This window comes from Desulfatibacillum aliphaticivorans DSM 15576, assembly GCF_000429905.1.
GTDB classification, from domain to species: Bacteria; Desulfobacterota; Desulfobacteria; order Desulfobacterales; family Desulfatibacillaceae; genus Desulfatibacillum; species Desulfatibacillum aliphaticivorans.
The window spans coordinates 1-57,270 of sequence record NZ_AUCT01000006.1 but is presented as its reverse complement, the minus strand read 5'-3'; the positions used below and the strand labels follow the sequence as shown (position 1 = coordinate 57,270).

The window sequence follows — 57,270 nt, the reverse complement described above, 5'->3', positions numbered from 1 at the left end:
GGGCAGAAGCCAAAGCCTGGCGCTGTTCAAAGCCTTTTTCTCCCGGCCAGACAACCACTACTGGAAAGACAGCCTGTTGGCGAAATACACCTTGGAGCAGGAGGCAGAATGACGCTGGGTCCCCGCTTGCGGGCGATCCTGAAAAAGCGGATCTTCCTTGCGGGGATGACGGGCTTTTTTGGTGCGTTTTCATTCAATGGCAGATTGGACTTTTCGGGCGTAACGAGGCAAGGCGCCCACAGGGGGGGGGCGCGGCTGCATTGCCCCGGGAATTGTTTGCAGAGTTGGGCGATGCTTCGGATCTGTTATGCGAACGCGAGCGCAGCAAGCGGCGCCCTACAACCGCCTGAACGGTTGACTTGGTGGGTTTCGCAAGCGCTCCCCAATCCGCACAACCGCAACAAAACTCCATAAATTCCGATATGTTGTAGGTCGGGTCACGCGGAGCTGAAACGTGGAATTTGAATCGGAAAGACGTTATCCGGGCTCATAACAATTTAAATTCATGCCGTCCGTGCGCAGCGACCCGACGTTTTCCATTTGCGGCGTGGGAACGAGGGAAAAAGGCCTCAATCAAGGCCTGTCGCCCGCCGACCTTTAAGATTTCAGGAGGATTCTTAGGTCGCACCTTTTGTTCTGCGAACCCAGGCAAAAAAAGCCTTGCTAAGGCCGCCCCAAAGAAGACACTGGATTCCCGATAAACCGCACTCGGGAATGACGGACGAAAAACAGACAGGCACAGGGGCCTGTCACTACAATATATTGGGAAGATTCCAGATATTGGGAAGATTCCAGGATGACTTTAAAAAGGCTGGTGGATTCCCGGCAACTGCTCTCGGGAATGACGGACGAAAAACAGACAGGCACGGGGGCCTGTCACTACAATATATTGGGAAGATTCCAGATATTGGGAAGATTCCAGGATGACTTTAAAAAGGCTGGTGGATTCCCGGCAACTGCGTTCGGGATTAACAGGGTAGCACCCTTGCGCGGTCGCAGCAAGCGGCGCCACTACACAAACCGGGAACTTGGGTTTATAAACTCCTCACTCTTTGCGCGCAGCGCCATTTTAAAAGTTTTGATCAAACTTTTTTAAAAGTTTGCCGCCGGAGGCATGTTTTTCTGCTCTTTTGCAGTTGACCGCCGGAGGCAAAAAATCTTTTGCAGTTCGCTTTTTATTCTTTTCGTTTTTTTCAATGCCGGGGGCGCCAGGATTCGATGCCCTCCGGGGATTCCAGGGCTTGGATCCACAGGTCCATGCGTTCCCTGCCGTAGACTTTTTCCCAGGCTTGGATGAGCTTATCCAGGGGCAGGTCGTGGTCTGATCCGAAATCCTCCACATAATCCACGTAGGGCTCGCCCGCCCTGTTTTCAGGCGGGAAGATGCAGTCGTGCTCGCCGTCGAACCGGGGAAGATCAATATTGTGTTTATCGCACACGGGCTGATCGAATGCCGGAGTGGCTTTGAGCCATTTTCCGTTCAGGAAAAATTCGGCGAATCCGTGATATACAAACAGGTCGGAGCCTAGCATGTCGATGACCGCCTGGGTGGCGCCCTGGTTGCGGATGGTTGCGAATCCCAGGCGAGTGGGAATTCCGGCGGCCCGGCCCAAGGCGCACAACAGGCAGGCCTTGCACACGCAGTATCCCCTGCCCCGTTCGATAAGGTTGCTCGCCTGGTAGTCCGTAGGGCGATGGAACGGCGTATAGGGATCGTACACAATATGGTCCCGAACCTTATTGAATAATAGCACGGCCTTTTTGACCGGGACGGTTTCGTCTCCGACGGTTTCCCGGGCGTATTGTTGCACCAGGGGGTGATCGGAATCCAGAATGGCGGTGGGCTTCAGGTATTTTTCATCCATGGGGAGCAAATCCTTTATTTCAATTCGATTCAAGGCCAGTATTTATACATACAATCAATAACAAAAACGGAAGGCATAGATGAACCCCCTCCTTGATTCCCGAACATCGTACCGGAAAAGCGCGTGCGGGGCAATGAAAGCCGTGAAAGCCCGTGAATGCGGCTTTGTTTTTGACATTAGCAAGCCCCGGTTGTAAGATGTCCGCTTGAAGCAGGGAGACAAAGAAAGGCGACAATGAGCAAGGAAGACATCAAAAACCCGCCTCGTCTGACTGAAATGGTCAGATCCTCGGGTTGAGCGGCTAAACTGGGTCCGGGGGACCTGGAAGACGTCATGGCCGGACTGCCCGACCAAAAGCATCCTGATTTGCTGGTGGGAACCTCCACCAGCGACGACGCCGGAGTGTTTCGTCTGACGCCGGACATTGCTTTGGTGCAGACTTTGGACTTTTTCACGCCTATTGTGGACTCTCCCTATCACTTCGGCCAGATCGCCGCGGCCAACTCCCTGTCGGACGTGTACGCCATGGGAGGCCGCCCCCTGACCGCCATGAACATCGTGTGCTTTCCGGTCTGCGACCTGCCCAATTCCGTGCTGACGGAAACCCTGCGCGGGGGCCTGGATAAAATGACCGAGGCGGGCGTCGCCCTTGCCGGAGGCCACAGCGTGGACGACAAGGAATTCAAGTACGGCCTGTCGGTCACGGGCGTGGTTCATCCCTCCAAGATCCTGACCAATGCCAACGTTAAAAAAGGAGATTTACTGGTTCTGACCAAGCCCATCGGGACCGGCGTCCTGGCCACGGCGGTCAAGGGCCAGGTGGATTTCCAGGAGTCGGAATCCCTGCTTATCGAGATTTCCGGAACGCTCAACCGCAGGGCCGGAGAAATCATGCATACCTTTGCCCCCCACGCCTGCACGGACGTTACGGGTTTCGGCCTGGCCGGCCACGCTTTGGAAATGTCCAAGGGCTCCAATCTGTCGGTCACGCTTTTCGCCCATGAAGCCATGTTCATCCCCAAAGCCCTGGAGCTGGCCTCCATGGGCCTGTTGCCCGCCGGAACCTACGCCAACCGGCAATTCTGCGAGAATTACACAAAAATCCATCCCTCGGTGGAGCAGGTCCAGGCGGACCTTGTTTTCGACCCCCAAACATCCGGCGGCCTGCTTGTTTCCATGACGCCTGCCATGGCCAGGGATTACGTCTCAGCCATGAACGATCAGGGACTCTTCGCCGTGATCGCCGGAGAAGTGGGCGGCAGATGCACGGCAGGAAGCCTGGAAATCGTAAGCAACAAGGCCTGACGCCTGGCTTCGAAGGCCATTTAATCCTAAAAACGTCATAGGCTGATATTGATTATCAATTAAAGGGCCTTATTTTCTTTCTTAAGGCTTTAATTGACTCAAACCCACAGCGGAGAGTTTTAGATGCGAAGAATCACGTCCCTCACGTCCCTGCTGGCTTTTCTATTTACAGTTTTAACCAGCATTATCCTGTATATCGTTCCCCAAGGCCGGGTAGCCTATTGGTCCAACTGGAAATTGTGGGGCCTTACCAAGGAGCAATGGGGCGCCATCCATATCAACCTGGGGTTTTTATTCCTGATTTTTTTGTGCCTGCATATTTATTACAACTGGAAGCCCCTCACCGCATACATGAAGGACAAGGCGCGCAAGCTGAAAATATTCACCAAGGAATTCAACATTGCGCTGATTATCGTCCTGGTCACGGCCTTGGGAACCTGGATGGAAATTCCGCCCTTTTCCACGGTGCTGGATATTGGGGAAGGCTTTAAGGACAGGGCCGCCGCCAAATACGGGGAGCCGCCTTACGGACACGCGGAGCTTTCGCCCCTGAAGGGATTCGCCCAGAAAATGGGGATGGATGCGGACAAAGCCCTGGAAGCCCTGCGTCAAGCCGGCTTATCCGCGGAGAATTCAAGCCAGACGCTAAAAGAGATCGGCGAGGCTAATGACCTGACGCCGCAACAGGTATACGAGGCCATGAAATCCGCCGCCCCCGACATAGAGCCGGGCCAGGGCCTGCCTCCCTCCCCTGCTCCCGGAACAGGCAACATGAGCATCAAGGATATATGCGTCCAGTACAATCTGGACAGGATGGCCGTGATTCAGCATTTGCGCAACAAGGGCCTGGAAATCAAAGGCTCCATGACCCTGAAAGAAGCGGCCGAAGCCAACAACATGGGCCCCTTGGATTTGTACGATTTGATGAAAGAAACGGTAAAATAAAAAAGTCAGATACCAAAGGCGGGGCGGTTTACAGCAGCCCCGCCTTTTTTTTCACCATCATCAGGCCGGGGCTGTTGTGGCAGTACATGAGGGGGGATTGATAGCCCTGGTCCATGAAAATTTTCTCCAGCTCGTCAAAAAGCACGGGCTTGTCCGGCCAGGTGAAAGTCTTTTTCTCCGCCTCCAGCCTGTTCCACTCCTCCTGCAGATCTGGATTTCCGCCGAACACCTGCTTTTCGGCCGTGGTACACAAAAACATCTGGCAAACGATGGGCTTAACCTTCCACAAACATCCTTCGGGGGTTAAAAACACGCATTTCATGCCCGTATTGGGGCGGGATGTGACGGAGGCGATGCGATCCAGGCTTTCTTCGGAGGAAACCGCGGCATTGACGGCGGCGTCGGCGAAAAATGCCACAATGCCTTCCTTGGAGCAGCACGCGGACAGGTTGCTCTGGTAGCATTTGGCCGTGCAAAGATCCGCGAAATGCTCTTCCAGAAACAGGTCCGTCCTTTTACGGAATTCCAGATAAGGCCGGATGATTTCCAGCAGGGCCTGTTTTCTATCGCCGGGGCCTGAAAAATATTGGCGGATAATTTCCAGGGTCACGGCCTGCTCTTTGTTGTAGGAACTCATATTACTAAACGCCTTTCCGTGTTTTTACGCCGGGGGAATATGGATCGGCGTCTGCAAATGCTTACCCGAATTCATAGGAGGATGCAAACGGCAAGGCGCCTTTTTTGAAAAAATCAGTCGCCGGAAAGCCACCGGCTGAGAGCGTGGGAGGTTTCGGGGTGAATCAGGTATCCCATGGGATTGTGGGGGCTGCATTTGCCTTCCCGAATAGCCAGATTATAGATGCGTTTTTGCTCGATGGACTCGGACAAGCCGCTTTCCACCATGGGCTGAAACTTTTCCGCCATGCATCTTCTGCCGCAGATATAATCCTCATAGGCGCATAAATTCAGCCACTTGCGGACATTAGAAGGATAGCGGTCCAGGCCCTCGGCATCGGCGCCCTGGAGATGCTGCATGGCCGTGTCTTCGGCCAGGGGGGAGCCCATGGTCAGCCAAAAATCGATTTTGGAATGGGCGTAGCGCGTGTTCGCATATTTTTCACACCGGGATAGGAGCCAAAATGTATCGTAAGCGATTATCGTCCCCAGGCTGTGGGCCATGACCATAATCCGGTCGCCCCGGTCCATGGCCTCCCGGATGGGATCCATGAGCTTGAACCGGACTTTCTTGCCAAAACGCACGTTGTCGTCCCAGTACTCCTTGATGTCCCTGGCCGCCAGTTCCACCAATCGGGTCCCCAGGTGCAGCTTCTGGGCGAAGGAGCCCAGGCCGTGGGAAAAACGGTCCCCCCGGGGAGGATATCCGGGCAGTCCCTTGAAGTTGGCCTCGGTGAACTCATTGGCCCGGTAACGCGTCAGCCTCTCCATGACCTCGGATCGGTCCCTGGGGTTAAGAGGCACGGGCTTGCTCCCGTTGAGGAAGTTATTGGAATAGTGGCCGTAGTAAACAAAGTCGATGTGGGCCTTTTCCAGCAAGGGCAGACGGGAGGGGTGGTCCCTTTTGATGATGAAATGCAGGGCGTCCTTCCAGGCGGCTTCCAGATCCTGCCTGGGAGGCTTCAGTCCTCGCCCGTGGATGAGAATGATGGTGCTTTTTCTTCCGTTTTTCCCGGCCAATATTTGCATCTCCTTTGTCAGACGAATATCATCAAAGGCCCCTTGCACGCAAGTATGCAATAACAAGGCCAGAAATCATAATGACAGGCTTGCGGGAAAACAACCCTGATCCGGCACTGGTGGAGCAAGCCAAGAAAAAAGCTCCAAGGGCCGAGTCCATTCAAACAGGCTCGGGCGCTTATGACATGGTCTGCATCTGCGCTTTGGAAAAGGATTTTGACGGATGCCGACAATGGCTGAATGTTTCGATTGAGGCTGGCGCACTGCCTTCATGCAAGCATATATCCACAGACAGGGATCTGGACAATGTCCGCGACCAGGTTTGGTTCCAGGATTTCATGAAAAGCAACTGCCCATAAGGCCTTGCGGGGTTAAGTGGGTGCGCGGCGGCCGCCCTTTTTTCTTGGGTTTCGCAACGTGATACCAGCCTTTTGATGCATCTGATCAAGACGCATTTTCTCAGCAGAATAGCATCCTGTCTTCGCTCTATCCAACCAATGTTTTATCCATAAAAATAATAGGTTAGTAAGAGTTTAAAGAATCTTTTCCAACGGGGCTTTTATCTTTGCGCCGGGAGCAACGCCTGAAGCCAAAAGCGTATTAACGAAACCCAACAAATAAAACTCCGTCGCCTTAACTTTCTTTCCCCTAGCAGCCCGTCATCCCCGCAGGGTCAATACGCTTTTCAGGATGGTCTGCCACCTGCTTCAAAGCCATTGATCAGGCATCAGGCTGTCCATCCAACACTTTCCGGATGGCCAGGGAAAACTCAGTGGCGAGGAAGGGCTTGAGGAAAACGGAGCGTATGCCGATTTCCAGAGCCCTTTTCTGCGTGAAGCTCCTGGGGTATCCCGTGGCCAGAATTATGGGGATGTCAGGCCGGATCTTGAGGATTTCAGACGCCAGCTTGTCTCCCGAGAGGCCGGGCATGGTGAGGTCCGTAACAACCAGGTCAAAGCCCTTGGGATTTTCCTGAAAGGCCTCCAAAGCCGCCAGGGGGTCCGTGAACGCCTGAACCTTGTAACCAAGCACGGAAAGCATGCGCTCTCCGAATTTCACCAGCATTTCCTCGTCATCCACAAAAAGCACGGACTCGGCGCCGGTTTGGATGGTTTCATCGCCATGAATCGCGGTTTCCTCCCCTTTTTCAATGGCGGGCAGCCAGATGGCGAAGGTGGCGCCGCGGCCGGGCTTGCTGTCTACCGTAATAGTCCCGAAATGGCTGGTGACCACCCCTTCCACCACCGCCAGGCCCATGCCTGTGCCCTTGCCCTTTTCCTTGGTGGTAAAATAGGGGTCGAATATTCTTTGCAGGGTCACCTCGTCCATGCCATGACCGTTGTCCGTGATGGAAATCTTCAAGAACGGCCCGGGAATGATGGAATGCTTTGTGGCCCACGCATGATCTGTGACGTCCACGGATTCCACGGCCGCCTCCACCACGCCGGTTTCCTCCGAAACCGCATGCCGGGCGTTGGTAAGCAGATTCATAAAGACCTGATGAAGCTGGGTGGAGTCCCCCATAATCCGGTCGTTCTCGCAAAAAATTTTCTTACGGATTTCAATGGAACTGGGGAAGGAGGCCCGGATCAAAGTCAAAACCTCGTCCAGGATCTCCTCCAAACGAATCAGGGATTGCTCCGGCTCGCTCCTGCGGCTGAAAGCAAGAATTTGCTTGATGATCCTTTTCGCCCTTTCGGAAGCTTTCAACACCTCCTGAATATGCGCATGGGAAGGATGGTCCTCGGGCAAATCAAAAGCCGCCAGTTCGGAGTAGCCTATGATAGCCGCCAGGATGTTGTTGAAATCATGAGCGATGCCGCCGGCCAGGGTGCCGATGGCCTCCATCTTGCGGGAGCGCTCCAACTGGGTTTCCAGATCCCTGCGCTTTTCCTGGGCTTCCCGCAATTGGCGAATGTCGATAAAACTTTCCAGCAGGTGGTTTTTCCGGTCAAGAACCAGGGGAATGACCGTGGAAAGGACGTGCACCGGCTTATTTTGCATATCCAGCAAGGTTTTCTCGTAGCCGCCTATACGCGTTCGATTTCCGGGAGAAGACGAGGCGTCGGACGCGTCCACGTGCTCCTGCCAATTTCTGCCCACAAGGGACTCCCCTTCGGGCGCCAACAGGTTTTGGGCGAAGGGGTTGGCCGATACCACGCGATAGGTGTCAGCATCGATGATGATAATGCCGGCGCTAATGTGATCCACCACGTTCTTTAACCGCTCTTCACTTTCAGCCAAAGCCACCTGAGCTTTGCGCCGGTCCGCCATTTCATCGATCAAATGGGCGTTGGCCAGCTTCAATTCCCGGGTGCGCTCCTCCACCGCCTCCTCCAGATGCTCCCGGGATTTTTCCAGGCGCAAGAGGTTGCTGTGCAATCGCCCGGCCATGGAATTCAACGTACGCAACACAATGTCAAACTCCTGGAACGTCTTGTCGCCCAGCGGGATCTGATAAGAAATGTCCTGACCGATTCGGATGGTTTCCATGGCGATGCGGTGGGTTTCCCGGGTAATCCTCCTGCCGATGAGAAAATTCAAAAACACAAAGACAAAGGCGATCCCCAAAGCTGCAAGCTGAAGCAGGCGGGTGTTTTTTTTGGAGTCCTCGTACCGTTGGGCGAAATGGGAGGCGAGATCCCCCAAAAGCTGTTTAATGGAGAGGCTTTCCACCTCAAGCCGCTGCTGCAGTTCTCTTTTTCGGGTTTCCATCAAAAGAAGGTTTCCGAAAGAATCCTCAAACCCTCTCCCCATTTGCAAAAGCTCTTCCACCAAAATGCCGTCCTGGGCGTCCAGGGAGTAGTCCTCGAAGGTGTTCACCGACGCGTAAAAGGCTTCTATGCGGCTTTTAAAAGCCTTTTCCACTTCAAAAACCTGCCGGCCCTGCTCCAGGGCGTGAAAGATCCCAAAGGCGTCGAAAAGGCTGGTGCGAATGGCCGAGGCGGCGTCCAAAATATCCACTTCGGAAGCGGAATGGGCGGAGCTCCTTTTAAAATCGTCCTCAACGCCGTAGCCGGGGGAGGACTCCCCCTTTTCCACCATGTTGCGCAGATACACAATGTGATGCTGGTGGATGTATTTGACGCTGGCCAACAGATCCATAAACCGCTCGCGCACCAGAAAATAGGAGTTTTCCGACTTCCTGGTGACATCGTACAATTCCTGAAACAACTTCTTTCGTTTGAGCAGGACGTTCTGATGCCTGGAATCGTGGCATTGCATGCATTGGGCTTCCAGGGTCGTGAGCTTGGAATCAACGTCCTTGTGGTGGGAAGGATCTCCCAGGGCGATGTCCTCGCTCAGAGTCAGAGCGTAAAAAGAGTCCTTGGAGCCTGAAATGTTGTACAGATCCTCAAACGACTTGTTGGATTGGGTGGTCAGCCAGTAGTTCGCCGCCAAAAGAAAAAATATGACGAAAATCACGCTGATCCCGGTCCATAAAGCTCTTTTTAACGATTTTTCTGAATTTTCGGCCATTATCTGCTTTCCAGCGCTTTGCCTCATCTAAAACTAATACTGATACTCTTCCACGGCGTAATCCTCCTTGATCCAGGCGCGCATGCCAAACCGAAGCCCGGCCACATTGTCATATCCGTGACTGTGCAAGTAGCGCATGGCAAAGGGATCGCGGTTTCCCGTCTCGCAAACCAGAACAACCAGCCCTTTGCGCGGTATCAGGCCTCTTTGGACGGGATCGGCGAAATCGTCCAAGTGCATGATCAATTTGGGGCAATTGGTTTTAATTACCTGCATGTTTTCGCCGGAATTATTCGCCAGTTCGGTTCTGTAATCCAAAAGGGTGAATAAAGGATTTCCGTCCGGGTCCTTGCACCCCTGGGTTTCAGCCCGGCTGATAAGCGCCGCCAGTTCCTGGGCGTCCATGTATTTGCCGTCATATTGCGGCAGGGGGTTCCTGACTTCAATTTCGTAACCGGACTTTTCCCAGTCTTTCAAGCCGCCGTTATAGATGCGTATATTCGTGAACCCATGTTTTTTGAGGGCGACCGCCGTCTTGTAGGAAAAGACTCACCGATACCCCTTGCAATACAAGATGATCGGATGATCCTTGTCGGTCCCAAGGCGGTGCACGGCTTTATCCACACTGGCCCAGGGAACGTTGATGGAGCCGGGGATGGATTCGTTGTCGAACAACAATTTGTCCAAGGTGTTCACCAACAAAAAGTCGATCTTCCCCTCTTCTCTCTGCTGAAGCATGGTGCGCATCTCTTCCGTGGTGACAATTTTGAAACGCTCCATGCCGAACGCGGGAAAAGAAACGAACAGGGAAAGAAAAATAAGCAGCCAAACCAATCTTTGCATCCAAACCTCCTTAAATAAAAGCTCTTGCGCCCTAAGTCAGTAAAAGCAAGCGTTTTTCTCCATGGAAAAACCCATTTAAAGTTATGCAAGCACCATACCGGGAAGGCTTTTTTCGGATGCATGGAATCCGGAGTAAAACAAAGAGATTAAAAGCGAACGTCCGTCTTTTTTTCAAGGACAAAAAAATGCAAGAATTGCCTTTACCGGGAACGAATTTCGGGGTAGCAATAAAAGCAGCTTTGGAGAGCGGTAATTTTTTACATAGAAAGAATAACATGAGCTACGCTGACGCAAAAAACATTTCGTTAAAAAAAGCCTTTGAGTTCCGCTTGGGAACAACTTCTTATATCATACCCGATGACGTCTTGCCTAATATTGCTTTTCTGGCGGACAAGATTGACGACGTTGAACTGGTATTGTTTGAATCGGACGAGTTGTCCAATATTCCCACGCCCGATCAAGTTCGCGAACTCAAAAAAATGGCCCAGGATAACGACCTGACATACACCGTCCACTTGCCCCTGGACACCTGGACCGGCAGCGCGGATGAATCCGTGCGCAAATCCTCGGTGGAAAAAATCAAGCGGGTGATCGACCGCATGGCGCCCTGCGACCCTTTCGCCTATGTATGCCATCTGCACGGGGACAGGCGGGGACAAAACCCCGTGGACGATCCGGCTTTGTGGGTGGATCAGCACGTCAAGTCGTTGACGGAGATTTTTCCCCTTGCGGCGCCGCATGACATCTGCATCGAAACCCTGGACTACCCCTTCAGCATGGTGGAAAGCGTGGTCTGGGACTTGGACTTGTCCGTCTGCCTGGACATAGGCCATTTGATCATCGGGGGATACAACGTGGAGGAGCACCTGGACAAATATCTGCACAAAGCCAGGATACTCCATCTGCATGGGGTGCGTGAAGGCCATGACCACACGGATATCTCCCATGCGGTCCCCGCCTTGCTGGATGATCTGATGAATCGCATTAACAGGCCCGGTCAGCCGGAAAGGGTTTTAACCCTTGAAATTTTCACCCAAAGGCATCTGGAACGTTCCCTGGAAGTGCTCCGGCCTTATGCAAACAAGGCTTGATCAAGCCCTGTTTGCTGGCAACCTGCTCCCATTCCCGGAGGCGTCTATTCCTTATTGGTCACGCCCGCCTGTTCAAAGGTCAGGACTTCCTTGAAAACCTTGACCGACGCTTCCAGAATATTCATGGCCAAGGCCCCGCCGGTGCCTTCGCCCAGCCTGAGGCCCAGGTCCAGGATGGGCGTAAGGCCCAGATGATCCAGCATGAGCTTGTGTCCCGGCTCTTCCGAGCAATGCCCGGCGAACATATACTGCCCGGCCAACGGGCATAAAGCATGGGCGATCAAAGCGCCCGCCGTGGAAATGAACCCGTCAATGACCACCGGCTTTTTGTGATAGGCGGCAGCCAGAACGACCCCGGCTATGCCCGCGATTTCGTAGCCGCCCACCTTGGCCAAAACGTCCAGGCCGTCTTTGGGATTGGGCTGGTTCACGTCGATTCCTTTTTGGATGGCGGCTTTTTTACGCTTGAGGCCTTCGTCGTCCACGCCTGTGCCCCGGCCGGTCATGTCGTCCAGGCTGGCGCCGGTCAATACCGCGCCGATGGCCGCCGATGGAGTGGTGTTTCCAATGCCCATGTCGCCGGTGCCAAGCACTTGCACGCCTTCGTTTATCAGCGCGGAAGCCCTTTCAAACCCGCACAGGATGGCCTTTTCCGCCTGTTCTTTGGTCATGGCCGGGCCTTTGGCGAAGTTCTCCGTACCCGGAGCGATCTTGTGGGAAAAGAAAATGCCGCCGGTTTCCAGTCCCAAGGCCATGGGATCCACCTTCATGCCCATGTCCACCACGATCACCTTGGCGCCCACGTGCCTGCACAGGCAATTAATGCCCGCGCCGCCCGCCAGGAAATTCTTGACCATCTCTCCGGTGACTTCCTGGGGAAAGGCGCTCACGCCCTCGTCCACAATGCCGTGGTCTCCGGCCATGACGATCACGGCCTTGGAGGCGACGTCCGGGTCCTGGGAGCCCATAATTCCGCACAGCTTCTCGCCAATATCATGCAACCGGCCCAAAGCCCTGGGCGGCACGGCCAGCCTGGCTGTATGCTCTATGGCTTGCTCCACCATGGATTCATCAATGGGCTGGATGTTATCCAAAACGTCCTGAAGGTTTTTGATGTTTGTTTCCACTGCTAAACTCCTTTGATTATTTAAAATACCGCCGCTGCTAAGACGGCGAAAAGCAATCCCAGAAAAGACGAGGCCAGCATAAGGCGCCGCGCCTTTGTAATGTGCTCCGCTCCGGGATCGCCGAATTTTTCTCCTAAAAAGGGCTTGTCCACCAACTCGCCGTGATACACGGCCGGACCGTTCAAGCGGATTTCCAAAGCGCCGGCAAAGGCGGCCTCGGGGAATCCGGCATTGGGGCTTTTATGGTTTTTTCCCTCCAGTACGGCTGTTTTAAATGCAGCCTTATGCGAGAGGCCAAGCAATCGGGCGGCCAGAGCGATGATGGGGATGGAAAGGCGCGCCGGGATAAAATTGGCGACGTCGTCCAACCGGGCCGAGGCCTTGCCGAACAGGATGTACTGCTCATTTTTATAGCCCACCATGGAATCCAGGGTGCTGGTCATCTTAAACGCCATTGCCGCCGGTGCGCCTCCCACGGCGATCCAGAATAAAGGCGACAGCACGCCGTCCACAAAATTTTCCGCCACGGTTTCCACGGCCGCCCGGGACATCTGAGTAGGCGTTAAATCCTTGGTCTCCCGCCCGACGATCATGGAAAGCTCGGCCCGGGCCTTTTCAGCGTCTCCCTGGCGCAGGGGCTTTTCCACGGCGTAAGCCGCCTTGTCCAGGCACCGGGGGGCGATGCTGAAATACAGGATGATTATTTCCAGGCCGGCGCCCAACCAGGGATGCATGGCCGCGCCCGCGGCCAAAACCAGCCAGGCGGAGATCCAAACCAGGGCCACGAGGCATAACGTGAACAAAGCCCCGGCCCAGACCGTGGGGATGGGCAGACGCCGGAAACGCGGCTCCCAGCCTTCGATCAACCGGCCCATAAGGCGGATGGGATGGGGCATGCCCTGAGGATCGCCCAGGATCATGTCCAGGATGAATGCGATGATAAGGGCCTGCCACAAAGGCAGGGGCAACTCGGGCGTCATGCGCTTTCCTTTTCTATGAAATCGTTCGCCAGGGAGGCCAGCAGGTTCACTGCCTTGGCGTTGGATTGGGGATCTTTCAGGGAAATGCGGACGTAAGCCGGACCCAATCCCTGAAAATTGGCGCAGTTCCGAATTAAAAGGCGATTTTCCAGCATGCCTTTCCAGACGGCTTGGGCGTCCGATCTTTCGGGCAGCTTAAAAAGCACAAACGGCGCAGCGCCGGGATAGGCTGTCAGGCCTTTGGCCGAGGCCGCCCTTCCCTCCATGATTTTATGCTCCCGGGCCGTGTAACCGGCCGTTTTTTCAACATAGGCCAAGGCATCTTCATAATTATCCGCTGCGAACGAAACCGCCTTCTGGGCCAGACTTCCCACGCTCCAAGGGAGTTGATAGGACGCCAGTTTTTCCTTCAGTCTTGGGGGGGCGACGGCAAAGCCGATCCGCAGGCCGGGAACTTTGAATATTTTCGAAAAGGAGCTCAACACAATCACGTTATCCAGCTTGGCTTTTGCCAAAGAATAGTCTGCATAATCCCGGACAAAGGGAAGGTACGACTCGTCCACGACAAATACCGTCTCGGGCCGCTTTTCAGCCGTCCATCGGATTTCGTCCGGAGTGTACAGGTCGCCCGTGGGGTTGTTGGGGTTGCACCAAAAGACCAGGTTGCTGTCCTTGGCGGCGCTTGCGATGTCCGCTGGATCGTGCTTGAAGCTGCCGCCCGGTTCTGAAAAGCCCCGGGCGAAAGGCATGTTGTTCATGAGGCAGGCGTCGGCGTAATCCGAATAAGTCGGCCCTAAAATCAACGCCTTGCCAGAGGAAAAAATCCTTGGCAGGGAGTAGATGAACTGGGTGGTGCCGCCCGCAGCCAGGACGTTTGCTGCGTCCAGACCGTGCAAATCCGCGAAAGCCTGCGTTGTCGACCCCGCATCCGCCTCGGGCAGGTTTACGGAGCAGTCCATGGAATTCTTCAAATAGTCCAGCATGCCGGGCATGGGCCCCAGGGGGTTGGTGTTGGAGCTCATATCCATGATATCGGAGGGCTTCAGCCCCATTTTTGCTGCTGCTTCGGCGATGTTTCCGCCGTGTCCTACAATCATGTCCAAGCTCCTGACAGCATGAGCAAAGCCAAAGCCTCGTTCACTTCGTTCATGGCGCCCAACATGTCGCCGGTGATGCAGCCCATCTTGGCTTTGTAAAAGGCCAGGAGGGTGAATGTGGAAACGGCAAAGGCCGCAATGGTCATCACCCCGGCCGCGCCCATACCCAGGCACAAACACACGGGGATCGCCATAGGAAAGAAGGCTTTCGTGGGCAGGGGCTTTTCAAAAAACGAGCCGCCCGTGCCGCTGGGCCTGCCGTAGGGCAAAAACTTCATGCCGAAAAGCATGCCGCCCCTGGCCAGGGCCGGCGCCGCCATAATCGCTAAAAACCGGTGATGCTCCAGGCCTGACAGGCCGCCCCACTTGATCCCCGAGCAGGCGGCCACGGCCACCAGGCCCATGACGCCGATGCGGCTGTCCTTCATAATTTCCAGGGCGCGCTCCCGGGGGCGGTGGGAAAACAAGCCGTCGGCGGCGTCGGAGAGCCCGTCCAGATGCAAGGCGCCGGAAAGAGCCGCCAGCAAGACTACGTCCAAAACCGCAACCGTAGAGGGCGCCCAGACGTTCAGCGCCAAAAAATCAAAGCAAGCCGTGATAAGGCCCAGGATCAGCCCTACCACGGGAAACCAGGCCACCATGACGGAGGCGTCAAAATATTCAATCTCGCCCGCAGGCAGGGTGGTGAGAAACTGCATGGCGCCGCGCAATCCGCGCAGGCGTTCCATAAAACGAGAGTTTGTAAGCAGCTTTTTTAAATCCATTCTAAAACCAACTATCCTTTGATGATCACGGGAATGCCCGCAACCACCCACTGCACCTGATCGCAGGCCTTGGCCGTGATCTGGTTGACCTTGCCAGCCGCGTCCCGAAACAGGCGCGACAAGGCGTTTTCCGGCACGATTCCGGCGCCCACTTCGTTGGAAACCAAAATGACCGGGCACGGCGCCTTTTGAATGACCTCCGCCAATTCCCTGGCTGTCTCCGCGATTTGATCCTGGGTCTTGTCCGCCAGAACCAGGTTGGAAATCCACAGGGTCAGGCAATCCACCAGAATCACCCGGCCAGGCCGGGCGTTGTCCTCAATGGCCTGAGCCAAAGCCAAAGGCTCCTCCACGGTGCGCCAGTCGTCGCCCCGATCCGCCTGATGCCGGGCTACCCGGTCTTCCATTTCGTCGTCCAGGGGCTGGCATGTGGCGATGAAAATTTTTTCCGAAACATCCTGACCGTTAGCCAAATCCAGGGCAATGCTGCTTTTTCCGGACCGGCATCCTCCGATCACAAAAACCGACTTCATTATTCCATGGCCTCCTTGATGAGGGCTTCCACGTCCACGTGCTTTTCAAAATGGCGGGCCAGCATGTCGTATTGCCGGTCTCGGGCCTGCATGCCCGACTCTTCGGCTATTTCCAGATCTTCCAGGCCCAGGCTTTTCAGCCACTTCTTCAGGACCGCAGGAGAATCGAACAAACCGTGCATATACGTCCCCATAACCCGGCCGTTGTCCGACATGGCGCCGTCATAATCCCGGCAAGGCTGCTGGTTGCGATCCAAAACCTTGAACAAGCCTTCGGACCGCACCTTTTCGGAGTTCAAATCCTCGAGCGAGGCGGTCCGGCCCATGTGGATTTCGTAGCCTGCGCCTGAAACGCCGTCCCACTCAAAATTGGAGAGCGTGGTGGTTTTGGGCGCCTTGAGAACCGTGACAAGGGGCAGAAGGCCCAGGCCTTTGGTGACTCCGGGCTTGCCTTCCAGGCCGCCGGGATCCTGCACTTCCTTGCCCAGCATCTGGTATCCGCCGCAAACGCCCAACACATGCCCGCCGTTTTGGGTGTACTCCCTAATTTTGGCGGTCCAGCCGGTTTGCTCCAGCCAGTCCAGATCGTTCCGGGTGCTTTTGGAGCCGGGCAGGATCACGGCCTTGTAAGGCGCCAGATCCCGCACTCGCTCCACAAAATCCACAGCCACGCCTTTGACCTGAAACAGGGGGTCGAAATCCGTGAAATTGGAAATATGCGGGATGCGTACGACCAGAACCGTGGGGGTTTTGGAGGGGTCGGTTTTGGCCTCAGGATGCTCGATCACCACCGAGTCTTCGGACTGAATATGAAAATGATCGAACCAGGGCAGCACGCCGAAAACCCGTTTGCCGGTCTTCTTTTCGATCCAGTCCACGCCGTCCTTGAATAGCGTGATATCGCCGCGAAAACGGTTGATGATGAATCCGGCGATCTGATCCTGCTGTTCCTTTTCCAGGCAGGCCAAAGTGCCCACAATCTGGGCGAAAACCCCGCCCCGGTCGATGTCCGCGGTGAGGATCACCGGCGCGTCCGCGTAGGCGGCCATTTTCAGGTTTACAATGTCCCTGGCCATGAGGTTGACCTCGGCGCAGGAGCCCGCGCCTTCCATGACCACCACGTCATTTTCGACGCGCAGGCGATCCAGGGCCTGGCAGGCCGCATCAAACAACCGAGTCTTCTCCTGATGATATTGAACTGCGGAGTAATCCTGCAGAACCTTGCCCAGCAAAACCACCTGGGAGCCGATCTGTGTGACGGGCTTCAACAGCACGGGATTCATGTCCACATGGGGCGGAACCCGGGCCGCTTCGGCCTGGACGATCTGCGCCCGGCCCATTTCCAGGCCTTCGGGGGTGACGCCCGAGTTGTTGGACATGTTCTGGGCCTTGTACGGGCTGACCGCATAGCCTCGGTCGGAAAAAATCCGGCATAAGGCCGTGGCGATCACGCTTTTTCCCACGTCCGAGCCCGTGCCGAAGGCGGCCAGGCATTTGGCTTTTTTGGCTTTTGGCTTCATATGTCGTACTTTTTGCTGTATCCCCGGGGCGTAATCATCAAATCCCCGTAGATAAAGGTTGAAGAGTTCCCTACAAACACAATGCTTTGCATGCCCACGTCCGCCTTGTCCAGGTCCTGCAGCGAGCTAAGCTGAATGCGCTGATTCTCGCGCATTGCGCCGGTGACGACTCCCACGGGAGTTGTTCCGGCCCGATGCTCCAGGATAATCTCCCTGGCGCGATTCAACTGCCAGTCGCGCTTTTTGCTCTTGGGATTGTATATGGCGATGACGAAATCCGCCGAGGCCGCCGCGGCGATGCGCTTTTCGATCAAATCCCAGGGAGTGAGCAAATCGCTCAGGCTGATGGCTGCAAAATCGTGGGTCAATGGCGCGCCCAGCAGGGCTGCGCCCGCGCACAAAGCCGGAATGCCGGGGACCACCTCCACGCTCAGGCCTCCCTCAGCGCCGGCGTCACACGAATTACACGCGATATTCCGGGTCGCCAGGATTTCCAGGACCAGTCCGGCCATGGCGTACACGCCGGGGTCCCCGCCCGAAACCAAAGCGCAGGACTGGCCGTTCAAAGCTGCGTCAATAGCGGCCTCCACCCGGTCCACCTCTTTGGTCATGCCGGTTGCCAGGGTTTTCTTGCCCTGGATGACCGGTTCGATGATCTCCAAATAGGTTTTGTACCCGACCACAATGTCCACAAAGCCAAGCACTTCCCTGGCCCTGCCGGACATATGGAACTCGTTGCCCGGGCCGGTCCCCACTATGTAAAGGGCATTGCCGCTATGGCTACGGTCGCCGTCTTGCTGGCCTGCTTGGGCGTTATCAGGTTTCTCCGGCCCGTTGCCAGAATGGCTGCTGCTTCGCATACGCTTTTTACTCCTATGTGTTTGTCCACCAGGGGAGAGGGATTGGGAACCATCTTCACCTGATCCAGTTCGTCGGTTGAATAAAAATGAATGGGAACGTCCAGATCCTCGGCCAGTTGAAGCAGGCCGGGTTCGTCCGCCTTGAGATCCACGGAAACAATCCGGGCCAGGCTGTGTATGGACAGCCCCTGCGCCTTAAAAACTTCTCGAACGTGCGTTTCCAGTTCTTGTTTGGAAACGCCCCTCCGGCATCCAATGCCCGCCACCAGGCATTTGGGCCGTAAAACCAGCACTAAGCCGGGCAGGTCCCGCACCTCGTAGTCCACAAACACGCCGGATCGGGTCGGGGTGAACATGGCCGGCTCCTCGATCAACTCACGGGGGATATGGGGCTTGACCAAATTGTAGGGGTCGTGCATGGGCAAGGCTTGGCCCTTGATGTAAGCCATGCTCACGTGCTTGATAGCGCGTTTGTTTTCGATATGCAGCCCATGGTCGCTGGCGATCACGTCGATGCTAGGCGCATGGTTGACGTCCGTGGATGTGGTTATGACCGGCTGGGCGTCCAGGATCGAGGCAAGCTCCCTGGCTAACTCGTTGGCGCCGCCGATATGCCCGGAAACCAGGCTGATGACAAAATGCCCGGCCTCGTCCCCGCAGATGACCGCCGGGTCCTTGGTCTTGTCCTCCATCAGGTTGGCGATCACCCGGACCACAATGCCCGTAGCCATGATGAAGTAGTGACCGTCGTATTGGCTCCAGGCCTCGCCCAAGGTGCGGGAGAACGACGTGAACTCAGCGTCGGCTCCGTCAATTTTCAGCTTGGAGGAGAAATACAGCTCCACGCCCGGCCATGCCGCCCTAACCCTCTGAGCCAACTCGGCGGCGTTGGGCGTCATGGCCCAGACCGCCAGTTTTTTTTCGGACCAATCGGTCATGCTTCCTCCCGGTATCCATGGGAAAAGCTCTTGTTATACAGCAGGGACTGGGCGTTTCCCTTGGCGTCCAGGAACGGGCCCACAATAATCAATGCAAGGCGGTTGATCTTGTTATCTTCCATGATTCCGGCCATCTTGTCCACGGTGGTGAGGATGATGTTTTGCTCGGGATGGCTGACCTTATAGGCGATGGCGCAGGAAGCCTGTTCGCCGTAAGTCTTGGAGAGGATGTCCGCCACTTCGTCTGCCATGCTCGCGCTCAAATAAATGGCCAGGGATGCCTTGTGCTCGGCCAGGGACAAGAGGGACTCCTTCTCCGGCACCGGGGTGCGGCCGGAAATTCTTGTAAAAATGAGCGTCTGGGAAATATTGGGAACCGTGTATTCCGCCTTCAACTCGGCGGCGGCGGCGAAAGCGGCGGTCACGCCGGGGATGACTTCGTAAGGGATGTCCCGTTCGTCCAGCTTGGCCATTTGCTCCCGCACCGCGCCGTACAAGGAGGGATCGCCGGTGTGAAGCCGGACGACCCTTTTTCCTTCATTCCAGGCCTCAGCCATTTTGGAAGCCATTTCGTCCAGGTGCATGCCCGCGCTGGTTTCCACTTCCGAGCCGCTTTTCGCCCATTGAAGCACGGCCTCGGGCACCAGCGACCCGGCGTAAAGGATGTAATCCGCGTTTTCCAGGGCTTTCATGCCCCGAACCGTGATGAGGTCCGGCGCTCCCGGGCCTGCGCCCGTAAATATAACGGGATGTTTTTCCATATTATTTTCCTTTTTCTCCCAATATAATCCACACGGGGTTCAACGCCTCCATGCGCCTGCCCCATGGCATGTTTTTAGATTGACTGATCTGAGCCTGGGTTACACTGACCGTAAAGCCCCTTTCCTCCAGTAAAGAAGCAGCCTGATTCAGGGTTTCCAAGAGCACGGTGTTGATCACGATTTTGCCCTCCGGCTTCAAAGCATGCATGGCGGCGCCCAGAATTTCGGGCAGGCCTTTTCCGCCTCCGCCGATGAACACCCGATCGGGACGAGGCAAATCGTCCAGGCCCTCCGGCGCATCCGCTTGGGTCAGGGACAAGTTTTGCACTTTGAATCGTTCTGCATTGGCCTGGATTTGCCCGACCCGCGCTGCGTTTTTTTCCACGGCATGCACAAAGCCCTGAGGTAAAAATAACGCGGCTTCCAGGCCCACGGATCCGCTGCCGGCGCCAAGGTCCCAAAGGATATGGGCAGGCTCCAGTTGCAGCATGGACAAGCTAAGGGTTCTAACCGGCGCCTTGGTGATCAACCCTTTTTCATGGATGAACCAGTGATCCGGGGTTCCCAAACGCAAGGGACCGGGAGGATCGGCCAGATCCCCCTTTTGAAGCACCACCACATTGGGCTGGGCGAATGCAGGCAAATCGGAGGCGCAAGGATCGATTTGCGATACCTTTTCCTCCGGGTCTCCCAGCTTTTCCAGCACCCACATGTTCCAGGAATAATCATGCCTTCTGACGACCTCTGCGATTGCCTCCGGATTGTTCGTCGGATCAGTGAGGACGCATAAGAGATCGTGCTCCTCCATGGCCTTTTTCAGCGGAGACAAGCCTTTTTTGCCGTGCAGGCTGACCCAATAAGCCTCCTGCCAGGGCAGGTTCAGCCGGGCGAAAGCCCCGGCCATGCTGGTCACGTTGGGGTGGACGACCACGTTTTCAGCGCCCAGCCGGTTGATGAGCGTCTTGCCGATGCCGAAAAACAAGGGGTCGCCCGAGGCCAGCACCACCACCCTTTTATCCGCCATGCTTTCCTGGATGAAATCCAACACTTCGGAGATAGGGCTGGCAATCTCCCGTTTGACCACGTCCACGCCTTTAAAAGACACCAAATGCCGTTTACCGCCTACCAGCACCTGGGCCTGTTGGATGATTTCCAGATGCGCCTGGGTGAGATCCCTGGGCGACAAGCCCATGCCGATGACTTGAACCCGGTTACTCATGAGCTTGGCTCCCTTCCATGGAATCAAAGGCAATATTGCCCTCAAAGTCGAATATGATCGCCCTGACCTGGGATTTGCCTTCACAAAAACGAGACGCGGATTTGATCATATGCTCCCCTACCCGCTCCAAAATCTTGGGATGCTCGGGATACACCATGCCGAAAGCATGGCGGGCCGTGTTGGCCCGGGCGATTTCCAGGGCCAGGGCTTCATCCCCCGTGAGCTCCCGCACATGCCCTGCCAGCCAGTCCATGGTCAGGCTGGACTTAGACGCGTGGGTGTGAGGGATTCCTTGGGCCATCTTCAGGGCTTTGCCGAAAAAGACCGCCAGGGTGGTTTGGGCAAGCTGGTTTTTGGCGACGCCCTTCATGGACATCTGAAAAAAATCTCCAATCTGGATGAACGCCTCTTCGGGCAATGCCTTAAAAAAAGCCTGGGCGTGCTTTTCGGTCCTACGCCCGGTGGTCAAAACCACATGGTTTGAGCCGCAGGCCTTGGCCACGGACAGGGCCGACTCAATGGTGGCGATATAGGCCTCATGAGACAATGGCTTGACCAGCCCGGTGGTGCCCAATATGGACAAGCCCCCCTCAATGCCCAGGCGATGGTTTAACGTCTTTTTCGCCAGTTCCCGACCGTTTTCCACAAAAATCTCCACGCTGACGCCCAGGGCGTTTTCGCAAAAAGCCAGGGCCTGTTGAGTGGACTGCGTGATCATCAGACGCGGCCCCAGGTTGATGGCCGGCTCTCCGAGGGGAATTTCCAAACCCGGCTTGGTGACCACGCCCACGCCCTCGCCGCCGGTTATCTTCACCTCTCCAGGCTCTTTAATCAGACAGACTTTGGCGCCGATCCTGGCCTTGTGGGTGATGTCCGGGTCGTCTCCCGCGTCCTTGATGACGAACGCCTCGGCCTGACCGTTTTCAACAAACACGGAATCCACGGGAATTTGCATGGATTGGCCGTTCAGCAAATCCACCTCCACAAATCCGGGCGTCTCCCGGGTCAGCAGATACAGCAAGGCCGCCTTGGAAGCGGCAGCGGCGGCTGTTCCCGTGGTGAATCCCTGCCTAAGCTTCTTTTTTTCTTTAGCCGACAAACCAGTAAACCGCTCCTGCCAAAATAATGCTCGCCACCCGGAATCCCTGGCCCATCAACAGCATTTGCAGGCCCATGCCGGGGGAGAAAATGCCCATGTACCGGGGCAGTTGATGCCTGATCGCCCGGATTGGAAAGGCGATGATGTTGCCCAAAAGCAAGGCGATGACGGTTTGCTTGACCGTAATGCTTCCCGCGGCCATCAAGGCGCCGGCGGCGGCGAAACCCGCCGTAAACTCCGAGGCGAAGCTCAAGACCACCACGCTTAACGATTCCACCGGGATGAAAGCCTGGACCGCAAACCGGGTCATAAAGGTTTCCAAGGCGTCAAAGGCGCCGGCGGCGGTCAAAACATAGACCACCGTGTATGTTGGAACCACAAAAGCGACCACCCGCACGAACCGGCCTGGAACCTTTGCCTTGAGCCCCTCCCAAAAGGGCTTTTTCTTCCTACGGGAAGCGGGCTTTCTTGCCTGCCCTTCGAATCTTTGCTCGCCGCTGCTTTCGGGCTTCATGAAAACATGCCCGTAGAACGCAAACAGCGCGGTCCTTAAGCAGGTCGCCAAAAAAGTCAGCAGAAAATAAAGTAACCCGGCCGTTTTGGTCAGCGGAACCACGATAAAGAAGGTCACGGGCAGATGCAGAAAATAAGCCGGGAATTGATTAATGAAATTGGTCAGGAACAACTGCCGTTTCGTGATCCGCTCTTCCTTGTAAAAATCCAAAAGCATGGCGTTGGCCGACACCCCGGAAAAAAAGGCCGCCGTAAACGCTGCGCTGCAATGGGCGCCCAGATTGGCGAACCGAAACATGGGCGCCGCCAAAAATCCGAGTTTCTCCGTCCAGTTTGTGGAGTCAATGGCCTGGGCCGCAACCAATCCAATGCTGACGAATAACAAAAGCCGGGCAAGGGGCAGCAGCAATCTGGAGGGAAGTTTGGCGGCTTCCAGGCCATCGACGGCCATGAGCCCCACGCCGAGCGCTGCAAAGGTAATAAGCAGGCCGATAGCCAGGGCTCTGGGGTTATTGTTCTTTTTTCTGCGCGACAAAACTCATGCTCTTTTTGGAGATTATCAGGGTCCAGTAATTGGGGGCTTTTTCGCGAAAAACGTTGACGTCCGTGATGATCTGCTCGTCTTCCAAGCCGCATTTAACCACGCCCACGCTGTTTCCGTCCATGCCCGCTTCGCCAAGAGCCTCTGCGATGTCTCCGGCGTTCTTGTAGGCCTTCAGAAAGACCACGTTGTCGGCATGATCCGCAATTTCCCGAAACCGCCCTCCCCCGTTCACTCCCGACAGCAGGGTAAGGGATTCCTCTCCCTCTACCAAAGGCGTGTTAAGACGGGAAGCGGCCGCCTGATAGGACGTAATGCCGGGCACGGAGACCACCGCAATGTGCGGCGCCAGCCGCTGGATGTTTTGCAATACATACCCGAATGTGGAATAGGTCATGCAATCCCCCAGGGTGATAAAAGCGGCGCTCTTGCCCTCTTCCAGGACGTCTATGATGTCCTGGGCGTTTTTCTCCCAGGCTTTTTCCATGGCGTCCTTGTTTTTGGTCATGGGAAAAGGAATCATCCTGATCGGAACGGACTCCTTAAGATGGGGCTTTGCGATCTCCACGGCCTGGCTGTGGGAGTTCTTGGTGGAGGATGCGGCGAAGACCACGTCCACTTGGCCCAGAATGCGGGCCGCCTTGAGGGTTATGAGGTCCGGGTCTCCCGGCCCAACGCCTATTCCATATAGGGTTCCTGGATTCATGCTAAGTCCTTTCGCGCGCGATCAATGCCAGGGCGTTGATCACGCTGACAGCCACGTTGGAGCCGCCTTTACGGCTCAGGTTGGAGATGTAGGGGGTATCGGTTTTAATAAGAGCCTCCTTGGACTCCGCCGCGTTGACAAATCCCACGGGCAGGCCCACCACCAATGCGGGCTTGGCCGCGCCGCTTTCGATCAGGTCCAGAAGATGCAGCAAGGCCGTGGGCGCATTGCCCACCGCGTAAATGCCGTTTTCCACCATGGCGGCGCCTTTTTCCGCGGCCACATGGGCGCGGGTAAGGCCTTTTTCCTTGGCTTCCTTGCCGACTTCCGGGTCGGTCATGAGGCAGGAAACCGTGCACCCGAAGGGGGCCAGATTATCCTTGCGAATGCCCACCCTGGCCATGTTGGTGTCGGTGACGATGGCGCGGCCGCTTTGAATGGCCTTGACTCCAGCTTCAATGGCCTTGGGGTGAATCCGCACCATGTCAATGTATTCAAAATCCGCCGAGGTGTGGATCATTCTGCGGACGATCTTCCATTCGTCCGGGCTGAATCCGTGACTTCCGGCCTCTTCGTCGATAATTTCAAAGCTCTTCTCTTCGATTTCATGGGGCAGCATCAGCGGTTTTTCCTTTCTTTTTGGTAATCCATACAGGCCTGCACAAAGGCCTGGGGCGCCTGAGGCTGGCTCATAAAATGCAAATGCAGGTAGCTGCCTAAGCAGCGGTTTACCTGAAACCCGTCCACGCTTCGGGCGCCGCCGGACCGGTCTACGGCGTCATAAACCGACATCCGGCCGTGTTCGTCCAGTTGGGAATAGTGAAACTCGTGGCCCCGGGCGCACAAGCCGGCCTCGCCCAGGACGGTCTTTTGGTTCAGCGTAATTTCCCGGTATCCCAAAGCCCTTAACCGGGAGGACATGCGGCAGGTCAGGTCAAAGCACCCGATCATGGCGTGCTCCCGCCCTTCCAGATCTTCCAGGGTTTTGCACAAAACCATAAAGCCGCCGCACTCGCCGTAGATGGGCATGCCTTCCTGGCAGGCCTGAAAAATTTCGTCCTTCAAAGCCGTGTTTTTCGACAAGGCCTCGGCGTGAAGCTCCGGGTATCCCCCTCCCAGATACAGGCCGTCCACGTCTTTCGGCAGGCCGGCGTCTTTCAGGGGGGAAAATTCCACAATCTCCGCGCCGCAAGATTCCAATAACTCCAAATTTTCCGAATAATAAAAGCAAAAGGCCTGATCCCGGGCCGCGGCGATACGCACTTTGGGCGCTTCGGCTTGCAAGGGGGGCGGCGGGTCCACAGCAATTTCCGGCAGGGAGGCCAAGAGCTCGTCCAGGTTCAAATTATTTTCCACCAAGTCGACCAGGGCGTTTTGAATATCCGAACCAAGTCCGTGGTCTTCGCTGGTGACAAGCCCCAGGTGCCGGGAGGGTATGGATACCTGCTCGTTACGGATGATTCCGCCCAAACACGGCATGGCGACTTTGCCTTCCAGGGCTTCCTCCAAGTAGCGCAAATGGGTAGGGCTCCCGACTTTATTGAACAAAACGCCGGCGAATTGAAGGTCCGGGTCGAAATTTTCAAAGCCCTGAACCACGGCCGCCGCGCTCCGGGCCATGCTCCGTGCATCCACAACCAAGAGCACGGGCAGGCCGAGCCACTTGGCCATTTGAGCCGTGGACCCGGCTTCGGTCTTGCCGTCGTATCCGTCAAACAGGCCCATGACGCCTTCCACCACGGCGATGTCTGCACTAGCGGCGTTTCTTTGGAAGATGTCCAGGCTGCATTCCCGGGGCAGCATCCAGCCGTCCAGGTTACGGCTTTGTACGCCTGTGATCGCGGTATGGTGACCTGGGTCGATGAAATCCGGCCCCACCTTGAATGGCGCCACATTCAGCCCGCGCCTGCGCAAGGCGGCCATGAGGCCCAAGGTGATTGTGGTCTTGCCGCACCCGCTATGCACGCCCGCGATGACGATTCCCTTCATTGCACCCCTCCTTTGCCAAAGGCTTCCGGATACAGGATTTCGCCAATAATCAGCACGCCGTCCAGGAGCGCCGCCGTAGGCCGGGAAACCAGCCGTTCCTCCACGATATAAACCTGGCCTTCCTGCACGGCCTTGATGATTTCAAAGCCCGGTTCGTTGATGATCATGGGAATGGTGGGCTGATTCATGGCGCCGTCCTGGGAAAGAAAAACGTCGATTTCACCGGCTTTGGACAAAATCCGTTCCTTGCCGTAATAGGCGATGTTGGTGCCTCTCACGGAAGTTGCGTCCGCCGCCGCGTTTACGCCGCCAGCGGCTTCCAGGGCGTAAATGGCCATGGAGCCCGGCGTGAAGGTTCTCATGCGGTCGTGGATAGCCTCGAAATAAACCCGCTTCTTGTCGGGCAGGGCGTCGGAAATTTTTCTGATCCGGGCGATCTCTTCCTTGAAATGGCTGACCATCTCCCGGGCCTCGGCGGTCTTCCCCGTAAGCATTCCCAGGGAGACCCAATACTCGAACATTTCATCCACCGTGGACGGCTGGAACGAAGCCACCGCGATTCCCGCCTTTTCCAAGCCTTCAATGAGCCGGGGATAGCCATGGTTGATCATGGGGCGCGTGAATACCAAATCCGGCTTGTACGCCAGGAATTTTTCCAGGCCGTCATGGTAGGAAAACACGGCCTTGCCTTGCCAGTGATCGCTGGGGCTGACGCCGATTATTTCCTTGTCCAGGCCGAGATTTCTCAGGTTGTCGGTGTGAGCGCCGTATAGGGAAATAATCCGCGTGAACGGAGCTTTCACCTGGATCGAAGCGCCCGTGTGGTCCTGAACCACCAGGATATCTTCATTCTCTGCGGCCCGAACACAACTCGCCGAAAAAAAAAGGCATACAATCAAAATGGCCGTATTGAACAAAAATCGAGTCATTACAAAAACACCACCTGCTTGCGGTTGATGGTTTCGTCAAAATACACCTTGGATTTCACCTCAAAAACCTCTTGAATCACCGACTCGGTCAGGATTTCATCCACAGGCCCGTGGGCGGCGGCCTTGCCGTTTTTCAAAAACAGCAGGGATTGGCAAAACCGGGCCGCCAGGTTGATGTCCTGCATCACGCTGATGACGGTCAGGCCGGCTTTTCGCACCTTGTCCGCGGCCAGCCTCATAAGGGCCAGGGTGTGGCGGACGTCCAGGTTGGAGGTGGCCTCGTCCAGAATCAGGGTTTCGGCGTTCTGGGCCAAGGCCCGGGCGAAAACCACCCGCTGCCTTTCCCCGCCTGAAAGCTCGGTGACGTTGCGCTGGGCGAAGTCCCTGGTCCCCGTGGAATCCATGGCCTCTTCCACCATGTCCCAATCCTCCTGGGAAGGCGCGCCGAACCGGCCTATGTGGGGGTATCTGCCCATCATCACCACTTGGGCCGCGGTAAAGGGAAAATTCACCCGAAAATCCTGGGGAACCAAGGCGCATTTGCAAGCAAGCTCTTTGCGAGGCGTTTTGTCCACGGCTTGGCCTTCCAAAAGAACCCGGCCTTTGTTGGGCTTCAAATGCCCGGAGATTAAATCCAGCAAGGTGGTTTTTCCGCTGCCGTTGGGCCCAAGCACGCCATGGAACAAACCGGACTCCAACTCCAGGCTGACGCCTGACAACACGCTCCGGTCGTCGTAGGAAAACCATATGTCCTGCAACTCATGCCCCATGCGCCTAAAACCCGGTCTTTTGGGAAAATCCCCGTTTAAAAACGTAGCAGAAAAAAGGCCCGCCAATGAGCGCGGTCAACACGCCGATAGGCAATTCCGAAGGCAGCACGGCCCGGGTGAAGGTGTCGGCGCAAAGCAGCAATATGGCGCCGGCCAAAAGCGAAGCGGGCATAAGCCGCTGATTGTCCGCGCCTAAAATCCCACGCATCATGTGAGGCACCAAAAGCCCCACAAAACCGATGATGCCGGAAACCGAAACGCATACCGCAGCAATAAGCGAGGCTGCAGCCAGCAAAATCAGGCGGGATTTTTTCACGTCCACGCCCAGGGAGGCGGCGGCCCGGTCTCCCAAGGCCATCAGGTTCAAATCCCGTCCAAAGCACAGGCAAATGAGGGCTCCGATGCTCACAAAACAGAGCACCAAGCCTGCGTCGGCCCAGGTTTTGGAAGCAAAACTGCCCATGAGCCAAAAAATGATGACCGACACCCTTTCGTCGGCCACGTATTTTAAGAAGCTGATTCCGGCGGACAAAATGGCGGCCACGATAATCCCTGAAAGAATCAGGTTGTTGGAGGAGTAGCCTCCCACCGAGTTCGATAAGTACAAAACCACCGCCAACGTTATTAGCGCGCCCGCAAAGGCGCACATTCCCACGCTAAGGCCCTGGAAATGGATCATGTTAAACAAAAAAGCGATGCAGGCTCCAAAAGCAGCGCCCGCGGATATGCCCAGGGTGTAGGGGTCGGCCAGGGGATTTTTTAAAATTCCCTGAAAAACAACCCCGGAAAGGGATAACCCGGCGCCCACAATGGCCGCCGTAAAAATCCTGGGCAGGCGCACATCCCAAACCACGGCGGAAATCAACGGGTCGCCCCCGGCGCCGCCGGCAACCCGCTCCCAGATTACGGCCAACACCTGTTTGTATGGAACGGATAAAAAGCCCATGCCGGCGGACGCAATGACCACGCATCCCAAAACCATCGCCAATACGGCGATGATGAGTGCAGGCGATTTTGCTTTGTCCATTTTAACCGGCATGAGCTGTGTTTCCTTAATAGTTCAGTCAGCGCCTACAGATGGGCGAAGGCCTTGGTAAGCTGGCCGACCCAGATGTCCACGAATTGGTCATATTCAGCGGTGCCTTTCAGCACGGTCTCGCATTTGAATCCCGCTTTAGTAAGCTGGGTCTTCCAGGAATCGTCCTCGGGGCCCGCCATGTCGTTCTTGGCGTGATCGCCGGCAACGGACATAAATGGCATGATCCAGACTTTTTTGATCTTGTTGGCCTTCAGGTAATCAACCACATCGTCCAGCTCCGGGTACCCTTCCACGGTGCCCATGATGATGTTGGAATCCCTTTGCTGAAGCTGCCAGTTCATGGCCGAGTAGTAGATGTTGCCGGGATGATGGGTTCCATGGCCCATGAGCACTACGGCTTCGTTGGCCTTGCGGGCCTTGGGGATGGTTGCGATGATGGCGTCCACGGCTTTAGCGACGGAATCCTGGGCGCCCAGCATGGGGTAGCCCAAGGTCAGCCTCTCAAAGCCTTCCGGCATGGCCCGGAAGCCGTTAACCGTCTGCACCAAGGCATGGTACTCTTCGCCCGGAATGGTATGCAGCGACTGCACCGCCACGTGGGTGTATCCCTCGTCCATCATCCTGGCCAATGCCTCCGCCGGAGAGAGGATCACTTCGCCCTGCCTGGCCAACTTGTGACGGATGATGTGGGAAGTGTAGGCCCAACGCACATCCACGCCAGGAAAGGCCTCAACAACGTTCTTCTCAATGTTTTCGAAGGAAACCTTGGCGGAATCCTCGCTGGTGCCGAATGCCACCAGCAAAATGCCTTTCTTGACTTCCTTGGCTTCCCCGTGTCCGGCATACGCATTGAACGCGCACAAAACCAAAGCCAAAACCAACGCTGCCGACAAAATCTTTTTCATGCAACTTCCTCCTCTTGCTCCTGGATGTTTAATCGCGCGATCAAACCCAATTTCCTCTTCGTTCTTCACCGCGCCTTTTAAAATTCCGGCGGAAACGAATCCTTAAACCCGCTCCCGCCGCCCATACTCCAGGGAAGCGGTCCCGCTTTTCTTTGGCCCCAAAACAAAAACAGCCCTTCAAGCAAAATTGCTTGAAGGGCTGCACCCAGTTTCTTGGCCCTGTAATTCAAACCAGCTCATGCGTTCCATCGCGCATGTCCGGATTATACGGTTAAGGCAGGTCTTCTGGCTCTCGGATCATCCCAAAACCTGCGCCTTCCCATCCGCCTTTTAGCGAACAGTGGCAATATGCAGGCTTGGTCCCCGATTACAGCGGCGGGACCGCTCCCGAATTTAACGGGATTCCCTGTTAGGCCCTATTGGGCACCTCAACTGTCAGTCGTGTTATTCGATCAATGAGTTATTGTCAAGCCTCATTTTCGTTTGCTTTTTCCGGGGGTTCCGCAAAATCCGGACCGGCCTCACCCATGTGATGTCATGGCAGATTGGGTGAATCCCATGATTCACAAATCAATGACAACAAAAACTATCCAGCTACTCAGACATTCTATAGCTACAACAGAAAACCATAGAACATTTCTTTTAAAAAGCCGCCTCTCCGGATCGCATCCTTCCGATTTTACCTTGCGACGCACCAAATGCCCAACCTGCTTGAAATAGCCTCCAGCATGCCTTCACTTTACCATTTCCTACGAGTCCGGAGAGGATTGTCTGCTCGAGGCCAAATGCCTTGCCTTTTTCCCGGCTTTGTTAAGCTGCACGTTTTTTGGCATATTCAACTCTTTTTTACTGAGCTTCTCGCACCAGACAGCCATTTGATAATAATCAAAATTGTCGCCCGACTCCAACTGCAGCTTTTTGTTCAACATCCAAATGTGGCGGTAATAATTGGCCAGTTCAGCGGAGACGTCGCCGAAATGCACGCTGTTTTTCAAATCGTCCCGCAGGGCCAAGAGCTGTTCCCGGCGCCCATCGTTGGGATAAATCACGACCTGAAGCTCACCGAATTGATGGGTTTCATGGGGACTATTCAAAAACGGCTCGGACGTCACAAAAAACATTTTTCCCGGGCTTGATTTTTCATCAGACTTCAATTGATCCTCCAGGGTGGATCGAGAATACTCGGAATTTCTGAAATACGGTTCACAATTGTGCCAAAGGGACCAATTATTATATACAAAAAAATCGTTTTTTTCGTACACTGACTTTATAAGGACAGCAACATCTTGAAATTTAAAGTTTTCTTTTCTAAAAAACAGACCCGTTATACCAAGCGCCCACGTAATTATTAAAATACCCGTCAGCGCACCAAAGACCAGACGAGTCTTCCCCGGAAAGCTGAACGCGATGAAATCCACGCCCTGGGAAATGATGATGAGGCCCACGGGAATCAGGTAAAAGAGAAATCTGGCGTAAGCCCATGGATAATGCGACAGCCCCTCCAGGGACATGGCGAGAACAGGCAGGGCCAGATAAGGAAACATCAGTACAAGGGGGGTATTGCGTTTAACGCAAAGGAATAAAGCCGCAATGAATAAACCCGCCGGCGCCAGGACGCCGTACCCTCGTCCAAAATACTGGGAGAACACGTAAGGAATATAATCAATGCTTGCGGGAGGTGCGTCCGTCCACGCCTTGCTCCAGGAATAAATGGGCGAAATGAGCTTTACGTGAGAAAGCGCCGCAAGCAGCATGAACGCCAGACAAGGATACAAAAGCGTTGTAAAAACTCTTTTATCCCCGGATCTCACCGAGAAAACCCAATCTCCCAAAAAAATGCACGCAATAAACAGAAGCGTGTACGCCCCGTTAAGATGCGACAAAAACAAAAAAAACGCTGCTATGGCGAAAAAAATCCCGTTTTTAAAGGACCTATCCTCGCTCCACTTGAAATAAAGAATCAAGGCAATGAGGGAGAGCGCGGCTAAAATCGGATATGATCTGATGATCCCGCTATAATGGATTAAAAAAGGATTGCAGCTTGCCAGGGCGGCGGCGAGCAAAGCCACCCGGTTTTCCACCATCATTCGGGCGAACAGGGCCGTTAAGGGAATGGTTGCAATCCCGGCCAATAAGGGGATTGCAATCAAACTGAACCGGGCGCCGCCTCCCAAGAAAAACATCCCCTTTTCCATGAGGATGAAATAATTCATGGTCAGCCAGGATTCAAAATGAGTCAGCAAAAACGGGATGCTTTTTTCAATATAAATCAGCGTCCCGATTTCGTCGTTCATAAACGGCCTGTCACAATGATAAACAATGCGAATAATGGAGCCCAGAACCGTTGCGGCGACAAGAAATCGGACTTCATTGGACGAAAATCTTCTTTCTCCGGGGTTACGCATTGATGAAACAACCGACATTAAAACCTGCCTCGCTTGTTTTACGATTCATAAAAGTAAGTGACAGGGCGGTGAGCACATCCACTAAAAAACGCACCGAAATTGAATATTTACAAGAATGCGTTTGAAAAACGCAGGGAGCGCCATGCGCAGCAAAGCGCTTCGGCTCCACCCGCCCGATTTCGCTGACATGATGTCCGTGTTCTATAAAAATCAGGCGGTTTTGTAAACAGCAATCACTTTGAATGCCTTCGACTACGCCCAAAGGGCCTGGCGTTCAGAAAGCCGCCTTGTTATCCCCCTCCTCCTTACGGCAGGAGGGGGATAATAAAGCAGTCTATCCCGAAAATTAAACGCAATAACGTTTAATCGCCCGCCTGGCGGCCAGGCCACTGCTCAAGAAAGCAGAACTATCCTTTGACGCCCGCGCTCAAGGCCTCGTTAAACAACTTGCCCGAAGCCCGGTTGGCGCAGAACTCGCCGCACATGGTGCACACCTTGTCGTCGCAGGAGGGAGAACGGTCGTCCCGAATTTTGCGGGCGTCTTCGGGAAACAATGCGTTAGCGAACTGGCCTTCCCAATCCATGTCCCTGCGGGCGCGGCTCATGTCCATGTCACGCATGCGGGTTTTTTCCGGCAGCTTGCCCATGTCGCCTATATGGGCCGCCAGGCGGGCGACCTTGACGCCTTCCACCACATCGTCCACGTTGGGAAGGGCCAAATGTTCGGCCGGGGTGATGTAGCAAATCAGGTCCGCGCCGTAGCGAGCTGACTGGGAAGCGCCGATGGCGGCCACTACGTGATCGTATCCTGCGCCTGCGTCCGTGGGCAGGGGCCCGAGCATGTAGTAAGGAGCGTTGTTGCTCATGCGCTTTTGCAGGATGATGTTGGCCTCGATTTCGTCCATGGGCACGTGGCCGGGGCCCTCCACCATCATCTGGCATCCCATTTTACGGCCCAGTTCCGCCAACTCGCAATTGGTCAAAAGCTCCTGGACCATGGCCCGGTCAAAGGAATCGGCCACAGCGCCCGCCCGAAGCCCGTTGCCCAGGGAAAGCACCACGTCGTATTTTTTCAGGATTGCCGCCACCCGGTCAAACTCCTCGTACAGGGGATTCTCCCGCTTGTTGGTCTTCATCCAGGCCACCATGGAGGCGCCGCCCTTGCTCACCAGGCCGCCGTAACGGTAGCCCTGCTTCTCCAGGCGCTCGATGGTGTACAGGTTGATTCCGCAATGGACCGCCATGAAGGATATGCCGTCCGCGCACTGCCTCTCGATGATGTCGAAAAGCATGTCGGAGTCCAGCTTGTTGGGGTCGCCATATTTTTCCGCGGCCTCGCAAAAAGCCTGGTACAACGGCACATTGCCCACGGGCAGGTCCACGGCCGCCAGCACTTCCCGGCGGACCTTGTCCAGGTCTCCGCCCACGGAAAGCTCCATGAGGGTGTCGGCGCCGGCTTCCTGGGCCGCTTTGGCCTTGGCCACTTCAAAATCGATGTTGCTGATGTCCGTGGAAGTGCCGATGGAGGCGTTAATCTTGGTGGAAAGGCCCATGCCGATGCCCACATTCCGGCACGGCCTGTTGGCGTTTTGGGGGCAGACGATCCGCCCTTGGGCGAAATGCTCGCGGATTTCCGAGGCGGCAACGCCCTCCTTGGCCGCGATTTCTTCCATCACAGGGGTTACCCGCCCCTCGACAGCCCATTGAACCTGAGTTTTTTCCATTGTCCTACATCCTTTCCCTGACTGGCAGGATGTCGGCAAGGGGCGAGAGCTCCCGCACATCACCCGGCGAAACTTCTTACAAAAAAGCGCCGCAGGATGCCGGGGATTTATCCGCTTTTGAGATAAAAAAAGCCCCAGCCGACAAAGATCATCAGCTTGGGGCGTTGCCATAACTCCAAGTTCGTTTCATAGACGCCGGGCAGGTCTTCTGGCTCACGGATCATCCTAATCCCCGCGCCTTCCCGGGCCGCTAAAACTTCAGCCCAGTGACATATTGCGGGTTTCGTCCCCGTTCACAGCGGCGGGACCGCGCCGGATTTTCGCCGGCTTCCCTTTTCAATCCTCCTGGGAGGATCACCTTGCGTCCGCTCCGAATTTTGGGTGGTGGTAGCACCGAAAAAACAAGGCTGTCAAGCGGGAATTTTCCAAAGGACATGATCCCGAACGGTTTTCAAGACCAAAATTTATTCAATTTTAACCTTTAATTTTAAATAGTTAAACAAATCATTTTTCCGGCAGGAAAAAATTTCAATAAAAGCAAAACATCTTTTCGGTAGGGCGCAGGGCTTGCTCTGCTTGTGGGCGGCCCAGGAAGCGCCGTTTGCTGACTGGATTCGTTAGACCAAAAGGCGCGACCGGGAACGCTTGTTAAAATTTGGCATATCCGGCGGCAGGCGGGCATTGTTGAATGCGTTTTTTCGTAGTCGCGCGGTCCCCGCGCAGTGGTAGTCACCCGGTCTCCTTGCTTCGTTCGTTGCGAGGCCCCTCGCCCATTTCATTTAACTTCTATTTTTCGGAAAAACGGATCAAATCGCTCCGGGTCAGGGTAATCGCCCTCCGGGTTCCCGGCCCGGTCAACAAAAGATGCACCGAAGCCTGCTCGATATACAGGTCTGCGGAGGACAGACAATCCACCGGAAGGATTATTTTTAACTTGCGAAATCCGGCCGCCGTGGCCGTGTGCAAAACCGCTCCGTGAGCCGCGGTCCCAGTGACGATGACTGTATCCACGCCTTTTTCCTTGAGGATTTTTTCAAGGTCCGTGTTCCAGAACTTGTCTACGCTGGAACTGACAATGGGCTCTCCCGGCAGGGGTTTTACCGGGGGCAGTATGGTCTCGGGAGTCCCCCGGGGCGTGAGGCTGTACACCACAGGCATTCCAACGGCGCGAGCCTTGTCGATCAGGGCGGCGATGCGGGGCACGGTCTCCAGACAACGGGGACGGCGTTCGGCGTTGCAGGTAAGCTCCTCGATATCCAGGATCAAAAGGGCCGTGGTCCCCGGATTGGGCGCGACCTGCATTAATTTGGGCGCAGGAGGCGGCTTAACCTCGCCCCACAGGGCGTCTATGGATTCCGCCTGGGCCAGGCCGGTGAAAAGAAACAGAAATATCAGGGCGTAGGATAAAAATCTCTGCATGGTCTCCTCCTTGATGGACGTGTACACGGAGTAATGAATGCTTCGAAAAGGCACTGCCATATACGCGGATTTTAGCCCGCCCCGCCCTGTCCTGGCAATTTATTGTTGCGTAAAACCAAAGAGGCCGGGCGAATGGAACGAACTCTCCCCCGCAGGCGCATGCAACGCCTGGGGCCATCAGCGCTTCCCGCCAGCCCTGGCATGCAACGACAGGAACGTGAGCCGACGAGGGCGGCCTGAAATGTATATTGAAATCAGTCAAAACCGGCGTCCGGCAAGCCTTGCTTGCCCCCCCCACTTTTCCTTCTATAATGTGCGGCTTGCCTTTGAATTTTACGCCTTTTTAACACTTTCGGCTTGACGCCTGACAAAGCCCCGTGATACATGCCTTTTCCAACATCGCGCCGACGTAGCTCAGCTGGTAGAGCAGCTGATTCGTAATCAGCAGGTCAGCGGTTCGAGTCCGCTTGTCGGCTCCAGAAAAACATACGGGAAATCAGGTACTTACACTGATTTCCCGTTTTGTTTTTTATGGGGCGTTTTTACCCATCTCAGCCGTTTTCAATCCCGTTTTGCATGCAAAATGCATACAGCAGATGCCCGCCATTTTCTGGAAGCACGCATTAACAGGTTTTAGAAGGTTCGATGGTACGTTTTTCAAGGCCGCCTGGGCGCTGGCCAGGGTTTTCGCCCTTCCCGGACGTTTTTTCAGCTTCTTGCAGATGTTCTTGAGGCGCAGGCTTTCCCCATCAAATCCCTATTTACCATTGGGCGTTTTCCTGACCATGCCGATCACATCCAAGTGTTTCTTGAGGGCGCTAACCATGGCAGGAAAAAGAAGGGGGCCGTTTTTGCTTCCATCCCCAGGGCCCTATTGATTTTAAAAATCGTTGTTCGAATTCAATTTTGAATTTTTTTTGAACTATTTGCGAATGAATCAGAGAGAATGCAACCCCCTGTATTTGTGTATTATTATCACAAAATTTGATTTAATGATGTATTTATAAATGCACCAGATAAATTTCCATTTAACAGTGTTCACAAAAATGAAATACTCCAAAGAGACATTTCATTATGAATAATTTTGTATTAAAAATGATTAAACCCCGCATTTTCAGGATGGATCAATCCTGGCGCCGAAAAATTTTAAGCGGATTTCACGCAAGAAAAAATGGATTTTTTGATGTGTGGGATATCATAGTCGCTTTCGCATTATGGCTTGACAATAAAGGGCTGCCAAGCTATATCCACCAACCATTACAATGGTTCAAATAGGTTCCCCAATTGGGAATTGTACATCGATTTGCCCTCTGTCCTATACGGAAGATGTAATCGAGAGGGCGGAGCTATACCCGCGAGGCAAAATCGGCAAGATCCATCGCAGCGCTTTTGTTAGATAATTGAATATCAACCTTATATTCTCCCCACAAACAAAAACGGGCATTTGCTAAAAGCGATTCGCGCAGCCCTTCCGGCAATATCGTCCGTTCAATCCTATCAAACACGCCTTTCCCGTCTGAATCAAACAGATGCCTTTCATCTCCCCCCTCCAACAGTCTCTCTCTGTATACCTAAAAGCAAGTTTTGACAACAGATGCAATAGATCTGCAGTCCTCACTTAGTATTAAGGGATATGGCCCTTCCTATTTCCAAAGGACTTAAAGTCGTTTCTCGGTTCTACCTTTACGCCTTGGTGGTCTTTCCGCCGCTATCTATGGGCGGAGCCATAGGGTGGTCCGCGTCAGTTATTGAGTGGCTGGCTCCATCGGCTCGGAATTGTGCAAGCAGATTGGAGGATACGGGCCGAACAAACGGCTCATGGCAGCCATGTATGACATTAACTTGCAAATCAGGGAAATGCACCCACATCTGGAGACGGAAGATCTTCTTTGCGCCGTTCAAAACCGGGAATTGATGAACCGGCTTTTTTCCGCCCATAAACCCGGCGTGGATATCGAGATCAAGTATATCGGCCTGCGCCCGGGGGAAAAATTATACAATGCGCTTATCACCGCTGGGGAAGACGTCGTGCAGACTCAGCACGAGGACATCATGGCGCCCAACACAGACCATCACAAGGCAATCGAGGGCTTGAACGCCTCGATGGACGCCTTGGTGGAGGCTGCCATGGCCGGGGACGGCCTGACTATCAAGCAGCTATTTAAGGAGATGGCGCCTGAGTATTCACCTGAAATCCAAGGATTTCAAATAGGCTGCCAAACAGCCCCATGAGGATGAAACAATGGTTAATCAAGACGCCGCAAAAATTTTGGTCATGGAAAAGGACGGCGAGTGCTCCCATCTCCTGGCCGGCAGGCTGGGCCAGCTCGGTTACAGGACCGACATAGCCGGTTCCTGCGACGAAGCCCGGGCCGCCCTGGAAAGAAGCGAGTACGCCGTGGTCATCGCCTGCTCGGAAATGCCCGACTGGGGAGGCCCCAAAGGCATGGCAGGCCTGCGCTTCAGCCGCCGTAAGCCCGCCATGCTGGTGACCTGCGACCAGGAATGCCGGGATGAGGCCCTGAAATGCCTTTCCAAAGGAGCTTATGACTATCTGCCGCGGCAGTGTGAAAAAAGCAGGCTGGAAGTCACCGTGGAAAGGGCTCTGACGGAAAGAGCCTTGGCCCAGAAAACCCGGCGGTGCAAAAAGGCGGCCTTGGGGCTGGTCTTGTCCACTCCCGCCTGGGTTGGGATTGGCATGGTTTTGGCATACTTGACGGTCTAAGCCGGAACGCGCCCGCGTCGGGCGGCGCATTTTCTCGCGGCTTTATGTCGGCCGCCGAAGGGACGGTTTCCAGATCAAGACCCATGTTGCCATGAACCGGAAAACAATGGTATTCTTTCGGCATGATTTACATTTGGAGGGCGCGAATATTGGGGCAGCCTGAATTTGCTGAAAGAATCCTCGTTATCGATGACAATAAGGATTTCGCCGATACTCTTGTGGAGCAGCTTGACGACCTGGGATACTCCGCCCAGGCCGTGTATGACGGCGCCCAAGGCATGGAAGCGTATTCCAAGGGCGAGTACGCCTTGGTGATCACGGACCTCTCCATGCCCGGTTTGGACGGCATGGATGTGCTGGAAGGCATTCTGGCCCAGGACTCCAAAGCCACCATCCTGATGGTCACCGGATACGGCACCATAGAAACTGCGGTCCAGGCCATCAAGCTAGGGGCCTTTGATTTTATTCCCAAGCCTTTTAAACTGGCTGAACTGGAGGCGATCATTCGCCGGGCCTTCGGCCGGAAAGACCTGGAAAAGCGATTCAGCATTTTTCGGGGCCTTGCCTGGGGCCTGGCCATTTGCATTCCTATTTGGATCGCTTTAGGCTACTTTTTGTACAAGTTTTTTATAAAGTGATTGTAAGGCGAGCGCCGGACCTTTAGTAGGTCTGGGGGGCGTTCGGATCCATAAGATGCTTGCCCACGTATTTCGCCAGGATGTCCGTCGCCTTGCGGGACGGTTTAATAATCAGATAGTGATTGGCCACAGCGTGGGCCATTTCCCGGGCCAGGGAGGCTTCGTCAATCTCTGACGGCACGGCGTACACGGCTTTGTCCTGGGGGATATACCGCGCGTTGACTCCTCCTGAGGGGCGTTCGTTCAATGCGTTTTCATAAGCGATTCTGAACTGGACGTCGTCGGGAAAAAGATACAGGACGATTTTGGGGGTTCTTTTTTTCATGTCCAAGAGGATTTGGACCCGGTCGAACAGACTGTCCACCTTTTTGGAAATGTTGTCGGAAGAGCCCCAGGAGATGCTTCTGTTGAACAGAGTCCATCCTCCTGTATCGTACTTGACGCGAGAGCCCAATAATCTCAAATCGTCGGGATTTTGATAATAGACCACCATGTATTTCGTTTCCAGGGTTCTCCAATCTCCCTGGGGGGCGGCGGCGGCGCCGCCGTAAAAAATCAAGACCCCGATGAAAGTCCCTAAGACAGTCAATTTTTTGTAAGCAGTAAAACTGAACATTTTTGTCACAAATCCCAACAATGCTTGATCCTCCTGTTTGACTATCGGGAGGCCAAGGCGAATGCTTTAGGCGAAGGAGCGGGATTTCATGAAAAAAGTTCTACTGTGCCTCATCACTGCAGCGGTGTGCATCTATGTCGTTTCCTGCGCATCCGAAGAACAGCCTGATCAGGGTCCGGTTGTGCTTCGCGTTAATGATTACTGCTTATGCCAAAAGGAGTTTCGGGATTTGCTGGCCCAGGAAATGCGGCTGGATGAGCATTACAAACTCACTTTGGACGCCCAGAAGCAGTTTTTGGGGGATCTGGTCGCCCGGCAGGTGCTTATCCAGGAAGCCAAGCGCCTTGAGTTGGATTCAAGGCCCGGTTTTGTGCTTTCGGTTCAGCGCTTTTGGGAATCCACTCTGATTCGGGATTTGATGGACATGAAAGCCCGGGAGATTGAAGCAAACACCCTGGTGACCCAGGAGGAAGTGCTGGATCTTTACCGGAAGCAAAAGCAGAACGATCCGTACCTGCCCGCCTTTGAAGACATGCGGGATGAACTTTTTGACAGGGTGATGGAAGAAAAAAAGACTCGCCTTCTTTCCGAATGGATCAAGGGCCTGGAAGCCGGCAGTGATGTGGAGATTTCGGAGAAGTCCCTGTTCGGGCAAAGCGGGGCCTGATCCGGCGACATAAATTGCGTTATGGGGGCTCTTTACTAACTATGGATTCGAAACCTGAAATGGAGGAGGGGACAATGTCGGAAAAGGCCATCATGCCCCGCCGCAGGCAGTATTTTGTCAAACGGGATTTTCAGGGCGCGTTTATTCTGAAGTTCTGCCTGGTGGTCTTGCTGGGCGCCGTAGCCTCAACTTTGCTTATTTTTTATTTTAGCGGAGATACGCTTACCTCCGATTTTTCCAACTCCAGGCTGGTGATAAAAAGCACGTCCCAGGCCATACTTCCCGCCGTGATCATGACCAATTTAATCACCCTGGGCATATCGGCTCTGGCGGTTTTGGTGCTTACCTTGTTGATTTCCCACAAAATCGCCGGGCCTTTATTCCGCCTGGAAAAGGAGTTGGAAAAAATCGGCGGGGGAAATCTTAAAACAGAGGTCATTTTGCGCAACAAGGACCAGGTGGAGGCTTTGGCGCAAAGCATCAACTCAATGGCAGGACAATTGCATACCAAAGTTTCCGACATTCGCGACTCGCTGGACCAAATGGCCCGGCGAATGGAACATGAAGACGCAACCGGGAAATGGGCTGAGAATATAGAGGATGTCAAGAAGAGGATTGATGCCCATTTTCAGTTGTAATGTCGGGAATAAACGCTTATGGGGTGGAAGATATCCTGCCCGAAAATCGCTTGTTTTGTCTGGGCGGTTGTCCAGGTTTTGGGGCTTGCCAGCCCCGCTCTGGCGGCGCAAAGCGACGATTGGAGCACACTGGAAACCCAGTACACCCGGATTCAGTATCTTTCCCGGGAGGATTTGCGCAGGTTCAACGCCTCCATAGACTACGGCCCCGGGCGTTGGAGCGCCAAAAGAGTTCTTCAGGCCAAACCATCCACAAGCATGGAGGACGGCTTGGCCAACAAAGTGGACGCCCTGTTCGAGCGGGTGCAGGAAATTCTGGACATGCACCCCCAAATGGGCAAAGTCCGCATCCTCCTGCTGCACGACAAAAAACATCTTGCCGCGGAATATCACAGGCTTTTTAAGGCCCCGTGCCACATACGCTCCTGGTACTTGCACATAGGCTCCACCATTTTCATTAACTGTAAAGACGTTCGCGTGGGCATTCTCGCCCATGAAATGGGCCATGCCGTGTCCGAGCATTTTTTGGTCTTTAGCCCGCCTCGAGTCAGCGCGGAAGTCTGGTCCGTGTACGTAGAAGCCCACCTTTTTGATGATTGATTTACATTCGCACATTCTTCCCGGATTGGACGACGGTCCGACCACGTTAAAAATGGCTCTGGAGATGGCCCGGGCGGCCGTGGATGACGGCGTGACGGTCATGGTCGCCACCCCTCACACGCTGAACGGATCCTACCACAACCCGCGGGAGCGTATCCTGGAAGCCCATCGCGTATTCAGCGAAGCTCTGGTCAAGGAAAACATTCCTTTAAAGGTGCTTCCCGGGTGCGAGGCGCATCTTTGCAGCGAATTGTTAAAGGAGATTGAATCCGGAGACGTCTTATCCTTCGCTGATAAAGGCCGGTATCTTTTATTGGAATTGCCGCATCCTTTTCTTCTCCAGGGCGTGATCGCCTTTATTAATCGCCTGAACGTCATGGGTTTGACGCCCGTCATCGCCCATGGAGAACGACTGCCCCTTGTCCAGCAAAAGCCTTCGATTATGGAGGATATAGTAAATGCAGGCGCTTTATGCCAGGTGACGGCGCAAAGCCTGGAAGGCAGCCTGGGCCGCCGGGCGAAAAAGTGTTGTCAGGAGCTTAACAGCCTGGGGCTGATTCATTTGCTGGCCTCAGACGCTCATGATTTGGCGAATAGAAGGCCGGGATTGTCCAAAGCCTGCAAAATACTAGGGGGGATGATGGACGAAAGAGATGCCCATCACATTCTAAGCACTAACCCCTCGTTAATAATTGGCGCCGGGGAAAATTAAGTACGCTAGGGTATTAATTAATTACTTTTTTTTTGGTATCCACTGTGATATGTATTTTTGCTGAGAATTATTCATAAACAGGCCGGTATCCACTAATAGTCTGTTATTTCTCAGTATACTTTTTGAGGAAGGACAAGCTGCGCTTGTAATTCCGTGGTGTACAGGAGGTGTGATATGAAAGGTGTTGTTAAGCCCCGCCTTGCTAAAACCGGACCGGCAATGGTTCTTCTGATGGCCGTTGCGGCCTTTTTATGGTGCACAAGCGCCTATGCGGCGGGCAACGTTGATGCACTTGTGGATAGCAGTTTCAATGCTGCGCAAGCAGCGCAGGAGTCAGGGGACCCCATTGCTCTTGAGAACGCCATGTCTGCGGCGGAGGAGGCCTTGGACGCTCTTGCGGCAGCTGCCGAGGGAGCCGCCCCTGATGAAGCACAGGCTATTTTAAACGCCTATGTCGTGATGCAGGGCGTCCTGGACAGCATTGCCAGCGCAGCCAACGCCATTGGTGCGGATAACATAATAAGTCAGGCTGCAGCGGCGCAAGCCAGCCTCTCTACGCCCATGGATTCGTTAATTGCTGCGGGTGCGGATTTAGCGGCAGCCCAGGAGCAAGCCCTGGCTTATCAGCCTCCTTCTGCGCCCTCAACGCCGGCCACGCCTGCGGCTCCCACGTCTTTAGCCCCTGGAGCAGTTGCCGGCAGCGGCGGCGGGGGAGGCGGAGGAGGAAGCGGATTCAATGACAACAATCCCGCTTCTCCGACAGGGGCGCAATAGGCTTATTAGTGCTTTTGAAATGCAGGTTTTACTTAAAGGAGTTCTTCCTCATGGGAAAGATTCGTGCAATAACTGGCCTCACAATTTTGATTACGTTTGTTTTGACTGCGTTTGTCTGGGCTGGGCCGGCTTTGCTGATTACTCCTAAGCTGGGGCTGGGGTATCGCTACGACAGCAACTATTATAACTCCGCCAACAATTCCGCCGGGGTCCATACCTATCTGGTGGAGCCCGGGATCAACGTGCAGTTTTCCACGGCCAAAAGCATGATCAGTTTCGACTATACGGCCAGCCCGACTTTTTACGATGATGCGGACGACCTGAAGCCCGGCCAGATCAAGGCCAGCAAGGCGGATTACGTGGGGCACGACTTGGCGTTGAACGCCATGACCCAGCCTAATGAGCGCCTGGAGCTTGCTCTGAGCGAGACTTACAGCCTGACCAGGGACCCTGACAAGCTGGACCAGTACAGCAACGAGACGGGCAAGGACAAGTACTATATCAACACCTTTTCCCCCCGCGTGCTTTACAGTTTCACCGATCGGTTTTCAGGCCAGGCGACCTATAGGAACACCTTGACTAATTATGACGATCCAAACGGTGAAGACAACCAGGAAAACAGGGGCATCTTCGACATCATATACAACCTGAACTCCAAGTCGTCGCTGGACCTGGAATACCAGATATGGGCCCGGGACTATGATATGTTAACCTCGGACTACACCTCGCACCAGGGCAAGCTGATCTACCGGCAGCAGTTCCACTATTTCCAGGTGGAGGCCGGCGCAGGCTATCAAAGCCGCGAGTTTGACGTCGTAGGAATTAAGGATATTGAAACCTTTACCTACAGGGTCGCCCTGGAAGGACAGAATCCTCCGGACGACGGCGATCCCCGCAGCTATGTCAGGGCGGCTTTTTCCAGCAACTTCAACGACGCCGGGTCCGGAAACGAATATTACAAAGGCCCCGAGCTTTCTCTTTCTGGAGGCCATCGGTTCCTGGAAAAGATCTATCTGGACGTGTGGACGTCCTATAGAAAAAGCGATTACGAAACCACGTACGGCTTGAATTCATCCAATGTTTTGGTGTTGCGCGAAGACGATACTTATGAGATAGGCGCCCGTTTGGGCTACAAGATCATTGAACCCATCGTCATATCCATCGAGGGGGGATATAAGAACCGGGATTCCAATGTTGCGGCTTACAGCTACGACAACACCTACGTGATGGGCAGAATAGATACTGCTTTGGAATTCGGACGCCGCGCCAATTAGTTATTGATTTTAAAAACATTTAATTTCCAACCTAATACACCCGGAGGGCTTTGGCCTTCCGGGTGAATTCGGATAAAAAATGAATAAACAATGCAAGTTGAGTAGTTTGACCGTAGCAATTTGCTTGACGGTATGCGTATTATTGCGCCTTGGGCTCCCTGGGGCGTGTTTTGCGCAACGGGACGAATACCGCATAGGCGCCACGGATGTTCTTAGTGTGAAGGTGTACGCCGGCGGCGAGCAGCAGATAGACATGGAATTGACCGTATCGGTTCAGGGAACGATTTCCGTGCCCATGGTCGGTCAGGTCATGGCTTTGGATCGAACGGTGCCCCAACTTGAGGAGTCCATTCGAATTCCTCTGGAAAAAGATTATTTTGTGGATCCGCAGGTGCATATCGTCATTACGGAGTATCACAGCATCCACTACTACATTTCCGGCGCCGTTAAAAACCCCGGCAGCTATGAGTCCACCTCCCGCCTCAGCCTTATGGAGCTTATCGCCAAGGCGGGAGGCGCTCTTCCCGAAAGAGGCAACGTCGCCTACCTTCTGCGAAGCGCCGCCACGGAAGTGGAAGCGAACACGGACATGAACACTCTGGTCAAAGCCAAGGATCCTGAAAAGATCGACTTAAGGCGCCTTCTCGACCAGGGAGACCTGAACAATGACGTGATCCTGGAGGCGGGGGACGTGGTTTACATCCCCTTTCAGAAATCCCTGAGTCTGGCTTCCAGTAAAATCTATGTGGACGGACAGGTGGCTTCTCCCGGGGTGTATGATTACCAACCCGGGCTGACGGCTTTGAACGCCTGTGTGATGGCGGGCGGGTTCGGCAAGTTTGCAGCGCCGGATAAAGCGGCCATTATTCGCGTTGAGAACGGAGAACAACGCGTTATCAAGATTAACCTGGTGGCCGTGCGCAAGGGAAAAATCATCGATCCGGAACTGGAGCCGGGCGATCGGATTCATGTGCCTGAAACCTGGTTCTAACCTTTTTGATTATTTTTGATTCATCAGACCGGAGCAAATTATGGAAGCGCCCCAGCAACAGGAAATTGCACCCCACCTTGCTGATTATTATCACGTTATCCTGAAGCATAAATGGACCACATTCTTTGTTCTGATTGCGGTCGTCATTCTTACAGCGCTGTTCACCATTTATACGGAGCCTGTGTATCAATCCACGGCGACCCTGGTTATTGAACAGGAGCAGACGGCGTCTCCTCTCACCGGAGAAAGGATGGATTTTGAGAGCTTCGCCTCCCAAACCCTGACCTTCAACACGCACTTCAAGCTGATTAAGTCGCGTCCCGTTCTGGAAAAGGTCATCAAGAAGTTAAAGCTGGACAGGCCCGAATATTCCAAGGACATGGAGATCAGCCCGATTCGCCAGATTCTGGCTCAGGTGAAAAACAATATCAAGCTGCTGCTCTCCAAGGAAGAGCCTCCCAAAACTCCCGACGAGGTCCTCCTTGAGCTTACCGAAGCTCTTAAAATGAAGATTTCCATTGAGCAGGTTCGGGACACCCGCCTGCTGAAAATCAGCGTGGAAGACAGGGACCCCAAGCAGGCTCGCGACATCGCCAACACCCTGGCCGAATCTTACATCGAATTCAACACCGCCAATCGAATGGCGGCGTCTCGCAACACCTTGGCCTGGATCGCCGATCAATCCTACGCCATGAAGCAAAATCTTGAGGCGGCGGAGCAGGATTTTGTGGAGTATAAGCAAAACCACCTGCTTTTCTCCGTGGAAGGAAAGATTGACCTCATCACGCAAAAGATTGAAGAGTTCAACTCTGCATACCTGGAGACGAGAAATAAAAGACAGGAGTTGGACGCCAAACTAAACAAGCTGAGGGAAATGCTTCAGTCGGGAAACAGCGGCGTGGAAGTCCGCTCCCTGATAGACAGCCCCATCATCAGCACCCTGTATTCCAAGCTGCTTAGTTTGGACACCGAGTTATCCACGTTGTCCCAGACATACAAGTCCAAGCATCCCAAGATCGTCCAGGCAAAATCCGCCTTGGAAGAGACAAAACTCAAATTCCGCGATGAAATAAAAAAGGAGCTTACCAGCATGGAGGCTGAGCGCTCCGTTTTGATCGCCAAGGAAAACGCTCTGCAGAAGAATATCTCCGACTTTGAAAAGGACGCTCTGGAAACCAGTAAAAAGGAACTGGAATACGGCATCCTTCGCCGCAATGTGGACACCAATCAAAAACTCTATGACACCCTTTTGGAAAAACTGAAGGAAGCCGACGTTGTTGAGGACGTGGACACCTCAAACATCCGCGTCGCGGAGCCGGCGTTTAGCGCGGTAAATCCCATTCGTCCCAAAAAGCGTCTGAACATGATGTTGAGCGTGGTGCTGGGCCTCATGGCTGGTCTGGGGCTTTCCTTTTTGCAGGAATACCTGGATCAGACGTTCAGGACGGAAGATGAGGTTTTACGCTATCTGGAGGTTCCCGTGCTTACGGTGGTGCCTGTTGGAGATCCTAAAAAGTCGAAACAGTAACGGCCTCGGCTTGACAGTCAGTCTATAAAAGGAACTTGCATGAAACCAAAAAAACTGAGCACCAAGAAACGCACCAAGGATTTAATCTCCCTGTTTCTTGCCAATTATAAAGGGAAAAGCCGCTTTGCCGAGTCCTACCGGACGCTTCGCACCAACATAGACCTTTCCTTTTTGGAATCGGAGCTGAAGTGTTTGTTGGTCACCAGCGCGGGCGAGGCCGAGGGCAAAACCCTGACCGTGGCCAATTATGCTTTTAACCTGGCTGAGGCCGGGCGCAGCGTGTTGATGGTCGATGCTGACCTTAGAAAGCCCTCTTTAAGCAAGCTCCTTGTGAATAATGAGGTCATAGGGCTGACCGGCCTGTTGTCTCGCGTCATGGGAACCCCCGTCACAGAGGGGGGCTTGGGCAAGATTAGCGTGGGGGATCTCATTCGTCTGCTTCAACAGCAACGAAGGACCGGCCGCCTGCAACTGTCCTCCCAAACCGAAAACAAGTTAATTAATATGGATTTTCTGGCCGGAGACATGGTGGACTGCACGTGGGTCAACTGCCCGGAGGAGCGCAGCCTGGCCAGCCACTTGGTGCAACTTGGCCTGATTACCTCCCAGCAGGCCCAACAAGCGCTTAAACGCGCCAAGGACACGGGCCAGAAGTTGCCCATGGTCCTGGTAAACGCCGGCCTTTTGAAAAAGAAGCAAGTGCGCGGCCCGTTAAAAAATCAGCTTGCCCAAAACCTTCGCCTGGCTCTTGACATGAACGACGGAAAATATGAATTTAAACCGGCTACGGACATGAAGGCGGAATCCAAAACCGTTTTCGCCATTAACCTTGCGGAGATTTATGAGCGGGCGGCCGCCGATGAAGAGCCGCTGCCATACATCAACGCAGGCATTAAAGCCGCCATGCTCAAGACGCCGCAGCCCGGTTTATTCCTGCTTCCTTCAGGCGTGCTGCCGCCAAATCCATCGGAACTGCTGGGCTCCAAGAGGATGCTGTTTTTGCTTTCCCGCTTTAAGGATCTTTTTGACGTGGTTATCCTGGACTCTCCCCCCATCCTGCCGGCCAGCGACGCCCTCACCCTGGCGCCCCATGTGGACGGAGTGGTTTTTGTGGTGAAGGCCGGAGGCGTTAACAGGGACCTGGTCAGGAAGGCGGTGGATCAGCTTAAGAACGCCAGGGCCAATGTGGTGGGAGCCGTCCTCAACCAGGTTGACGTGCATCGCGAGGGTTATTATAAGTATTACGAAAAGTATTACTCCAGCTATTACGGAACCTAACGCCGTTCGATTCAAACCGGCGCCGGGAAAGGATTCCAGTGGCGAGGCCCCATAATCATGATTTTTCAAAAGCCCCTCATGGGGCTTTTTTTTCGACCAGACTTCTTGCAGCGGTCGCGGTGCTTGTGGTTTTTGTTGGAGGAACTTATATCCTCGGGCATAAACTGACGGCGCAGGTTTATTTTGAAAAGGCGAAAAATCAAACAAAGGCCGGCCACTACGGCCTGGCCCTTCAGGCAATCGAAAAGGCTTATCATCATGATCCCCATAACGCCAAAATTCTGGCAGCCTACGGCAACGCCTGCCTGGACGCCTCTTTCGCCACAATATCCATAAAACCCAAGCAGGAGCGAGCAGCCTTGGCGCTTAGCGTTTTTGAAACCGCCGTGGAGGAAAACCCTCTGGACGCGGCCTGCTGGTTCGGCCTGGGAAGAGCTCAGGCCCTGGTGGAGGAGTTGCATCCTGAAAAGGGGAAGAGTTGCTCGTATTTGGATTCTTTTCGGAAAACCGTGTCTTTGCGGCCCAATGGCATAACATACAATATGCATTTGGCCAGATGTCTGGCTTACTGCGGGCAGGACCAGGAGTTGAGCCAGGTAGTCAAACATATCGCCCGAATTTATCCTCCTTCGGTTTATCACTTGACCAAGGAGAACTACTGGACCCCGGAGTTGGAGCCTCAGATTAAGGCGGGCCTGGCCGAAGCCATCGACCAAAGCATTCTGCCCAGACAGGCCCATCAGGCCATGGCTTCCCTGTTTGAACGGGAAGGGGATTACGCCCAGGCCATTAACTATTATAAGCAGTCCCTCAATTACTTGAGTTTTGAAAACACAGGCTGGAATTATATCCATTTGGGAAGCCTGATGCTAAAAAACAATCAGCCGGAAAAAGCCTCGGAGGAATTTCTTTACGGGCTTTCCCGCTCCGAATATCTGGAAAAGGACGTGGAGCGGATTTTCCATATCTATCGGCGGGAAAAGCAGTTGGCGTTTTTCGCAGCGTTTTACAAAAAGGTCGTCGAGGATTTTTTTGTCTCTTCGCGTCTGAAAATCCTTATCGGCAGGGCCTATTTTGAGCAGGAAGACCTTGAAGACGCCCAGGGGATATTTGAGGAGGCGGCTTATAAGGAGGAAAACGCCGAGGCTTTTTATTGGCTGGCGAGGATCGCCGATAAAAACAAGGATTGGCCGGCCATGGAGCTTAGCATTCAAAAAGCCACGGTCCTGGAGCCGGATAACAGCCGCTACCACCTTCTGTTCTCGCAGGTTCTCAGCAGGCTGAAGAAGTACGAAAGGTCGGAAAAGCAGGCTTCGCTGGCGATTTCCACGGTGGACAAGCCGTCCCCCTGGCTGCATAACCACAGGGCCTACGTGCTATGGAGGCTGGGCGACTACAAAAATGCGCTTGAAGATTGGCGGAAGGCGATTGAACTAATGCCGGAAAGGGCCTCCTTTTACGCCCAGGCGGGCAGGTCGGCCGAAAAGCTGGGCTTGCAGGATTTGGCCAGGGAATATTTTCAAAAATCCTTGCAATTGGAGCCCAATAACCCAACCTATCAAAAACTGGCCGACGGAGCCCCTTAACAAGGCCTGATTCAAAAAATAAAAAAGCCGGAAAAGACGTGAAAAGGTCTCTTCCGGCTTTTGTATTTTTTATGCCTGAAAAGCCGGCTATCCGGCTTTGCGGTACGACTGCATCAACTGAACGTCGGCGCCGCCCATCTCCACGGCCACGGACTGCCCCAGGGCGTCTATGTTAACCAGGATTTTGCCTCCGCCCTTGTTCCGCATGAAAACGCCCGTCACCCCGGCGAAAGGCCCGGAAACGATCAGGACCAGATCTCCGGCGTGATAACAGGGGCCGGTTTCCAGCGCTTCCTTTTGGGAGACTATCCTCAGAGAACTGATGGTGTCCTCGGGAATGGCGATGGCCCCACGGGTGTTCCCAATGAGAGTGACGGCGCCAGGGGCTTTGAGAATGCTGAGATGTTGCCGGGACCTTAAAGCGGCTCTGACGAATAGATAGCCCGGAAACATAGGAACGTCTATCATCTTTCTGCGATCTTTACGGCGGCTAAGAATCCGCATTTGCGGATAAAAAGACTCGATGGATCTTGCAGCCAAGTAGTTGTTTACACACGCCTCGTGGCGGCTCTTGGTATAAAGAGCATACCATTGTTTGGTGTTTAGATTGGGGGTCGCATTCACAGTAAAAAGCCTCTATTTCAGAAATCATTTGAATCTTTCTTATCTGTAGCAAGCCGCGCATAAAGTGTCAATATTAAACGTTCGTGAAAATATTAAATAATACCAATTAAATATAACATATTTCACACTTTTGATATGTAAACTGTAAAATTAACAATAAGGAATTAATGTTTAGATAGTATTAGTTATTAAAATCTTTTATCGTTTTCTAACAATTGGAGAGGCAATTTGCCCATAATAGCGATTTTACAGGCATATAGGTTATGTCTTATTCCTTATGGTTTGTTTCTATAATTTTCGGTCTATTATGGTTATTAATGGGCGTTTATTTGGATCTTGTGGGGGCCTTTTATGCTTACGGGGGCGGCATGATCCCGTCAGTCCGTCCATGCGGGCCCGCAAGCCGCATATAGTAGTGCATATCTTTTATGCCATTGGCCGCCTTATGGGGGAGTCAAGCCCGTCCTTACTTGCACGCCCCGTTTAGTTTAGATGGGATGCAAAGACCTCCTGCAGCTTATGGTCCACCCAGGATGTGCGGGTGAATGTTTCGATGAAGGCGTTGTGGCCGCCGTATTGATGGATGATCATCCGGCAGGCCGCGCTTGTTTCCAGGCCGAAAAAGTCCTGCACGGGGATCACCGGGTCGTCTTCGGCTGTTACAATAAGAGTGGGGATGATAACGTCCTTGAGCCAGCCGTTGTTCACCGCGTATGCGTCAAAGTAATCGTGGGCCTTTTTGTAGCCCGCCTCATAGATGTCCAGCAATGCCTGGGTCATATCCCGAAGATTGGTTTCGGCCAGGACCTTTTCCAGGCCCAGGCTGGGGAAGAGCTTGTTTTTGATGGCAAGGGACTTTTTCCATTTGCGCATGAAATACCATTGGATCAGAGGATCGGCGTCAATGGCGTCGCATGCGCGATTGGGCGAGATCACAGGACTTACGGCCGCAACCTGCTTGAGGTTGGGGATGCGATGGCCCGATTCTTTGGCGGCAATGCGCAGGGCGAAGTTGCCGCCCAGGGAAAACCCCACCAGAAACACCGGCTTGCCGCCGCTAAATCCCGCGGCCTGATGCACTCCCTGGAAGACCTCGTCCAGCAGGATGGACAGAAAAATGCCTCTGTTGAGATGGTGGGACTCTCCGTGATCCCGGAAGTTCAGCCGGAAAACGTCATAGCCCAAATTGTATAGACGCCGCCCCGAACTAAGAATGTAGGACGAGTTCGCGCTTCCTTCCCAGCCGTGCAGCATAATCACCAGGCCCTTGGAATCCCCATCCGCCTGGGGCGAGTAAAAGCCCTGGAGCCTCACCCGGTCCTCGCAATGGAGAATCGCCTCCCGGGAGGCGGAAACCATGGGTTTTTTCCCCAAAGCCCTGTACCGGCTGCTTGCCATCAGGGTTTGTAAATAAGCCCCCCGCAAGGGGCGAATCGGTAAGAACAGGTCGTTCATGGTACATCCTTTGCACAAGAAAGAGGCGGCGATGGAATGATCCCCGCCGCGAGAAAAAGGAGCGTTTGTTCGATTTTTGATCAAGACATTAGCCCTGTCCGGGTGAAAATGCAAGCCCGCCTTGACATACAAGGGCGGCGATTCTTACCTTAAGCAAGGCGAGAGGCTAAAAAAAGGACGCAGCTATGAACGCAGCATTGTTGAATGAAGACGAAGCGCAGATAGTTAGAGGGCGCATACTGAGCGAGGCGGTTCAGATCATGTTCAAAGGGGCTTTCCCCGGGCTCAGCATCGATAAGCTGGCTTCGGCCCTGGATATGACGGAAGAGGAAATCCTCGCCCAGTTCAATAATAAAGACGAAATATACCTGGAAATACAAAAACGTGGATTTGAACTTTTAGGGGACCTGTTCTCCCAGGTTTCCGCCCAGAATATTTCCCCCCTGGAAAAAATCCGCAGAATGGCCGTGGTCTACGTTTCCTTCGGCCTGGAAAACTCGGCCTATTACGAGGTCATGTTCAATCGCCAGGGCCCTAAATACGCGGATTACAAAGAGACGCCCATGGAGCCCGCCGCCCTGGCGGAAAAAATGGCGGCCCTGCAAGTGCTGATGAATGTGGAGACGGCGGTGCGCGAGGTTTTGAGCGAAACGCCCAACGCCACGGACGCCGGCATCTGGGAACGGGTTATCCGCGGCTGGATGCTTTTGCACGGATACATATCCTTGATCAATAACCGCACCCTGCAGGAATTGGAAGCCCAACCCACGGACCTGCTGGAAGGAATTCTCGACTCCCTGACCTCCATCTGATCCTTGGGAGCCCTCATTACCTGCTGATTTACTTTACTTGCCTCCCACGCAACGCCGGACCGGTCCGGCGTTTTTTACGTCCAGGCCTTGAAAAAAATAGTTTTATCGTATTACTACTTGGTTAGCCTGCATGGGCTGAGACGCTGCTCATTAATTAAAGGCTCTAAATGCAAAAATGTCTTTTTTATAAGTCGATTTTTCCATTTAATACATAAATGTACTCCTGAAAGGAACATAATGGCCCTAAAAAGCTTGGAACAGCGCATCAAAGAGGCCGTGGCGGAAAAAATCGACATGGTCCCCCATAATCCGGCGTGGCCTGAAATATTCCGGCGAGAAGCGGAGTTTCTCCAAAACCGCTTTCCAGCCCCTCTGATTCGCCGTGTGGAGCATTTCGGCGGCACGGCCGTACCCGAGTTGACCGCCAAGCCCATCATCGACATGCTGGTTGAAATCTCCAGCGACGAGGACGCAGCCCGGGAGATCGTACCAATCCTGAGATCTTTGGGCTACGATTATTTTTGGAGGCCGGAGTTTGACAAGCCGCCTATGTACCACTGGTTCATTAAAAGGAATGAGGCTGGAGAGCGCACCCATCACATCCATATGGTGGAGGCGGATTCCAGATTGTGGGAGCGCTTGCTTTTCAGGGATTATCTGATTCAGTTTCCGGAGGCCGCCCGGGAATACGCCGCCTTAAAGCAAGAGCTGGCCCACGCCCACCCCACCGACCGCATCGCCTACACCCGCGCCAAAGGCGAATTCATCGCTGAAATCATGGAAAAAGCCCGCGCATTCTTTGCTTGAGGCCTCGGGGAGAGGTCCTTCAGGAGCTGGAACTTCATTAGCCTGGGCTAAAATGCCCTTGTTTCATGGGACTAAAACAGCCTCCGCCAAACCCAGTAATAATTTTGGCAAAACTACTGCATATTCAAACCCTTACATCCATAATTTGTGGGGACGTCCCTTAATAAAGTAATTTGTGGGGACGTCCCTTAATAAAGTACTAAGCGCCAATTTCGAGGATGATTATCAAAACTCAATCGTCCACTACGTACCTATTTTCCATGGCTATTCTACGACCGCGATTTACGGCGTGGGTTACTCCTCCACTGGTCATGGCCAGTTCACGGGACAGTTCAGCCTGGGAAATCCCAAGTTTTCTCGCCGCCCAATAGCAATAAAGACTGCGGGCGTCAGCCAATGGCTGCTGTCGCGATTTGGTAAGAATCCACGCCGGCGCGACGCCAAAAAGAGCCGAGGCCTTTTTCAACGCCTTTTTCCTGTCAATGCCTTTGGCTGCCAGAAGGTATTTGCCGGAAAGATTTTCCTTGGCCTGGTTCAGGATCGACTGCACAAAATCCCCGTCCCCCAAAATTCGTTGATCGCTTTTCTGGCGGGACTCCTTGGAGGGAAACGTCGCTTTCACGGCCTCCCACCCTCCCAGGCTCCGCACAAGTCCTCCGCCGGTCAGGTCGTCCCGCCTGCCCATGTTTAGCCCGACTTTTACAAAATCGGCGTAGCGCCTGCGGGAAGCGCCCAAAGAGTTGCCAAAGTCCGCCAAAACAAACTCCGTATCCTGCCAGGGGCATGGGCTTTTTCCCAAGAGGACCCTATGCCCGCAATACCGGTGGCCTGCAAGCTCTTTAAGGTCCGATGCTACTCCCGCGCGCACGGGATTCAAGTGGATGTACCGAACCAACTCCTTGAAATAGGCGTTTTCCTGGCAGAGCACGGATTTGAAACGGTTTTGGAACAAAGGGCCATGGCGAACGTGCCTGCGATTGAAATATCCGGCGTACCCGGTCATCAGGCGGCGCATAATATGGGAGATTCCCGCGGGCGAGCTGCGGAACAAAAAATGGGCGTGGTTCTCCATGAATACCCAAGCGTAACAGGCGGTCTGGGTTTCAGGCAGAACCAGGGCGAGGCGATCCATAAGGGCGTCCCGGTCCTGGTCGTCGGCGAAGATGGGTTTCCGCTCTATACCCCGGATCATCACATGATGCAACAAACCGGGCGCGTCTATTCGGGATTTACGTGGCATGATGCTCATCTGCTACACTTTCCTGGCTTCGCCGTCAAGTTATTAATTTATTAAGGGACGTCCCCTAAAAGGGGGAGAATGGCGGCAAAAAATAAAAAAAGGGGCTGCCCGGTTAAGGACAACCCCTTAAAATATCTTTTGGAGGCGGCATCCGGATTTGAACCGGAGAATAACGGATTTGCAGCCCTCACGAGGAAAAACATGAAAATCTTTGTAATTTTAACCAGTTGATATCATTACCCTCCTGACTCCGCCCTTTTGGAGGCGTCAGGCAACTTTTGACTTTTTTTGAGCCTGGCGGGCACAATTTAGGCACAATTTCAAAGCAGGTTTATTAAGCAATCCTCAGATTTCGCCTTGGGCGCTTTAAGGTTTACCAACCCGTTTGAACATGGACCGGTTCAGAAAGAAGAGCCTGCCCTCCCTGCTGCGTACGAATCCGATACCAGTAGTCCTTATTTTTAGCAGCCCAATAGTCCTTATACCATGTGCCATAAGCCCAGCTTAGCATTTCGAATCCATGATTCGGCCCTTTATCGGAACGCAAAATTTCATAATAGCTGGAGCCGCTTCGAGTCCAATCCAATTCGACACCCCCTCTGCGGTATTGCCCCCAAAAAGAGTCCACGCCTTTGGGATAGACCGTAACCGTTCCAATGTCCCAGTGCGTCAGGTTTTCGCCGTCGTCAGGAAAGGCCAAGGATGTGTTATCCGTCACTTTCAAAGCTATCTGATATTCCCCGGCAGCAACATACCCCAGCAACGTCGCCGTCTCGCCATTGTCCTCGCCAAAATCATAAGGCTCAACCATGTCCACTTCCCAGTCATAAGCTGTAATATAATCATAGGGAGGCTCTCCGTCCTGGGAAGTCCCTTGATCCGGGTCGTAGGATGCTCCACCATTAACAAAGACAGATTCACCCACCACGGCTAAATAGGGGCCTCCCGGATCGGATACCGGAGGTCTGGCCGCCAATTCCAAGGTGAACGCAATCGAGGCAAGTTCTTTTGACTCAGGAATCAGGTCAGCCCGAATTGTCATGACGGTTTCGTAATTTCCCGGGTTCCAGTTTGCAGTATCGGCCATAAGGACGCCTGAAACTGCACTCGATGCGGGAAGGTCGATTACGGTGGAAAGACAATGCTTCTCCCATTTGGATGCAGCCAAGGCCAAAGTTAAAGTTGCATTTGATATGTCCTGATCCCCTGCATTGGCTATTTCATAGGAAAACTCAACGGAGTCCCCCACATCTGCGGTTTCCGGGGCTGTCAGGATTCCGAAAACATAGTCTCCGGTAGGAACAAAAAAGTAGTACCGCCCTTCTTCGCTCCTCAATAAGCCGTCAATATCCAGACGGATTTGCGAAGCATCGTCGCCATCCACCAGCATAATCAATCCGGCTGCGAGAGAAAGGTCTCTTAGATTATATAAGATATCCTCTTTCACTGCGACTGTACGATTTCGGTACATTTCAATCAGGCTAACAGCTCCTCGCACCCTGCTTTCGTCATGCCAGGAAACAGACAGAGAGTTCAATGCGTCCAAAATGTCGGTTGCCATGGCATGGAAATCCTTTTCCACAGCAACAACTGTTGAAATCGTTTCAACGGGGTCGGAATCCGTTCCCCGGCCCATATAGACTTTTGTGAGGAAGGTGTAATCCCCTTCTGCCTGCGGTGCAATATAGACATAGCGGGCGACTGCCGGACTGCTGGAACCCACGGTAACTTCAAAGGTCCATGGGCTTTGGGTTATTCTCTGACCGCTTTCCAGGTCAATGATGCTGGCTCCATCCGGAAATTCTTCGGAAACCGTAACCTGGGTTTCGGCCCCCTCTTTTTCCAGCCTCAATTCCACGTCGACTGATTGATTGGGGATGACTTCTGACAATGTTCCAGCGCTATGGATGTATTGGATGGAATTGCTGATAAGAGCCTTCATTTGTTCATAATTATTTTCACGGACGCTCAGGCCCAAATCAAAGGCGAAATAGACCGTCTTGCCCTGGCCGTACTCATTGAGGACAATAGCGGGGTAAGAAGCCGTATACTGGAAGCCGCCGAACCACCACCAATGCGAGTTGTAGGTCTTCTCTATCCATCCCGCCACTGTGGCGGAAGAGGATTCCACGAGCTTCTCTGAGTCGCCGTAAATAGGGAGCACGCCCTCCTCCGTAATGGGGCTGGCCACGGTTTGCACTTCGTCGGCGTCAATATTGCCGTTCCAGTAAACACCGAATATGGAGCCGCCGTCCCAGCATTGAGGCCCAAGGGAGAGGTAATGTTTATTCCATTTGGAGGAGATGACTCCAGTTCCGGAATTAATCCTTTCCCGCAACTCAGAACCTGCCAGGAAGCTGATAGGCTCAGCATCCCCCAGGATCATGATGTCTGTGTATACGGGATTTCTCAATTCCTCCTCGAACTCGGAACGGGTATACACCATATCATAACTTACACCGGACTCCTGCAGGATGGACTCCAACAGATCCGTGCGCACGCAGTCGTCATAAGGATTGCCTCCTCCGCCTTCACATTTCTGTAATGGGGACTGGCAAACATCATTTACCCAAACCAAAAGGTTGACTGCGCCGCCTGATACAATCTTTTCTACGGTAATCGCCGGAAGCACTTCAAACCCGGCTGCGTCCAGAACCCTTATGCTTCCGCTGTCCGCCTCTTCTATCTCCAGCACGGCTTCGTAGACTTGCGCCAAGTAATCGGTGGTGTCGAACTGGAACTTCCCGCTCCATGCAGCCATAGAATCAAAATCTCTTGTCAGCTCCTGGGAATCCTGGATTTCCAGCGTGCCAGGATCGCGCACCAACACCCTGACAATGACGCCTTCAGCGCTCAGGCATCCGGGGTTGTTCACCGTAAGCTCGCAGGATTGATCCGCCCCCTTATCCACGCTGTCGGAGGCCAGGGTTAGAGCTCCGGTCAGCAGGTCAAACGGAGGATACAGGATGATTTGAATGGATACGGACGCAATGTCAGACTCGTTGCCAGCCAGGTCATAGCCCCTGTATTCAATGACATGGGCGCCCTGCTCCGAATCCGCCGGGTCCCAGGTCAGGGAGTACAGCCTCGCGCTGGCGTCAGCCAGAGGCAGACTTGTCCAAGCGCCTCCGTCTACACGATATTCCACGTAATCCACGCCAGTTCCAGAGTCTGAGGCTGTCGCGGATATTGCGAAAGCGCCGTCTTGGATGCTGCCGTCCAAGGGGGAGGCAATCTCTAAAG

55 protein-coding genes, 1 tRNA gene and 2 riboswitches (1 of these 58 only partly in view) are annotated in these 57,270 nt (G+C 54.0%); of the genes, 22 read left to right on the top strand and 34 right to left on the bottom strand.

Annotated elements, in window-relative coordinates:
* Together G491_RS0106545 and G491_RS35840 are read left to right on the top strand one after the other, a co-directional pair.
* Window positions 1–112, top strand: partial view of a nucleoside deaminase gene (locus G491_RS0106545; RefSeq protein ID WP_028314002.1) — the end only. 398 nt of this gene lie to the left of the window's left edge; 112 of the gene's 510 nt are visible here — the last part of the coding sequence; the start codon falls outside the window, past its left edge; its stop codon occupies window positions 110–112.
* A gap of 684 nt (window positions 113–796) precedes the next feature.
* Window positions 797–1,096 carry a hypothetical protein gene (locus G491_RS35840; protein WP_028314000.1) on the top strand — a complete coding sequence of 100 codons (300 nt, stop codon included), beginning with the start codon at window positions 797–799 and terminating at the stop codon, window positions 1,094–1,096.
* A gap of 97 nt (window positions 1,097–1,193) precedes the next feature.
* Here the strand turns inward: G491_RS35840 and G491_RS0106520 are convergent, their stop codons facing one another.
* Entirely contained in the window at window positions 1,194–1,865 is a 672-nt protein-coding gene (locus G491_RS0106520; protein ID WP_035218022.1) for a transglutaminase-like domain-containing protein, read from the bottom strand.
* Window positions 1,866–2,141: 276 nt separating this feature from the next.
* Here G491_RS0106520 and selD point away from each other — a divergent pair, with 276 nt between their 5' ends.
* Together selD and G491_RS0106505 are read left to right on the top strand one after the other, a co-directional pair.
* Entirely contained in the window at window positions 2,142–3,170 is a 1,029-nt protein-coding gene (gene selD, locus G491_RS0106510) for a selenide, water dikinase SelD (RefSeq protein ID WP_428829354.1), read from the top strand.
* A gap of 123 nt (window positions 3,171–3,293) precedes the next feature.
* The gene (locus G491_RS0106505; protein ID WP_028313997.1) at window positions 3,294–4,115 is read left to right on the top strand and encodes a DUF4405 domain-containing protein; all 822 of its coding nucleotides are present in this window, start codon (window positions 3,294–3,296) and stop codon (window positions 4,113–4,115) included.
* 28 nt (window positions 4,116–4,143) lie between these two features.
* On the opposite strand, the gene G491_RS0106500 is transcribed toward G491_RS0106505, so the two are convergent.
* Together G491_RS0106500 and G491_RS0106495 are read right to left on the bottom strand one after the other, a co-directional pair.
* Window positions 4,144–4,752, bottom strand: coding sequence for a hypothetical protein (locus G491_RS0106500; RefSeq protein WP_028313996.1), 609 nt, complete (start codon window positions 4,750–4,752; stop codon window positions 4,144–4,146).
* A 113-nt stretch (window positions 4,753–4,865) separates the two neighbouring features.
* Window positions 4,866–5,810 carry a hypothetical protein gene (locus G491_RS0106495; RefSeq protein ID WP_028313995.1) on the bottom strand — a complete coding sequence of 315 codons (945 nt, stop codon included), beginning with the start codon at window positions 5,808–5,810 and terminating at the stop codon, window positions 4,866–4,868.
* Window positions 5,811–5,890: 80 nt separating this feature from the next.
* On the opposite strand from G491_RS0106495, the gene G491_RS29715 reads away from it, so the two are divergent.
* Entirely contained in the window at window positions 5,891–6,169 is a 279-nt protein-coding gene (locus G491_RS29715) for a hypothetical protein (protein WP_028313994.1), read from the top strand.
* A 361-nt stretch (window positions 6,170–6,530) separates the two neighbouring features.
* Here G491_RS29715 and G491_RS33475 read toward each other — a convergent pair whose 3' ends face one another.
* The 3 genes from G491_RS33475 to G491_RS0106475 form a co-directional block, all read right to left on the bottom strand.
* Window positions 6,531–9,290: a hybrid sensor histidine kinase/response regulator gene (locus G491_RS33475; RefSeq protein WP_051327075.1), complete on the bottom strand. Its 2,760-nt coding sequence runs from the start codon at window positions 9,288–9,290 to the stop codon at window positions 6,531–6,533.
* A gap of 33 nt (window positions 9,291–9,323) precedes the next feature.
* Complete coding sequence (locus G491_RS29705) at window positions 9,324–9,767, bottom strand: rhodanese-like domain-containing protein (protein ID WP_035218020.1); 444 nt, start codon at window positions 9,765–9,767, stop codon at window positions 9,324–9,326.
* A 72-nt stretch (window positions 9,768–9,839) separates the two neighbouring features.
* A complete protein-coding gene (locus G491_RS0106475) occupies window positions 9,840–10,133 on the bottom strand; it encodes a rhodanese-like domain-containing protein (RefSeq protein WP_028313993.1) in 294 nt (97 codons plus the stop codon).
* Window positions 10,134–10,408: 275 nt separating this feature from the next.
* Here G491_RS0106475 and cbiR point away from each other — a divergent pair, with 275 nt between their 5' ends.
* On the top strand, window positions 10,409–11,224 hold the full coding sequence (gene cbiR, locus G491_RS0106470) for a cobamide remodeling phosphodiesterase CbiR (RefSeq protein WP_051327074.1): 816 nt from the start codon (window positions 10,409–10,411) through the stop codon (window positions 11,222–11,224).
* A 44-nt stretch (window positions 11,225–11,268) separates the two neighbouring features.
* On the opposite strand, the gene cobT is transcribed toward cbiR, so the two are convergent.
* From cobT to G491_RS0106345, 23 genes are all read right to left on the bottom strand, one after another.
* Window positions 11,269–12,351, bottom strand: coding sequence for a nicotinate-nucleotide--dimethylbenzimidazole phosphoribosyltransferase (gene cobT / locus G491_RS0106465; RefSeq protein WP_028313991.1), 1,083 nt, complete (start codon window positions 12,349–12,351; stop codon window positions 11,269–11,271).
* A gap of 20 nt (window positions 12,352–12,371) precedes the next feature.
* On the bottom strand, window positions 12,372–13,331 hold the full coding sequence (cbiB, locus tag G491_RS0106460; protein WP_051327073.1) for an adenosylcobinamide-phosphate synthase CbiB: 960 nt from the start codon (window positions 13,329–13,331) through the stop codon (window positions 12,372–12,374).
* Window positions 13,328–14,428 carry an aminotransferase class I/II-fold pyridoxal phosphate-dependent enzyme gene (locus tag G491_RS0106455; protein WP_028313989.1) on the bottom strand — a complete coding sequence of 367 codons (1,101 nt, stop codon included), beginning with the start codon at window positions 14,426–14,428 and terminating at the stop codon, window positions 13,328–13,330. The genes cbiB and G491_RS0106455 overlap by 4 nt, the downstream gene beginning before the upstream one ends.
* Window positions 14,425–15,192 carry an adenosylcobinamide-GDP ribazoletransferase gene (cobS, locus tag G491_RS0106450; protein ID WP_248635332.1) on the bottom strand — a complete coding sequence of 256 codons (768 nt, stop codon included), beginning with the start codon at window positions 15,190–15,192 and terminating at the stop codon, window positions 14,425–14,427. The genes G491_RS0106455 and cobS overlap by 4 nt, the downstream gene beginning before the upstream one ends.
* 11 nt (window positions 15,193–15,203) lie before the next feature.
* Window positions 15,204–15,725 carry a bifunctional adenosylcobinamide kinase/adenosylcobinamide-phosphate guanylyltransferase gene (gene cobU, locus G491_RS0106445; protein WP_028313987.1) on the bottom strand — a complete coding sequence of 174 codons (522 nt, stop codon included), beginning with the start codon at window positions 15,723–15,725 and terminating at the stop codon, window positions 15,204–15,206.
* On the bottom strand, window positions 15,725–17,245 hold the full coding sequence (locus G491_RS0106440) for a cobyric acid synthase (protein WP_028313986.1): 1,521 nt from the start codon (window positions 17,243–17,245) through the stop codon (window positions 15,725–15,727). The genes cobU and G491_RS0106440 overlap by 1 nt, the downstream gene beginning before the upstream one ends.
* Window positions 17,242–17,970: a precorrin-3B C(17)-methyltransferase gene (cobJ, locus tag G491_RS0106435; protein ID WP_035218059.1), complete on the bottom strand. Its 729-nt coding sequence runs from the start codon at window positions 17,968–17,970 to the stop codon at window positions 17,242–17,244. The genes G491_RS0106440 and cobJ overlap by 4 nt, the downstream gene beginning before the upstream one ends.
* A gap of 29 nt (window positions 17,971–17,999) precedes the next feature.
* A complete protein-coding gene (locus tag G491_RS0106430; protein WP_028313984.1) occupies window positions 18,000–19,043 on the bottom strand; it encodes a cobalt-precorrin 5A hydrolase in 1,044 nt (347 codons plus the stop codon).
* Entirely contained in the window at window positions 19,040–19,804 is a 765-nt protein-coding gene (gene cobM, locus G491_RS0106425) for a precorrin-4 C(11)-methyltransferase (RefSeq protein WP_028313983.1), read from the bottom strand. The genes G491_RS0106430 and cobM overlap by 4 nt, the downstream gene beginning before the upstream one ends.
* Before the next feature lies 1 nt (window position 19,805).
* The gene (locus tag G491_RS0106420) at window positions 19,806–21,023 is read right to left on the bottom strand and encodes a bifunctional cobalt-precorrin-7 (C(5))-methyltransferase/cobalt-precorrin-6B (C(15))-methyltransferase (protein ID WP_028313982.1); all 1,218 of its coding nucleotides are present in this window, start codon (window positions 21,021–21,023) and stop codon (window positions 19,806–19,808) included.
* Window positions 21,016–22,122 carry a cobalt-precorrin-5B (C(1))-methyltransferase CbiD gene (cbiD, locus tag G491_RS29700; protein WP_035218017.1) on the bottom strand — a complete coding sequence of 369 codons (1,107 nt, stop codon included), beginning with the start codon at window positions 22,120–22,122 and terminating at the stop codon, window positions 21,016–21,018. Before cbiD ends, G491_RS0106420 begins: the two co-directional genes overlap by 8 nt.
* Window positions 22,112–23,170: a nucleoside recognition protein gene (locus G491_RS0106410; protein ID WP_028313981.1), complete on the bottom strand. Its 1,059-nt coding sequence runs from the start codon at window positions 23,168–23,170 to the stop codon at window positions 22,112–22,114. Before G491_RS0106410 ends, cbiD begins: the two co-directional genes overlap by 11 nt.
* Window positions 23,145–23,882: a precorrin-2 C(20)-methyltransferase gene (gene cobI / locus G491_RS0106405; RefSeq protein WP_028313980.1), complete on the bottom strand. Its 738-nt coding sequence runs from the start codon at window positions 23,880–23,882 to the stop codon at window positions 23,145–23,147. Before cobI ends, G491_RS0106410 begins: the two co-directional genes overlap by 26 nt.
* A gap of 1 nt (window position 23,883) precedes the next feature.
* Window positions 23,884–24,501 carry a precorrin-8X methylmutase gene (locus tag G491_RS0106400; RefSeq protein ID WP_028313979.1) on the bottom strand — a complete coding sequence of 206 codons (618 nt, stop codon included), beginning with the start codon at window positions 24,499–24,501 and terminating at the stop codon, window positions 23,884–23,886.
* Complete coding sequence (locus G491_RS0106395) at window positions 24,501–25,871, bottom strand: cobyrinic acid a,c-diamide synthase CobB (RefSeq protein ID WP_028313978.1); 1,371 nt, start codon at window positions 25,869–25,871, stop codon at window positions 24,501–24,503. Before G491_RS0106395 ends, G491_RS0106400 begins: the two co-directional genes overlap by 1 nt.
* Complete coding sequence (locus tag G491_RS29695) at window positions 25,868–26,800, bottom strand: ABC transporter substrate-binding protein (protein ID WP_035218015.1); 933 nt, start codon at window positions 26,798–26,800, stop codon at window positions 25,868–25,870. Before G491_RS29695 ends, G491_RS0106395 begins: the two co-directional genes overlap by 4 nt.
* Window positions 26,800–27,570, bottom strand: a complete 771-nt coding sequence (locus G491_RS0106385; protein ID WP_028313977.1) for an ABC transporter ATP-binding protein — start codon at window positions 27,568–27,570, stop codon at window positions 26,800–26,802. Before G491_RS0106385 ends, G491_RS29695 begins: the two co-directional genes overlap by 1 nt.
* Window positions 27,571–27,574: 4 nt before the next feature.
* Entirely contained in the window at window positions 27,575–28,609 is a 1,035-nt protein-coding gene (locus G491_RS0106380; RefSeq protein ID WP_028313976.1) for a FecCD family ABC transporter permease, read from the bottom strand.
* A gap of 32 nt (window positions 28,610–28,641) precedes the next feature.
* Complete coding sequence (locus G491_RS0106375; protein WP_028313975.1) at window positions 28,642–29,514, bottom strand: sirohydrochlorin cobaltochelatase; 873 nt, start codon at window positions 29,512–29,514, stop codon at window positions 28,642–28,644.
* 258 nt (window positions 29,515–29,772) lie between these two features.
* A riboswitch (cobalamin riboswitch) is annotated at window positions 29,773–29,960 on the bottom strand.
* Window positions 29,961–30,263: 303 nt separating this feature from the next.
* Entirely contained in the window at window positions 30,264–31,919 is a 1,656-nt protein-coding gene (locus G491_RS0106365) for a hypothetical protein (RefSeq protein WP_028313974.1), read from the bottom strand.
* On the bottom strand, window positions 31,912–32,181 hold the full coding sequence (locus G491_RS35345) for a hypothetical protein (RefSeq protein WP_157468045.1): 270 nt from the start codon (window positions 32,179–32,181) through the stop codon (window positions 31,912–31,914). Before G491_RS35345 ends, G491_RS0106365 begins: the two co-directional genes overlap by 8 nt.
* Before the next feature lie 145 nt (window positions 32,182–32,326).
* Window positions 32,327–33,643 (bottom strand): phosphomethylpyrimidine synthase ThiC, encoded by a 1,317-nt coding sequence (gene thiC / locus G491_RS0106355; RefSeq protein ID WP_028313973.1) that lies wholly within the window; start codon window positions 33,641–33,643, stop codon window positions 32,327–32,329.
* A 181-nt stretch (window positions 33,644–33,824) separates the two neighbouring features.
* Window positions 33,825–34,020, bottom strand: a riboswitch (cobalamin riboswitch).
* A gap of 409 nt (window positions 34,021–34,429) precedes the next feature.
* Window positions 34,430–35,062: a cysteine hydrolase family protein gene (locus G491_RS0106345; protein WP_028313972.1), complete on the bottom strand. Its 633-nt coding sequence runs from the start codon at window positions 35,060–35,062 to the stop codon at window positions 34,430–34,432.
* Window positions 35,063–35,465: 403 nt separating this feature from the next.
* Between G491_RS0106345 and G491_RS0106340 the strand changes: the two genes are divergently transcribed.
* From G491_RS0106340 to G491_RS29685, 4 genes are all read left to right on the top strand, one after another.
* Window positions 35,466–35,541: transfer RNA gene (locus G491_RS0106340), tRNA-Thr, on the top strand.
* 1,273 nt (window positions 35,542–36,814) lie between these two features.
* Window positions 36,815–37,294 carry a polysaccharide biosynthesis protein gene (locus G491_RS0106330; protein WP_028313970.1) on the top strand — a complete coding sequence of 160 codons (480 nt, stop codon included), beginning with the start codon at window positions 36,815–36,817 and terminating at the stop codon, window positions 37,292–37,294.
* A 10-nt stretch (window positions 37,295–37,304) separates the two neighbouring features.
* Window positions 37,305–37,787 carry a response regulator gene (locus G491_RS0106325; protein ID WP_028313969.1) on the top strand — a complete coding sequence of 161 codons (483 nt, stop codon included), beginning with the start codon at window positions 37,305–37,307 and terminating at the stop codon, window positions 37,785–37,787.
* A 149-nt stretch (window positions 37,788–37,936) separates the two neighbouring features.
* A complete protein-coding gene (locus tag G491_RS29685) occupies window positions 37,937–38,425 on the top strand; it encodes a response regulator (protein WP_051327072.1) in 489 nt (162 codons plus the stop codon).
* Between the two features lie 22 nt (window positions 38,426–38,447).
* Here the strand turns inward: G491_RS29685 and G491_RS0106315 are convergent, their stop codons facing one another.
* Window positions 38,448–39,059, bottom strand: a complete 612-nt coding sequence (locus tag G491_RS0106315) for a hypothetical protein (RefSeq protein ID WP_169829398.1) — start codon at window positions 39,057–39,059, stop codon at window positions 38,448–38,450.
* Between the two features lie 70 nt (window positions 39,060–39,129).
* Here G491_RS0106315 and G491_RS0106310 point away from each other — a divergent pair, with 70 nt between their 5' ends.
* The 10 genes from G491_RS0106310 to G491_RS0106265 all read left to right on the top strand — a co-directional run bounded on the left by G491_RS0106310 (window position 39,130) and on the right by G491_RS0106265 (window position 49,089).
* A complete protein-coding gene (locus tag G491_RS0106310) occupies window positions 39,130–39,708 on the top strand; it encodes a hypothetical protein (protein ID WP_028313967.1) in 579 nt (192 codons plus the stop codon).
* Window positions 39,709–39,782: 74 nt separating this feature from the next.
* Window positions 39,783–40,346: a HAMP domain-containing protein gene (locus G491_RS0106305; RefSeq protein WP_028313966.1), complete on the top strand. Its 564-nt coding sequence runs from the start codon at window positions 39,783–39,785 to the stop codon at window positions 40,344–40,346.
* 18 nt (window positions 40,347–40,364) lie between these two features.
* Window positions 40,365–40,946 (top strand): hypothetical protein, encoded by a 582-nt coding sequence (locus G491_RS0106300; protein WP_028313965.1) that lies wholly within the window; start codon window positions 40,365–40,367, stop codon window positions 40,944–40,946.
* The gene (locus tag G491_RS29680) at window positions 40,939–41,658 is read left to right on the top strand and encodes a tyrosine-protein phosphatase (protein ID WP_051327071.1); all 720 of its coding nucleotides are present in this window, start codon (window positions 40,939–40,941) and stop codon (window positions 41,656–41,658) included. The genes G491_RS0106300 and G491_RS29680 overlap by 8 nt, the downstream gene beginning before the upstream one ends.
* Before the next feature lie 174 nt (window positions 41,659–41,832).
* The gene (locus tag G491_RS0106290; protein ID WP_028313964.1) at window positions 41,833–42,432 is read left to right on the top strand and encodes a hypothetical protein; all 600 of its coding nucleotides are present in this window, start codon (window positions 41,833–41,835) and stop codon (window positions 42,430–42,432) included.
* A gap of 50 nt (window positions 42,433–42,482) precedes the next feature.
* The gene (locus tag G491_RS0106285) at window positions 42,483–43,706 is read left to right on the top strand and encodes an outer membrane beta-barrel protein (RefSeq protein WP_012609576.1); all 1,224 of its coding nucleotides are present in this window, start codon (window positions 42,483–42,485) and stop codon (window positions 43,704–43,706) included.
* Between the two features lie 124 nt (window positions 43,707–43,830).
* Window positions 43,831–44,697, top strand: a complete 867-nt coding sequence (locus G491_RS0106280; RefSeq protein WP_035218051.1) for an SLBB domain-containing protein — start codon at window positions 43,831–43,833, stop codon at window positions 44,695–44,697.
* Window positions 44,698–44,737: 40 nt separating this feature from the next.
* Window positions 44,738–46,225: a GumC family protein gene (locus G491_RS0106275; RefSeq protein ID WP_012609574.1), complete on the top strand. Its 1,488-nt coding sequence runs from the start codon at window positions 44,738–44,740 to the stop codon at window positions 46,223–46,225.
* A 39-nt stretch (window positions 46,226–46,264) separates the two neighbouring features.
* Window positions 46,265–47,503: a DUF4388 domain-containing protein gene (locus G491_RS33470; protein WP_051327070.1), complete on the top strand. Its 1,239-nt coding sequence runs from the start codon at window positions 46,265–46,267 to the stop codon at window positions 47,501–47,503.
* A 38-nt stretch (window positions 47,504–47,541) separates the two neighbouring features.
* Window positions 47,542–49,089, top strand: a complete 1,548-nt coding sequence (locus G491_RS0106265; RefSeq protein ID WP_028313963.1) for a tetratricopeptide repeat protein — start codon at window positions 47,542–47,544, stop codon at window positions 49,087–49,089.
* 87 nt (window positions 49,090–49,176) lie between these two features.
* On the opposite strand, the gene G491_RS0106260 is transcribed toward G491_RS0106265, so the two are convergent.
* Both G491_RS0106260 and G491_RS0106255 read right to left on the bottom strand, forming a co-directional pair.
* Window positions 49,177–49,713, bottom strand: coding sequence for a UpxY family transcription antiterminator (locus G491_RS0106260; RefSeq protein ID WP_012609571.1), 537 nt, complete (start codon window positions 49,711–49,713; stop codon window positions 49,177–49,179).
* A 483-nt stretch (window positions 49,714–50,196) separates the two neighbouring features.
* Window positions 50,197–51,168, bottom strand: a complete 972-nt coding sequence (locus G491_RS0106255; protein ID WP_157468036.1) for a YheT family hydrolase — start codon at window positions 51,166–51,168, stop codon at window positions 50,197–50,199.
* A gap of 185 nt (window positions 51,169–51,353) precedes the next feature.
* Here G491_RS0106255 and G491_RS0106250 point away from each other — a divergent pair, with 185 nt between their 5' ends.
* Both G491_RS0106250 and G491_RS0106245 read left to right on the top strand, forming a co-directional pair.
* Window positions 51,354–51,980, top strand: coding sequence for a TetR-like C-terminal domain-containing protein (locus G491_RS0106250; protein WP_084511354.1), 627 nt, complete (start codon window positions 51,354–51,356; stop codon window positions 51,978–51,980).
* A 237-nt stretch (window positions 51,981–52,217) separates the two neighbouring features.
* Window positions 52,218–52,787 (top strand): GrpB family protein, encoded by a 570-nt coding sequence (locus G491_RS0106245; RefSeq protein ID WP_028313960.1) that lies wholly within the window; start codon window positions 52,218–52,220, stop codon window positions 52,785–52,787.
* Between the two features lie 232 nt (window positions 52,788–53,019).
* Here the strand turns inward: G491_RS0106245 and G491_RS0106240 are convergent, their stop codons facing one another.
* Both G491_RS0106240 and G491_RS29670 read right to left on the bottom strand, forming a co-directional pair.
* Window positions 53,020–54,027: a transposase gene (locus tag G491_RS0106240; RefSeq protein WP_028313959.1), complete on the bottom strand. Its 1,008-nt coding sequence runs from the start codon at window positions 54,025–54,027 to the stop codon at window positions 53,020–53,022.
* Window positions 54,028–54,400: 373 nt separating this feature from the next.
* Window positions 54,401–57,270: Ig-like domain-containing protein (locus G491_RS29670; protein ID WP_035218002.1), on the bottom strand; the 2,870-nt coding region annotated here is incomplete at its 5' end.

Excerpts from the sequence above, each read along its gene's own strand:
- thiC (WP_028313973.1), bottom strand. The coding sequence starts at position 33,643 with ATGGAAAAAACTCAGGTTCAATGGGCTGTCGAGGGGCGGGTAACCCCT.
- G491_RS0106275 (WP_012609574.1), top strand. The coding sequence starts at position 44,738 with ATGGAAGCGCCCCAGCAACAGGAAATTGCACCCCACCTTGCTGATTAT.
- G491_RS35840 (WP_028314000.1), top strand. The coding sequence starts at position 797 with ATGACTTTAAAAAGGCTGGTGGATTCCCGGCAACTGCTCTCGGGAATG.
- G491_RS0106305 (WP_028313966.1), top strand. The coding sequence starts at position 39,783 with ATGTCGGAAAAGGCCATCATGCCCCGCCGCAGGCAGTATTTTGTCAAA.
- G491_RS0106240 (WP_028313959.1), bottom strand. The coding sequence starts at position 54,027 with ATGCCACGTAAATCCCGAATAGACGCGCCCGGTTTGTTGCATCATGTG.
- G491_RS0106300 (WP_028313965.1), top strand. The coding sequence starts at position 40,365 with ATGGGGTGGAAGATATCCTGCCCGAAAATCGCTTGTTTTGTCTGGGCG.
- G491_RS0106380 (WP_028313976.1), bottom strand. The coding sequence starts at position 28,609 with ATGCCGGTTAAAATGGACAAAGCAAAATCGCCTGCACTCATCATCGCC.
- G491_RS0106475 (WP_028313993.1), bottom strand. The coding sequence starts at position 10,133 with ATGCAAAGATTGGTTTGGCTGCTTATTTTTCTTTCCCTGTTCGTTTCT.
- G491_RS0106505 (WP_028313997.1), top strand. The coding sequence starts at position 3,294 with ATGCGAAGAATCACGTCCCTCACGTCCCTGCTGGCTTTTCTATTTACA.
- G491_RS0106520 (WP_035218022.1), bottom strand. The coding sequence starts at position 1,865 with ATGGATGAAAAATACCTGAAGCCCACCGCCATTCTGGATTCCGATCAC.
- G491_RS0106430 (WP_028313984.1), bottom strand. The coding sequence starts at position 19,043 with ATGACCGATTGGTCCGAAAAAAAACTGGCGGTCTGGGCCATGACGCCC.
- G491_RS0106420 (WP_028313982.1), bottom strand. The coding sequence starts at position 21,023 with ATGAGTAACCGGGTTCAAGTCATCGGCATGGGCTTGTCGCCCAGGGAT.
- G491_RS0106440 (WP_028313986.1), bottom strand. The coding sequence starts at position 17,245 with ATGAAGCCAAAAGCCAAAAAAGCCAAATGCCTGGCCGCCTTCGGCACG.
- cbiB (WP_051327073.1), bottom strand. The coding sequence starts at position 13,331 with ATGACGCCCGAGTTGCCCCTGCCTTTGTGGCAGGCCCTTATCATCGCA.
- G491_RS0106250 (WP_084511354.1), top strand. The coding sequence starts at position 51,354 with ATGAACGCAGCATTGTTGAATGAAGACGAAGCGCAGATAGTTAGAGGG.
- G491_RS0106290 (WP_028313964.1), top strand. The coding sequence starts at position 41,833 with ATGAAAGGTGTTGTTAAGCCCCGCCTTGCTAAAACCGGACCGGCAATG.
- G491_RS0106375 (WP_028313975.1), bottom strand. The coding sequence starts at position 29,514 with ATGAAAAAGATTTTGTCGGCAGCGTTGGTTTTGGCTTTGGTTTTGTGC.
- G491_RS0106500 (WP_028313996.1), bottom strand. The coding sequence starts at position 4,752 with ATGAGTTCCTACAACAAAGAGCAGGCCGTGACCCTGGAAATTATCCGC.
- G491_RS33470 (WP_051327070.1), top strand. The coding sequence starts at position 46,265 with ATGAAACCAAAAAAACTGAGCACCAAGAAACGCACCAAGGATTTAATC.
- cobJ (WP_035218059.1), bottom strand. The coding sequence starts at position 17,970 with ATGTCCGGCAGGGCCAGGGAAGTGCTTGGCTTTGTGGACATTGTGGTC.
- G491_RS0106255 (WP_157468036.1), bottom strand. The coding sequence starts at position 51,168 with ATGAACGACCTGTTCTTACCGATTCGCCCCTTGCGGGGGGCTTATTTA.
- G491_RS0106455 (WP_028313989.1), bottom strand. The coding sequence starts at position 14,428 with ATGATTGTAGGACACGGCGGAAACATCGCCGAAGCAGCAGCAAAAATG.
- G491_RS0106395 (WP_028313978.1), bottom strand. The coding sequence starts at position 25,871 with ATGAAGGGAATCGTCATCGCGGGCGTGCATAGCGGGTGCGGCAAGACC.
- G491_RS0106310 (WP_028313967.1), top strand. The coding sequence starts at position 39,130 with ATGAAAAAAGTTCTACTGTGCCTCATCACTGCAGCGGTGTGCATCTAT.
- cobU (WP_028313987.1), bottom strand. The coding sequence starts at position 15,725 with ATGAAGTCGGTTTTTGTGATCGGAGGATGCCGGTCCGGAAAAAGCAGC.
- G491_RS0106245 (WP_028313960.1), top strand. The coding sequence starts at position 52,218 with ATGGCCCTAAAAAGCTTGGAACAGCGCATCAAAGAGGCCGTGGCGGAA.
- G491_RS29715 (WP_028313994.1), top strand. The coding sequence starts at position 5,891 with ATGACAGGCTTGCGGGAAAACAACCCTGATCCGGCACTGGTGGAGCAA.
- G491_RS0106385 (WP_028313977.1), bottom strand. The coding sequence starts at position 27,570 with ATGGGGCATGAGTTGCAGGACATATGGTTTTCCTACGACGACCGGAGC.
- G491_RS0106365 (WP_028313974.1), bottom strand. The coding sequence starts at position 31,919 with ATGCGTAACCCCGGAGAAAGAAGATTTTCGTCCAATGAAGTCCGATTT.
- G491_RS33475 (WP_051327075.1), bottom strand. The coding sequence starts at position 9,290 with ATGGCCGAAAATTCAGAAAAATCGTTAAAAAGAGCTTTATGGACCGGG.
- cobS (WP_248635332.1), bottom strand. The coding sequence starts at position 15,192 with ATGGATTTAAAAAAGCTGCTTACAAACTCTCGTTTTATGGAACGCCTG.
- G491_RS0106345 (WP_028313972.1), bottom strand. The coding sequence starts at position 35,062 with ATGCAGAGATTTTTATCCTACGCCCTGATATTTCTGTTTCTTTTCACC.
- cobI (WP_028313980.1), bottom strand. The coding sequence starts at position 23,882 with ATGAATCCAGGAACCCTATATGGAATAGGCGTTGGGCCGGGAGACCCG.
- cbiR (WP_051327074.1), top strand. The coding sequence starts at position 10,409 with ATGAGCTACGCTGACGCAAAAAACATTTCGTTAAAAAAAGCCTTTGAG.
- G491_RS0106285 (WP_012609576.1), top strand. The coding sequence starts at position 42,483 with ATGGGAAAGATTCGTGCAATAACTGGCCTCACAATTTTGATTACGTTT.
- G491_RS29695 (WP_035218015.1), bottom strand. The coding sequence starts at position 26,800 with ATGACTCGATTTTTGTTCAATACGGCCATTTTGATTGTATGCCTTTTT.
- G491_RS0106325 (WP_028313969.1), top strand. The coding sequence starts at position 37,305 with ATGGTTAATCAAGACGCCGCAAAAATTTTGGTCATGGAAAAGGACGGC.
- G491_RS29680 (WP_051327071.1), top strand. The coding sequence starts at position 40,939 with ATGATTGATTTACATTCGCACATTCTTCCCGGATTGGACGACGGTCCG.
- cobM (WP_028313983.1), bottom strand. The coding sequence starts at position 19,804 with ATGGAAAAACATCCCGTTATATTTACGGGCGCAGGCCCGGGAGCGCCG.
- G491_RS0106400 (WP_028313979.1), bottom strand. The coding sequence starts at position 24,501 with ATGCTGCCCCATGAAATCGAAGAGAAGAGCTTTGAAATTATCGACGAA.